Source organism: Levilactobacillus fujinensis (assembly GCF_003946335.1).
Lineage (GTDB): Bacteria > Bacillota > Bacilli > Lactobacillales > Lactobacillaceae > Levilactobacillus > Levilactobacillus fujinensis.
Genome location: NZ_RHNX01000027.1, coordinates 1 through 41,251 on the forward strand (window position 1 = coordinate 1; position 41,251 = coordinate 41,251).

The window sequence follows — 41,251 nt, forward strand, 5'->3', positions numbered from 1 at the left end:
TTAACCCCAGTCGAGTATTGTCAGAAGATGCTAGTTGCCTAGGTTAGAAAAGTGTCTAACATTTTGCTTGCACTTCATCTTTTCCGGCTTACATCGTGGGACGACCTGGAAGACGCCTGATTTTGGCGGCTTTCAGGCGAGCTGGAAGCCCGTCCTTTGGCTGGAGGCGTTCCCCACAGCAAGCGGAATCCCTGGCGGCCGGAGTGCGGCTGTTTTCACTAATTTAGCCGTGATAATTCCTACTGTCACAAGAGTAACGCAAACATTTTGGCTTTCAGTTTAATTCCTTAAAACTACTTAACATCCTTAATGAAGATAATCAAGATAGACCCAATGATCGCCATCGCACAGGCCAGAGGGAAGATACCGTGATAACCCACCATACCAATGATTGCAGCCGAGAAGATTGGACCAAAGACCTGGCCACCATTATTAGCCATATTCAGCAAACCTAGGTCTTTAGCAGCCGTTTTAGCATCGGGCAAAACTTCAATGTTTAAGGCTTGATCAACGGAATTATACATCCCCATACCAATCCCAACAACTGCCGCATAAACTAACATAATCCACGGTTTTGTTGAAAACATTGGAACCAACGAGCCAATCGCGACCAACCCACCAGCAAGAATAACCGGCATTTTCCGGCGACCAATCTTATCGGAAATTGGTCCGGCAAAGATGCACAGGATAATCGCCGTGGTCATCAGAATCATTGAGATCATCGTCACGTAACTTTGTAGCGTTCCCCCATGTAATTTAATATAATCGGTCAAAATATAGAGCTGATAACCAGAGATAGCAAATGACGCAGTCTGGATACACAATTTTCCGAAAAGCGCCAAGTAGAAATCATGTGCCCCCTTCGTTGGGAACGCAAAGTTTTGCGAGAAATTCTTCATGGTAATCTGATCAACTGGCATGTCCTTAGTTGATTTTTCATGCAAAATCAAGCCAGCAATAGGACCTGACAGTAGGGTCAAGCCGGCCATAACCATAAATCCAGTATACGGCACTGGTAAGAACAAAGAAGCGAAGGCTTGCCCACCATACTGTCCAGCTGCTGAGCCTAAAGCGTAGACACTGGAAATGGTTCCCCGGTACTTTGGAGAAGTCCGGTCGGCAATGACGGCAATCAGTGGTGCCACGATCATGTTTAAGAAAATCATGTAGACACTGTCTGATAAAACGACTTGCCAGATTGCCGTACATTTGCCCCAGAACAGGATGACGACGGCCGTCCCGACAGACCCCCAGACAATCCAAGGTGTCCGCCGCCCCCACTTAGAACGTGTCCGGTCAGACAGGGCCCCTTCAATGATGTTGGCAATCGTTGAGACGATCATTGCGACCGTTGACATTAACGCAATCGCTTGCGTTTTCGAACCAGGGTCAATTCGCGCAACCTGTTGGGGAACTAACACCCCAACTAAGGCTAAGTAAGGTCCTAACCAGAGGACGACCCCAATTGCAAGTGCAACGGCAGTGCGGACGGGAAACTTCTTTTGTTGCACGTCATTTGGCGTCTGCCAAGGAAGTAACGCTTTATTATTTATTGTTTTGGATGATGTTGTCATATTTTTTCCTCGTGTCTTTCAAGCTACTTATTTTCTTTTAAAACGACGACATCCCAAGGCCCAAGGTCGACCTTATGAATTGGTTCAGAAGCATTTAAAGGTGTGCACGCAACTGGCAAGTCAACACTGACTGGTTTCCAATTCCAGTTAAAGAGGAAGTGCAACCGTTCGCCATCGCCATTAACAGCTGAGGAATGTGTAACCGTCTCATGACCAGTGACCCATTTTTCCTTAGGCAATAAGTAATCATAGATTGAAGCAGCTAACTCTTGGTTTGGCACGGTACCCACCATCGTGACTTGACCCTTACCAGACTGATTCGTCGTGATCAAGGGGAATTGGTTAAAGTGTGGATCGTCACTAGTGGCTAACGTGTGTGCGCCCTGTTCTTCAAGACAATCGATCCATTCCGTAGCAGCCGAGCCTTCTCGCATTGGCATTGCAGCCGTGCCAATGACCGGAACCGTCCCTTGTAAGTTAGAAAACTCTTGGTAAGACGCACCCGCCTCAGCAACTAACTTGGCAGGCTTCGTCTCCATCCGGGCACGGGCTAAACTATCCGCATACGTTGACCGGGGGCCAAGGACTAAATGACCGCCAGCAGCAACGTATTGCTGTAGCCAGTCTAAAAGACCATTCGAGCTGATATAAACACCCACAGCCAATAAGATAGGCGTTTTAGCAGCAAATTTTGCCGGATCTTGTAAAACAGTCCCGTCCGCCAGATTAACTAGCTGTGAATCATGGACCAAGTTAACTTGCCGCCCGGAAATGAAAGCACCCTCGTAAAATGCGGAGAGCATGTGATCAAACGCTTCTGGATTTCGAACCTTATGCGGATCTGAAGTTGCATGCTCTGAAGTATAAGGTTCAAAAGACATACCCCACCGTGACTCAACGGAATACAGAATCGCAACGTCGGCATCTGGCTTTAAATCGGTAACCGTTGCGCCAGCCGTTTCGAGTTCTTTCCCCAACGCCGCCAGCTCATGGTAAACGCGGCCCGGCTTACGATCGTGTGGAATAACACTCCCCCAGTATGTTTCCGTCCCAAAGTGAAGCTGTTGCCATTGCCAGTATTCAATCATTTCAGCCCCACGAGCAATGAATTGCCAAGCAGACTGCCGCCACTGACCGTGGAATCCGGGATAGTTATCTCCAGCCCCACCGATTGGCCCACCATCAGTTTCGGCAACGTAGTAGGGCTGTTGCTTAACCGCATAGGAACGATCCGCTTGTAACGCAATTTGGCTAGGACCCGTTGTAAACCACGGTTTCCCAGGTACTTCTGGGTTAGGCAACCGCATCCCATTTTGCATGTGATAGTACAAATCAGTTGCGGCAACGTCTAATTGTTTCCCGGAGAGTTCTTCATCGAGTGCATCCCGGCCAAGTGCCAGATTAACTGTAATAAACTGATTGTTTGGCGCAATCGACTTAATCAATTGACGTTGCCAATGTAATAGATTATCCGTCAGTGAGGCTTGATACCGTCGCCATTCAATATCGTATTGAGGCTGCGCGTTGCCTTCTGGTTTCCACAAATCATCCCAAGTTGAAAGTTCATGCGACCAGTAGACTAATCCCCATTCCTGATTAAGTTTCTCGACAGTTTGGTATTTATGCCGCAGATAATCTTTAAAGCCTTCAAAAGCATCGTGCGAATAATTGATAAATAATCCCGGTTCATTATGTAGTTGCCAGCCAATTACTGCAGGATGGGTTGCATACCGTTCAACGATTTTTTTAATTACCCGCCGCGCGTAAAATTGAAATACAGGATGGCTGAGACTATGTTCTTCCCGTGAGCCGAAGTTATGGGCATTACCGGCTTCATCGTGGAGGGCAACCTCTGGGTACTTACGAACGAGCCATTGTGGAATCGCAAAGGTCGGCATGCCAATAATGACCGCAATACCGTTAGCCTGCGCTTTGTCCAATACCGGCTGTAACCAGTCTAAACTAAATTCGCCATCTTCCGGTTCCCAATGCGACCAGCTCCCCTCACCCACGCGAATAACATTCATATGCGCAGCGTGGAGCATCTTAAAATCTTCATCGAGCCTGGGCGTTGGTTGGTATTCATGGTAATAGGCAGCACCAAATAAGATATGTTTTTGATTAGACATAGATATCCTTCTTTCTAAATTCCTTTAAAAAAGTGATAGAATCGCCTGAATTAGCCAAAATAAATTGAAAAATGACTTAAATGCCGTTCGTGAAAGCGCTTTATTTGAACGATTAAAGCGTACCATAAGTCATTTTGTGAAAACATATGCGCAGCAGACCCATTATTATCTGAAAACGACTTTTATATCATAAAGGTGCTTTAAATTATCATTAAGTGCTTTTCCAATTCGTTCTCTACATGTAATTGGTATAATGATCATGGATCAAGAAATCGGTTTCATTTTAAGGAGGCGCTTAGCTATGCCGAAATTACTGGGTCATGCCCGTCGATTACCAATTATCAACTGGAACTACACTTTTTTTGGCGCCCATTTACAAAATGTCGGTTCGAACTGGGATTATCCGCAAGAAAGCCACGCTGCATTTGAAATGATCTACGTGGTAAACGGCGTGGAAGGCATCGATTGTGGCCCTTATTCCTATACGCTAGACAAAGGCGACTTTGCCATTATCTCTCCCGGAACCCTGCACCATGTCTGGGCCATCAACAATCTTACTTATTTCTGTTTTCATTTTGACCTAGACGAGCCAACGTTCGAAGAGCACTTAATTGCTAATTCTAAAATTGTCTATCATCGTGACGAACCACTCACAAAAGGCATTACAGCTAACATGGACAATATGATCAACCTCCTCCCACCAGTTTCCGCTACAACGTCTAGCCATGCTGGCCAGGACGAAGAATTGCGTGAGGGGTGGCACCTAGGGGTGAGGCCCGATGAACACTATGATTTTGCTGATAAAATGAAGTTGCAGTTGTTGCTATCTAATGTCATCTTAGGCCTCTATCAAGGGATTAAGGACACCTCGCACGTCACCAATCTCTCCACAATGCAATATGCAAAGATGATTCGTGTCTATATCAAAAAGACCATGCAACGACAAGTTGACCAAGTCATCGCGAATCCTGAGAATATCGAGGCGAACCTAGATAACGGTAATATTATCGCCGATATTTGTAGCCAACTTAATTTGAGCATCGGTTATGCTTCTCGGCTATTCAAAACCTACTATGGTTCCTCTCCTAAATCCTACCTTTCAGATATTAAGAAAGAAATTGCGCAACAGCTCTTACTGAAACCCCAATTTAACATTAATCAAATTGGCACGATTCTTGGCTATAAGAATCCAGCCAACTTTAGCCGTCAATTCAAGACATGGACCGGCCTATCGCCAAAACAGTTTCGAACACATAAGGTTAGTCATTTCGTTGATCAACGCTTATTCAGTGAAAACTTTAATACCTTCCCTAAGGAAAATATGAACGATGAGGCATTTAAAGAAAATTTCTGGAATTCTATATGATCTCATTTGCTGACATCTAACGAGGTTGAAAGTCCTAAAACACCTAGTCCGACCGCTGTAACACCAATACTGCGGCTAAAGCTAGGCAACACAGGCCAATCATCGCCTTACCAGCCGGCTTTCAGGCGAGCCGGAAGCCCGTCCTTTGGCTGGAGGCGTTCCCCATAGCCAGCGGAATCCCTGGCAGCCGGAGTGCGACCATTTCAACAAGTTTAGCGGTGACGATTCTTACTGTCACGAGAGCAACACGAATATTTTAACTTTCAACCTTCAGCTGACATGCAAAAAGCACTATCCGTTGGTCTCCCATAACGGGAAACTAACAGATAGTGCTTTTTAAATTACGGATCTCTAATGATACTCCGCCCAGGTCAGAACCAACGTCAACACCAGCATCAATGCAATAGCCACCGCATGCCAGCGCTTGTTCCCGACGAAAATGGCGATGTATTCCCGCAAAATAGCGTTGGGGAGGAAAAACTTCGCTGTATGGGCACCGATACCGTTCGCTTTTAATCCCGCTTTTCTGGCAATCATGCCCGCCCGAAAAGTGTGATAGCCGTTGGTAACGAAGGTGACGCGCGGCTTAACGGCGCCACGGCCATCGATAATCTGCTTGGAAAAAATCATATTTTCATACGTTGTCTTCGAACGGTCCTCAGCAATCGCATCGGTAACCGGTAGCCCACGCGCCAACGCATATTGACGCATGGCAACCCCTTCCGGAACCGTTTCGTCGCCACCCTGCCCACCGGAAAAAATGATGATCGGGGCGTGACCAGTCTTCTTCACTTGCTTGTGGTAAAACCGAAGTGCCCGGTCGATTCGCTGTCCCAGCAGTGGGGAGACCTCGTTACCATTTAACAGGCCCGCACCCAGGACAATCAAATAATCCTGCTTGTATCGCGGATGATTAAATTGATAAATAAATAGCATCGTCAAGTAGTTGTAGAACCAGAAGAGCACGTAAAAAATGACCATCGCCGGAAATAAATTTAAGACAGTCGCCACCGGCACGGGCAAGTACAAGGTCGATAACCGCGTCACAAACGGCGCAATTAAAATCGCAATCCCTAAAAATAGCGTCAACATGTTTGCCAGCGTATGGCTCTCTCGCTTCCAGACAATCCACGCGTTCCACAGTAGTAAGAAGGCTTGCAGGGCAAACACGATCCCAATCAGCATCAACAAAATCACGAATAACACAATGCTGATAACAATCAGCCATTTATTGTTAGTTCCCAAAATCGTCATGGCCAGCAACGTTAAAAACGAATAGAAAAATAACGAGAACCAAATACCGTTGCCTAAACGACGCTTCTCGATGCCGTAACTAATGCCAAACACCACACCAAAAAATATCGGAATCAGCCAGCCCAGGTAGTAGACCGCTGGAATATTAAAAATTTCATTTTGCATTACACTTTAAACTCCCCTAAAACAATTTATTGCTGTCTCATGGTGTTCAAACAACCATAATGGTCAACGTAAACACCAGTGAGATTAGCGGCCACGCAACGATTAGTCCCAGTACGCAAATCCATACTAGCCAAATCAATACATTGAAAGCTAAATCAGAGACGCCTCTAGTTTGTCCGCCGACGCCACAAATACTGACTCGTCGGGCGACCTGAATGCCAACATCACCCTCGTCAAATTGCGACGGCCACATCCGCAAATGCAACGACTCATCCCTTATTCGTCCACAAATAGTCTAAAAATCTCTTGATAATTCTAGAATAGCACAGGTAATGTCGCAAGCGATTGTTGAAGCCCCAAAAGTTGTGCTGATTAACGCAAAAAAAACGCCCAATCAGCCTAAGCTAATCGGACGTTTTTACCACAGCATTCGTTTTACCGAATGGACTTATCTCGGAATCCACATTCCCTCAAAGTCAGACACGTCACAATACGGTGACATATGTGCCCTGCTGACAAATTCACCTAGCCGCTTGCGCGGACAATTCTTGCAAGCAAGAGTTGCGTGATTTCTCGACTCATCGCATAGAAACAATACTACCACACGTTGGCCGTTGACACAAGGCTATTTCTTCTTAACATCAGTTTCTTCTTTATTCGTTGCCACGGCCTGTAGCTTTTCAATCTGCAGATTTAACCAATCGTGCAGACTACCATCGGCCACTGCCGCCTGATCCACATAAGTCGTTGCGGGCGCTAAAGCATCAATACGTAAGCCAGAAACATTGATGTCTGGCGTTTCAATAACCGCGTAGACGTTCAAATCGGCCGTGTCATCGGTGTCCATAATCTTCCCGATTGTCTTCGTATCTTGTAACGGTAGGTTGATCACGCTCAGTTCCAGCCGCACGGAAATGTCGGTATCAGTGACCTTCAATTCAGCTTGAGCTAACTGGTCGGCACCGATTTGTTCGCGAATAAATGCTGCCAGTGGCGCCATGAGCCCATCTGGATCGGCAAAAAAAGCTTTTTCGGTGGTGTCCGCTGTGAAATGTTGAATTTCATCGGCTGCGACTGCGTCAATAAACGTTTGAATTTCTCGTTTCATTCGTTACACCTCATTTTCTAGTGATTAAATCGTTTCCGGTCTGCCCGGTCCTGTTGTTTCTTTCGCAAGCGTAATGCCAGGACCAACCAGTAGGCGTTGCCCCACATCAGAGCGAGGCTGAAAGCTGACATCAATAGTTTGATCATGATGCTGGCGCCACTGTCGCTCCACATGTTGAACAGCACGCTAATCGGCGACAACGTGTACAGGGCAATGACCAATCCCATGAAATAAAATGATGGCTTCCAGTTCAGTGCTGCCATCACGATTGGAATCATGTATAAGATGACCGCAATCAGTGTGGTATGCCAAAATTCCGTCATCGTCATCTGGACGTTCGCACTGTGAACAAAGGATTGGGACATTAAAAAATTAATGGCAATAAAGCCGAACATGGACACGATGGCCCAGGCAATCACGTTACGATCTCTCATTTTAAAATAAACTCCTTAATAATTTCCTAAAATAAAAAACGCGGTCACACTGACCACGTTTTAGTCAAGTTCCTCTTCTATTTTAACTTATTCCAGGCCGAAAATCAGCTAATCACCGAAAACTAACGGGAAACTAATCAACTAAGAGGTCCAAAACGTCCTGCGTATCGATACCGTTGAAGTACAACTGTGTGTTGACACTGTTCAAAACTGCCCCAACGTGTTCACGGTCATAACGGACACCGGCCAATTTATCAGCCAGCTCAGTTGCGTCAGATGGACCGAAGAAGTCACCATAGAACTTGATGTTCTTGATCTTCCCATTTTCAACCAGCAGCCGTGCATCGATGGTTCCGGCCGTAAAGTGTTGCCGCTTCTTCACCGTAAATTCTGGTGAGTTGCCGTAAACCCAATCCCAGTTGCTGTAGTAATCATTGTAAATTTTATCGATGGCCGATTTTTCGCTATCTTCGATGGTAACTTCCTTGTCCTTGATGGCATCCAAACTATCCACGTGGAATAGTTCTTTCAACAAGGTGTCGCGGAATTCTGGCACGGTCAAGTTTTGATACTCAGGTGCCAAGAACGGCTTCAGGTTCGTTACCCGTGAACGAACGGACTTGATACCCTTGGACTTCATCTTGTCTTCGGGAACGTTCAAGGCGTGAGCGATCACATCTTGATCCACATCCAGCATCAAAGTTCCGTGAGAGAAAGTCTTCCCACTGTGAGAGTACATCGCGTTACCAGAGAACTTCTTGCCGTCGACTAAAATGTCGTTCCGGCCAGAAACCTCGGTCGTCGTTGCCCCCATCGCATGTAAGGCGTCCACGATTGGTTGGACAAAGGACTTGAAATCTCCGAATTCTTCACTATCGCTATCAACCACGAAGCTAAAGCAAAGGTTCCCGAGATCTTGGTAGACAGCACCACCACCCGATAACCGACGGGTGACCGTGATGTTGTTTTCTTCAACGTACTTTTGGTTGATCTCTTCCAATGTGTTTTGGTTCCGACCAACGATGATGCAAGGTCCCTCGTAATAGAACAGAACTAATGGTTCGTCGAACTTCTTGTTGTTCATCAAGTACTGTTCAGTTGCTAAGTTGTGCCGAATGTCGTGTGACTTCATAGCGTACCAATACATAACCCAAAAACCCCTTTCAAATTAACCAACCCGAGGCCTTATAGAACTGTCGGTTTCCCGGTTACTTTAAATCATAGCACGCTTTGTTAGCGATTACAATTTAGCATTGTGCGAACTTTCATTTCGCAATTTATTTCGTAATAAGATAGGTTGGAAGCGATTGCAAAAGTTAAAAGTCGCTTTCATTCGTTTGGTCATTTGCCCAAAATCGGCATAAAAAAAGGAAGCGAGGTTTTGTCTCGCTTCCTTCCCCGTCTGGGTTCACCCTAGGCGGTCATTTAAGCTTAATGGTGGCCGTAACCGCCATCCCTTTATCTAACTTCGTTATAGGCGCCTTACTAACAAAAAGGTAGCATTTAGCTCAGTCTTGGGGGTTAATAAGCTGCCGGAAATAACCGTGCTGATGCAGGTCGTGTTTTAGGTCCGTCATCGTAAATTGGTGGTAAAACTTACGGTAATCCTCATCAGCCAGGGTAAACAGGTCCGTTAGTGTCTGAGAAATATTAGCAGAAATGTCCGTATCATCGGTTGCCTTGGTTCCCTTAGAGTCACCTGTAATGAAACGTGCGTAGCTAATGGTTGGTGGAATCGTCAAGTCATAGAGTTCGCCAACATTGATATCAGCAAGATCTTTGATGAGCTGATAGCCACCATTTTTACCAACAGATCCTTCGATATATCCCTGTTTATGAAGTACCGAAAGAATGTTACGGATCATTACCGCATTCAGCTGAAGGGACGTTGCGAGTTCCCGACTTGCAATCTTACGCGGACGATTTTCGTCCAAGTACAGCAAGCTATGAACCGCAACGGAAAAGTCTAATCTCATCGTCCAACCATCGCTTTCAAGAATTCTGTAGTCATTATAGGTATCATACCACACTCAGTTAGTCAGATAGTAGCGGCCGGATGAAAAGCTAAGGACTTTCTCATATTGAAAGGCGCTGTATATTTTTTCATGGCTTGCATAGCTTTTGCCCCTAAATCATTAGTTAGACAACCCAGTTATCCAACTATGGACTTCCAAGTTAAATTTTTTATCATTTTTTGGAATGTCTGCGATGATTGATATAACAAAGTTTATGAGGACTTTATGAAGTTTCCATGACTGATTATGTTAAATTTGGGGTTGTAAATGAGAATTTGATTAACTATAATCAAACACAATTATTGTTTGAGTCCTTCGTGAATACTCAGAGATGTTTATTCATCGGGCTTCAAATCAAAATGAGAGATATATTAGAACATTGGGAGGGATTTCCGTGGAAACCGAATCAAACTTTCTAAACATTAAAGACGTCAGTACGGCTTTCAAAATTGACGGCCAATTCTATGACGCCATCTCCCACATTAACCTCCAAGTCCAACACGACGAGATTCTCGCCATCGTTGGTGAATCAGGTTGTGGTAAAAGTACATTAGCCACTACCATTATGGGTCTGCATGACCCGGCAGAGACTAAGATTTCCGGCGAAATTGATTTTGAAGGCACCGACCTCCTAAAACTTGACGACAATGGCTACAACCAATTTCGGGGAGCCAAGATTGGCATGATCTTCCAAGATCCTCTGTCCGCATTGAACCCATTAAAACGTATTGAAGATCAAATCAGTGAGGTCATGGATTACCATACATCGTTGACGAAGGCCGAGAAGCACACCCGCGTCTTGGAATTACTCGACGAAGTTGGTATTGTAAATCCCAAACGAACCGCACACCAATTCCCCCATGAACTTTCTGGCGGGATGCGCCAACGGGTCGTCATTGCCATTGCCATTGCTTGTAAGCCCGACCTCATCATTGCCGATGAACCGACCACGGCGCTGGACGTTACCATCCAAGCACAAATTCTAGACGTGTTACGGGCCATTCAAAATGAGAACCACGCCGGCATCATCCTAATCACCCATGATTTAGGGGTCGTTGCCGAAACGGCTGACCGAGTTGCTGTTATGTATGCTGGTCAAATCGTTGAACAAGGCTCTGCTGAACAAATCTTCAACTCACCAGAACATCCTTACACGCGTTCCTTGCTTCGTTCCATGCCGCAACGTGACAATGAAGCTGATGACCTATACGTTATCAAGGGAAACGTTCCTTCATTACAAAAGATGCCAGCTACTGGCGATCGCTTTGCGCCTCGGATTCCTTGGGTACCAGAGAGTGCTCACGAAGCAGAGCCCGTCATGCATGAGATTGCACCAGGTCATGAAGTCCGTTGCACCTGCTACAAGACATTCCAATTTCCAGATGAGAAGAAGGGGGACGTGACCGTATGAGCTTAATCGAAATCAAAGATTTAAAAGTCCACTACCCCATTCGCTCCGGCTTTTGGAACCGTGTGACCGACTCCGTCAAGGCCGTCGATGGCATCACCTTCAACATTGAGGCCGGCGAAACTTATGGTCTCGTTGGTGAATCTGGTTCAGGTAAGTCAACGACCGGAAAATCCGTCGTTGGTCTCGAAAAAGTTACCAGCGGTTCTATCCTATATAACGGTAAGGACATCACCAAAAAAGAGAATCGACGTAAGTTAGATTACAACCGCGACGTTCAAATGATCTTCCAAGATTCCCTTTCCAGTCTTAATCCCCGGAAACGAATCGAAGACATCATTGCCGAACCTCTCCGGAATTTTGAGCACCTGAGTAAGGACGATGAAAAGTTACGGGTCCTGCAACTATTAAATATTGTTGGGCTGGACGCCGATGCGCTTTACAAGTATCCCCATCAATTCTCTGGTGGTCAACGTCAACGGATTGGGGTCGCGCGTGCAGTTGCGACGAACCCAAAGCTCATCATTGCTGATGAACCCGTTTCCGCGTTGGACCTTTCCGTTCAAGCTCAGGTATTGAACTTCATGAAGAAAATTCAGCGTGAATTTGGTATTTCTTACCTGTTTATCTCCCATGACTTAGGCGTCGTACGGCATATGTGTAACAACATTGCCATCATGAACCGGGGTCGCTTGGTTGAAATTGGCACGCGAGAAGACATCTACAACCACCCGTTACATATCTATACCAAGCGGTTATTAGCTGCCATCCCAGAAACCAACGTGAATCAACGGGCTGCTCACCGTGCCTCTCGTCTCGCCGTTGAAAAAATTTACGAGGACCAACAGAGTAAATACTACGACGAAGATGGCATGGCTTATCCCTTAGTTCAGGTCAGCCCTACCCATTCGGTAGCCTTACCTGAAGCCATCGCCAAACAACTTGCCAGCCAAGAAGGAGAGGTGCAGGCCTAATGTGGAAAACGATTTTACGACGTGTCATGATTATGGTTCCCGAAGTCATTATCCTCAGTATTCTGGTCTTCCTCTTGGCGAAGGCCATGCCTGGGGACCCATTTACTGGATCAATCAATCCTAAAGCCGATCCTGCTCAAATCAAACATTTGATGGCAATCAACGGTTTGAATGACCCCTGGTACCAGCAGTACTGGAATTGGGTCGTGCACTTGTTCCACGGCAACTTAGGAAATAGTTACCAATACCAGGAGCCCGTTACCCGATTGATTGCAGGTCGGGCCGGCAATACACTTTGGTTGGCCTTCTTCAGTATGATTCTCACCTACGCCTTAGCTTTACCAATGGGCGTCTTCGCAGGACGTCACGAAGGCAAGCTGCCAGACGTGGTTATCCGCTTCTATACCTATGTTACTTACTGTATTCCCTTCTTTGTTATCTTGGTCTTAGGGATTTGGATTTTCGGTTATGTTCTCGGTTGGTTCCCAACTACCGGATCTGTTTCATCGGATGCCCAAGGGTGGGTTCAAACCGTCGGGTCACATTTCTATCACATTCTCTTACCCGGTATTTTGGGGGCATTGTTTAGTACCGTCAATATTGTTCAGTACCTGCGTTCTGAGGTTATTGATGCTAAGCATTCCGATTACGTTCGAACTGCTCGTTCCAAGGGGGTTCCTAGCAAAGATATTTATCGTCATCATATCTTCCGAAACTCTTTACTGCCAATCGCAGCGTTCGCAGGTTACTCCATCACTGGATTACTGAACGGCTCCATCTTTACCGAAACCGTCTTCTCCTACCCCGGTATGGGATTACTGTTCGTGAACTCGATTAGTTATCGGGATTACACGGTTATCACTGCCCTCGTCTTGATTTTCGGATTATTGAACTTACTTGGAACTTTACTTTCCGACATTATCCTAAGCATTGTCGACCCACGAATTCGGATTGAATAAGGAGGCTAAACAGAATGGCAGAAAATTTCGAACAACACTCAGACATTTCCGCAGCTGATTTAGCCCGCCTAAATCAGGAAGCACAAGCAGAAGCTACACCATCAACTGCTAAAATCATCTGGAACGAATTTAAGGCTGATAAACCGGCCATGGCCGCACTCATTATCGTTGTGGGCTTTATCGTCTTCGTGATGATCGGTGCCCTCTTCATCAATACACCAAAGATGATGGAAACCAACATCATGGACTACTTCGATAAACCCTTTACCGCTGGTTTTTGGTTAGGTGCTGATTCAGGTGGTCGTTCCGTTGCTAAACAATTGATTGTTGGGTCTCGTAACTCTATTGGGATTGCAATTGGTTTGACTGTTATTTCATCAACTTTTGGTATTGCTTGGGGATTAATTTCCGGCTACTTCAGCGGTTACATTGACTGGGGCATGCAACGGGTTTATGACTTCATGATGATGCTACCAATGACCATGATGATCATTGTGTTAGTTACTATTATCCCCCACTACAACTCAGTTTCCTTAACGTTCATCTTCTCCATCTTCTACTGGGAAGGAACGTCACGATTGATTCGTTCACGGACCTTGGCTGAAACACAGAAAGATTACGTGGCCGCTTCCAAGACTTCCGGAACCAACCATTGGAAAATCATCTTCAAAGAAATCATGCCAAATATTTCTTCCTTGATTATCGTCGACTGTACATTATCCTTCGCCGAAAACATCGGGGTTGAAACAGGGCTTTCCTACCTGGGCTTTGGGTTACCTAACCAAACACCTTCTTTAGGGACCATGATTGCAAACGCCAATGACCCCAGCAACATCACATTATACTGGTGGACTTGGTTACCCGCAGCCCTAGAAATTGTTGTTCTATGTCTATCAATTAGTTATATCGGCCAAGTTCTTCGTCGCGCTGCAGATGCTTCGCAACGGCAAGGCGCCGCCGACTAACTGGAGAAATCACTTCATTTAAGGAGATGGTGCCTACCCAGCCACCAACCGTATCCATGGCAGTTTCGTTTTCGCCGACCGATCCTGAGGAGAATTGGCCAGCACCTATATTAGAGGATCTTACACAAGGGGGAAACATAGCATGAACAAAAAGAAACTTGTGTTATCAGCGATGGCAGTTCTCGCAACTGTTAGTCTCGCTGCATGTTCAAGCAAAAGCTCATCTAAGTCAAGTAGCAGTTCAAATAACGGAGCTTCATTGAAGTTAAGTTCTGCTTACAAAAACACAAAAGCTACTGACAAGACAGCTGACAACAACAGTACATTGAAAGTCGCAGAAGCCAACGATTCACCATTCCAAGGAATTTCTGACACCGTTTTAGCCACTAACGCCGAAGACAGTGATGTCTTCTCTCCTGGTGGTGGCGATTCTCTGTTCAACGTCGACAAGAACTATAAGATTATCGATGGTGGACTTGCTAACCAACGGATCAACCGTAAAGCTAAGACCGTAACCATCAAATTACGTTCTAATGCTAAGTGGTCCAACGGAATGGACGTTACCGCTAAGGATATCGAGTATGCTTACGAAGTCGTTGCTAACAAGAACACGACTTCACAACAATACTCCTCCGACTTTAACGCTATCAAAGGGATGGCAGCCTACCATGCTGGTACCGCTAAGACCATCTCCGGAATTACCTATCCCGATGGTCAAAAGGGTAACACCGCTGTTATTCACTTAACCAAAATCACACCAAGTATGAAGTTCGCTGGAAATTCCTTCATCTGGAGTACCGTTGAACCTTATGAATACATCAAGAACGTCCCAATTGCCAAGTTAGCTTCCTCTACGCAAGTTCGGAAAGACCCTATCTTCACGGGTCCTTACAAGCTGGATAAAGTTGTCGAAGGTGAATCCACGACTTGGTCAACAAACAAGTACTACTATGGCAAGACACCACAAATCAAGCACATCAATATCAACGTTGTTTCAACTAACAACATTGTTAAGGCTATCCAATCCAAGAAGTACGACTTCACAATTTCTAGCTTAGGTGGAACTTCCTACAAGCAATTGAAGAACGTCAAGGGTTACGCCAAGGCTGGTCAACCAGCACTTGCTTACAGTTACTTTGGCTTCAACGTTGGTCACTTCGACACCAAGACCAACAAGAACGTCATGGACAAGAATAGCAAGATGGCGAACAAGAATCTGCGTCAAGCTATGATGTACGCTCTGAACGTCGATCAAGTTTACAAGAAGTTTGGGAACGGAATCACTTGGCGTGCGAACACCTTGGTACCACCTGTATTCCAGAAATACTGGGATTCAAGTGCTAAGGGCTTCCCATTGAACGTCAAGAAGGCTGAAAAATTGCTTGACGAAGCTGGCTACAAGAAGCGTAATGGTAGTAAGTGGCGTTCAGATCCTAATGGTAAGAAGTTAGTTATTCACTTCGGTGCCATGACTGGAAACTCGACTTCCGCCGCTGAATACCAAGACTACCTGCAACAATGGCACAAGGTTGGTTTGGACGTTCAATTCACTGGTGGCAAGACCATGGAAATGAACAGCTTCTACTCAACCCTCCAAGCACCAAAGCAAAGTAAGATTGACATCTACGCCGCCGCATGGAGTACTTCATCAGAACCAACTCCTACGCAGTTGTACGGTGTAACAGCGCCTTACAACATGGGTCACTTTGTTTCCAAGAAGAATACCCAATTGATGGCTGAAATGAACAACAGCAAGTCCTTCAATGATAAATACCGGACCAAGATCTTCAAGGAATGGCAAGAATACATGAACGACCAAGCTGCTGTCGCACCATTAAGCTTTAGCTACAACTGGTACCCAGTTAACCATCGTGTTAAGGGCTACGATGTCAGTCCTGCTAACACCGAATTCTGGAGCAGTTTGTCCCTCACTTCAAGCAAGTTACAGTAACCTCAGGTTTATTTGATTCACGAGACCATCGAATCTATCCGGTTCGATGGTTTTTGTTGTCCGCGCGTTCCCCTTCCCTAATCGAGCCAATTTTAAATTTCGTTGCTCTGTATGGACCAACTATACAGGAGTCCGCGCTGATTACTAGCCCGCAACTCGCAGCCACACGTCCAACTATTATCTAGCTTATAACCGAAACCGTTTCACCCGGTTCTTTGATCTGCTTTGGCTACCCCAATCTCTGTCTAAAAATTTATTTTTTTATCATCTGTCTATCCAAATAAGCAATTTGATTGCGACCCAATACAATTCCTGTGATAATGGGGATAGGCACAAAGACAATTTCAGACCACTTTGTTCACCATTTATTTAATTCGTGGGATTTTTTATTTTTCATGAATTCCCGAAACTACGGCTTTTACATCTATTTTCAGTTCACTTGGCGACAATTAAGTGCTTACACACCGTAAAATAAATGATATAGTAAAGGTAAAGTTTTAACATGACTCGTGAAGGGGTGGCATTCCATATGTTACAACAATATAAGAACATTCTGGTTCCCGTTGACGGTTCCAAGGCAACCCAGCCAGTCTTAGAAAAAGCAATCGAAGTCGCAAAGCGCAATAATACGCATCTAGATATTTTAAACGTGCTTGAAGTGAATCAATTCAGCGATACTTATGGTGGTGCCGTCAGTGGTGACGTCATCTACAAGCTTTCTCAAGACGTTCAAGACCGACTCGACGCACTCAAGCAACAAGCCATCGATGCCGGCGTTCCCGATGTCAGCATCCACGTTCGTTTTGGGAACCCAAAGCCCGTTATCGCGCGGGAATTCCCAGCAGACCACAAGTCAGAATTAATTGTCATTGGCTCGACTGGTTTGACCGCCGTTGAACGGTTAATGGTCGGTTCTGTAACCAACTACGTCAGCCGCTCCGCTATCTGCGATGTACTGATCGTTAAGCCAGAAGAAGCGAGCAAATAACTTTAACTGAAAAGATGGCCTTCTGCTTAGCAGGGGGTCATTTTGTATTGCATTTGAAATTGGAGGCCAGCTCATGCATTGGACTTACACTCGAACACTCCCACAAGTACAGCCACCGATGCCCCTCCGCCAACTTTTGACGGCGTGGCTCCTTCCCAGTCACCTCGTTCATGACTTGCGCCTGAACCGCCGAGTGCTGGTTAATAATCAGTATCGTTCCATGAATCAGCTAGTGACCGGTGGTGAGACCATTCAACTTACCTTTATCCCCCAGGACTTCAAGGAACCCTTTCCCGATGTCGACCCAGACAGTGCTGCGACTGTATCCGTCCTCTATGAAACGGCCGATCTGCTCATCATTAATAAGACGCGTGGCAGTAAGACCCATCCTAATCAGCCCGGCGAACGTGGAACAACGCTGAACCACGTCGCTGCTTATCTCGGCGCTAATCAGCCTGGGCCCTACATTCTTAGTCGCCTCGATCAGGAGACGACTGGCGCCTTAATGATGACCAAGACGCCCGCTGTCGTTCCTATTATGGTACGTAACATCGCGGAAAAGCGCGTCCAGCGGACCTACCTGGCATGGGTGATTGGCACATTGACTGGCACCGGTGTCTTTGATGCCCCCATTGGCAGAGACCTCCAGGATAAACGTAAACGTCAAATCAACGGGGATCACGCCCAGCCAGCCGTGACACACTATACCGTCGTCAAACACAAAAGTGGGGCGACACTCGTTCAGCTATGGTTAGAGACCGGTCGAACCCATCAGCTCCGTGTTCATCTTGCCGCAGCGGGGCATCCGTTGATTGGCGATCCGCTTTATGGTCCCCCCAGTAAAAGCCGTCTGCGACTACACTGTTGGCGTTTGGTCTTTCCTCAACCATTTACCTTAGGTGAACCAAAAACGACTGTAACGGCGCCTGTACCGGCCGATTTTGATGACTTCTAAGTAATCCTAGTCTATATGTAAAATCGTGTAACACCTTTTACCTTGAGAACAGACAACCTAGCATTATCGTCGATTTTTCTACGATTTAGACGATTGTCACTGTTAACCATTGCCGCTTGTTATACTTATACTGAGTTCAACGGCTAGGGGGGATTCGATGCGTTGGCAACAAAAATTAGCATTGCTTATTCTGATCGTGCTGCTAGCCATCCTATTAATCTGGGGTGCCATTAATATTTATCGTTAGATACTTTAAGTAACGCCAATTGGTGAGGGCCAATTGGCGCCTTTTTTTGTAAAATTTTAGGTTACGAGTAAAATTACTATCCTTTTTAGAGGGAACTAAAGCTAATTCCAATAGAATTTCTATCCAGAAACTGTCGTTCGCCTGATATTGGTTGACTTTACTAGCTTGCTCTTGCCTTCATATTTCGGTCCTGCATTCCTCCGAAACATGTTCCAGTAGCCAAGTTTCTGCGCTTAACAAAAATAGCCCTCTTATTCGGAATGGCCGAATAGAAGGAGTATTCTCTTTAATGCGCAGGACCTAAACAGCTACTGGAGCACGTTTATATACAAAAAAACCGGAGTAACCACTCTCCGGCCGCATTAGCATCATTAGAGTAATTCAACATAATCACAGGTTGTAGTCAGGAAAACGCTGTTTACTCAGAATAGCTACTAAATCTCAATATGTAGTATTGAGTTAAAACCAAGATGCGCTTAGTTCTGGGAAAACTAATCGTATCATGAAGAAAACTCTAATTCGTTTAATTGAAGCTTTCTTCACAAAGTCGGGAACCTATCAAATACCGCTATTTGCTAACTTCCCAACGTGATTCATTGCTATTACAAGTCCTAGTATATCAGACAGCTGTAGAATTGCAAGCGTTTTCATCGACTTAGCTTATCTGAATTATTACTCTTCGGTTAACGGTTCACCCTACGGACTTTGTGAATAGTCCAAGGCCTGGGCTACCCCGTCGGCAACGTTACAATTAACTGACCCCAATGAAGCTTGAGTTGGAGGGCCATTGTGGCCGACTGGGGAAGTGATTCGCGTAATTCTGAAAAGTCCAGTGTTCCCTTTTGAGCCGTCACTCGGGTATGACCGTCTAATTTGGCATCGATTGGTACCGGGAACGTCAGCGAGAATCGAAGCTGACCACCCATCTCCTTTAATTCTAAAGTCACCATCGCTGGCGTCAACTGGCCCACCACCGGCCACATCGGCGGCAACGCCTGATCAATGATTTCGCCCAGTTCCTTTAGCGTTGTGACTGTTGCCGTTAACGGCTCCGGCGTTTGAACAAAGAGTTGGACTTGACTCTGCTGTGCTAGTAAATAACTATGGTACAGTTGAAATTTTAGTGTCGGACTAGGCACGTTATTGAGATCACCAATCGTTAACTCAGCGGCATTACTAGTTGCCCACTTCGACCGGATATCGATATAAAGCTGACGAAATCCCGCATAGTCCTTGTCTTCCAGATACCCCCCCAGACCCAAGAGCATGTTCTGGTAGTCGTGACTAAACTTACGAACCTCCCCCATCTGTCGATTCAGCTCGGCCGTATACTGCTCGCGAAACTCATGCTGCTGCATTTGAAGTCGTGTGTGGCCTTCTTGTAAATGCGTTTGCATCAAAATATAAGTACTCAATGTCAGCCCAACCAGTAAGATGCCAGCAATTCCTGCTAAGAAGACCAAGTACTGTTCCGACTGTTGCAGCGTTTGCAGGGAATATTCAAATAAGATATAGGCCAGTGCAATCACCGACATAAACCCCAAGAAAAAGTATTCCGTTGACCGTCCCATAATGTCCTGAATCATATTTTCCATGGGGGCCCGGGTCAGCCAGATTCCCACCGCCAAGAGCGCATAGATAATATTATCAACAACCAGCTCCGTCAACGTCCCCCAGACACTGACAGCAAATGTCATACTGGTAAATTGAATCGTCACTGAAATAATCATCATATCGACAAATTCAATTAATAGGTACGCTAAAATCGACACCTCAATGAACGCCGGCAGATACTCCCAATGCCGGTAGTAGCCCATAATGGCAACTTCTATTCCCAACAAAAAAGCAATGGGAATCGCACCAATCAACGTGCTCGATGTTTCAAACGATGTTAGCGTATTTAGGAGCGAAAAGCCACCGGCCATTAACGCACAGTAAAGTAAGAAAAAGTGTTCTTGGTGCATGAACCGGTCATTCCGTAACCGGGGAAACCAATAGTATTGAAAGTAAACAAACCAAAAGGCCAGCGAGAAATTCGCCAGTGTGTAGCTTACTCGCCCCACTGTGATCACGCTAAAGACCTCCCTGGTTTAGTCAAGATAATCGTAAAATATAACATACTTCGCTTCACTTCAATCTGCAAAGCCGCATTCTTGGTCTGTGAAATAATGTCATGAACAGTACTCAATCCCAGGCCATGACTACCACCTTTAGTCGTATATCCTGCCGCCATAAAGCGATTGATCTGCGGTGGCCGGTCAGGTGACACTGGATTCGCTACTGAAAGTTCAACTGCACCTGGATAATCCAACACCGCACAGTGAATCTCCGTGTCAGTGCCCACTGGACCGGCTTCCAAAGCATTATCCAGCAGAATTCCCATGATTCGTAGGAGTTGCATACTATTCATGGGAATCGACTGCACCTTATCTGGAATTTCCAAGCGCAGACTGCTACCTTGATTCTGTGCGGCCAAAATTTTCTGGAAGAGTAGGCTTTTCAGTGGTGGGTCACCCAACCGTTGTAGGCCCTCTTCTTCCATGCCAGCTAATTGACTTGTCGCCTGCCAACGGTCATTTAAAGTTTGATAATAGGCCGTCAATCCCGCATAGTCTTCGTTATCAAGATACGATCCGAGCTGTAACATCTGTTTCTGATACAGTTGTTTGAACTGACGAATGGCCTGAACTTGGTCAGAGATTCGGCGATCATAACGTGTCCGAATTCGTGATTCCTGGTACAACGCCCGTAACTTTTGCCGATGGAAGAAGCTCTGGAGAAAAATAAATAAACTGGCACTGATCAGCAGGATCATGACCAGTTCAATACTCAGTACAAACGTTAACATTGCGTGTGTAATGTCCAACTTGTGAATAACGACGGACGAAAATTGTGCTAAGATGGCCAGACTGCCCATCAACGCTGTCACCGTCCGCTGTTCCTTACGACTAAACGACAACCGCTCTAAGCTTCCGGGCTGTATTCGCATCCCAGACACTGCCAGTGAAATCAGTGAATAGATTAAAATTTGAAAGGAGAGTCGCCCCACCATCACCCATGGTAGCTGACAAAATGGGAGGCCCCAGAGTTCAATCATCACCTGGCGGACTAAATCATTAACGAGCACCACTACCATATAGATAACGATCGTTGCATTCACAAAAATCAGCGCCATCTTACGTCGATGATGAATAAGGTATAAGAGCGCGCTAAGTGGTGGTAACATCAGTGCCCACGGTCGACCAATGAACGCTGGAATCAGCGCCCACCCCATCCATTTTAGTGGCAATTTCCAGTTCTGTGGTCGAATCAACCCAATCCACAGCGTCAAAAACCACTGCATGGTCACAGCCAACACGAAATTTATCCAAAAATTTTGATCGAAGACATGCAACATTATTGTCACCTACTCACGCTTTCAAATGCTTCTGCACCAACGTCTTCACCTCATGAAAGCGCCGTGTCGCCACATCAGTCTCATCGCCATTAGGAAAAATCAAACGCCGGTTAGTCGTGTCGATACCGCTCACATTATTCAGATTGACCAGAAAACTTTTATCCGTTCGATACAACTCCGGATATTGATCCGCAATATCTTTGAGAAACCCAGGAAATTCGACCAACTGACTCACCGCGTGAACGGTTACTTTATGTGGCGTTTCAGCAGTTTCTACGAAATAAACATCGCCCATTGGCAAACTAAATTCCCGACCACCAATGGTATAACTGAAAAGATTTTCCGTGTTTCCTAAGTAATTGGTATATCGCTGATACCCATAGTCAACATTTTCTCGCAATTTCTGATCGATCTGCGCACGCCCGAGGTCTTTGACCACAAAATCCATGGGCTCCACCTTTCGCTCAAAAGTTAACAGCGCCATTTCCGAATGGGTCGTTACGAAGACGATTTCCGCAAACCCCAACTGCTGGCGGATGGCAATCGCCGTTTCCAATCCCGTCGTCTCTTCGTCTGGAAACTCGATGTCGAGAAAAAATAGCGCATATTCCGGCGGATTGGTCGTCAAATCGGCCAATAGCGCCTGTGGACTTGGCGTAGCTAGCCGAACTTGCATGTCGTAATCATTGATCATAATATATCGCTGCACGGTGTCCGTGTAGTGTTTAAGTTGCTCGGGATTATCCTCGCAGAGATAAACGGCTAGCACCAAAATCACACTCCTTTTTATTAAATACTATATAACCCTATCACCCACTAATGTAACCTGAAAATTCGCCGCGTGCAATTGTTTTCGTCACGAAATCTCTGAAATGGCTAAAACCATTCTGTTAATTCACTGATTAGCATATTCACTAGTTAAGGATTTGACTTGTTAGGTACTTGGCGTGCTGAGTTATGTTTCTCGGATGGTACTGACGTAAGCTACTAAGATTTTTTGAGTGACATGTGAGAGACTCACTGATTTACAAAGCGTAACGGTAACTTTCAAATCATCTAATCGAACAATTGGTTTACTACATTGGACTGATTGACTGTGCTAAACTGGATTCCGAAATACGTAAAACAAGACAGGTTCCTGCACTTAACGTCATGACTGCCTAGATGAGGCTGACTCGTTGACTGCGCTAAACTGGATTCCGAATTTTATATTCCGATCCTGGCGGCTCCTGAAACGCGTAGAACAAGGCAGGTTCTTGCGCTTAACATCATGATTGCCTCGATGAGGCTGACTCGTTGACTGCGCTAAACTGGATTCCGAATTTTATATCCCGATTCTGGCGGCTTCTGAAACGCGTAGAACAAGGCAGGCCCCTGCGCTTAACATCATGGTTGCCTAGATGAGGCTGACTCGTTGACTGCGCTAAACTGGATTCCGAATTTTATATCCCGATTCTGGCGGCTTCTAAAACGCGCTTCGCAAGGCAGGTTCCTGCGCTTAACAAAAATAATTCTCCTGTCCGGCATTGCCGAACAGAAAAATTATTCTCGTTAATGCTCAGAACCTAGACGCCTTGCTTCACGCTCTAATAAAAAAGAACCACCCGCAGGTAGCCCTTCTTTAAGTTGATTATTTAATTGCCGGTGCTGGCTTTATTAGCACTCCCCCAAGTTCTAACGTCGCATAACCCCTAGGCATTCCAATAACCATCACTTACTCTTCAGCTCATTGCAATGAAACTGCTACTCGCCTAAGTTACGTTTGACGTTCTATCAGGCCGCCCGTTTTGATTAGATAATCGTGGGATGTAAGGCCGGATGGATCAATCCACTGAATCGCTCACACTTTAATCCATTGACCCACAAAATCAGTTGCCGTAAAACTGACCCCTTCCAACTGTTATTACTTTAACATGCTTTCCAGTTGGTAAACGTTAAGCAGCAAAAACGTCATTTTTTTAACGTTCATGCGGAGTTGAACAGCACAATTTAATTGTGCTTGAGGGAATAAGTGACGAAACCGCCCAAGATGATGGGGGCCATGAAGGCTAAAGCGATGTCAATCAACAACCGCCAATACCACGCTTGCGTCGTCTTAGGTGCTGCCGTTAACCGAGGGGCCTGCTCCGGTTTGGCCATTTTTTCGTAAACTGAAGCCGTCTCATCAGCTGCCTGTCTACGGCGCCGGCGCCGGCGATGGAAGATGGGCGCTTGAAGATCTCTGTCGTCCATCAAGACGACCCACTTGGCAAAGGGAAAACAAATCCAACTCAATAGGAAATACCAGTCGGCACCCGTAAACCCACCTATCAACTGACCTTTGGCATAATTAAAATGACCTAAGACAGCAACGATCAGGACAAAGACTAGTCCGATACCTGCCTGCTTTAACCAAAATCGACCGAAAACTTTCAATATGAAGACTCCCTTTTCTTTTTGAAAATTACTATGTAGAATGAAGACAAACTAGAAATGAAACGAGGTGTTTCGATGGCAACTTCAGGTGATTTCAACCCCATCACAGCAGCCGGTTACCGCGACTTACAACATAAAATTGCCACGCTAGAAGCCGACCGACCGGAAAAAATCGAAATTCTGGCCGAAGCTCGAGCCCACGGTGACCTCTCAGAAAATGCCGAATATTCCGCTGCTAAACGGGACCTGCGGCATTTGGAAAGTCAGCTACGTTTCTTCAACAAGCAACTACAGTACGCTAAGGTGGTCGCCCCCACCAACGATGACGTGGTCGAATTAGGCAAATGGGTCACCGTGACCTTCATGGATGACGACGACCAGGACACTTATCAACTCGTTGGGACCCAAGAGGCCGACCTCAACGCCGGCAAGATTACCCGCGTATCGCCGTTAGGAAAGGCACTGTTAGGCCACCATCCTGGCGACACCGTCACCATTCAAGCGCCTAACGCTAGCTATGACGTTCGCATCATCACGGTCAGTCTGACGACACCAGAATAATATTAGTATACCATTAGAAAATACCGGTTAGACTTGTTCTCACAAATCTCGCCGGTATTTTTTGTATCATCTCGCTAAAAGTCGAAAGCCAAACTATTCACCTTACTCTTGCGACAGTAGGAATCATCACGGCAAAATTAGTGAAAATAGCCACCCTCCGGCTCAAATTGTATATGTCCATTTCAAACACCACATCCCAAAAAGGAGCACGCTCCCGGCCGCAATGGCCAGTAACGTGCTCCTATTTTTAATCAAAGTATTAATGAATTACTTCAGTGGCTTCCATTGCCAAGCGTTAACTTCTGGCAAATCGGTCCCAACCTCACGGATGTAAGCATTGTGCTTAGCAACCATGTCGTCCATCCGCTGGATAAAGTAAGCACCCTTAACGGCGTACGCATCAATATCGCTAACGGCTTCCTTAGCCAAGTGGTAACGGTCCAAATGGTTCAAGACACGCATATCAAATGGCGTGGTGATATCACCGTTTTCACGGTAACCATGAACGTGTAAGTTGTGGTTGTGACGATCGAAGAAGAGATCCTTAACCAAGTCTTCAAAGCCATGGAAGGCAAAGATAACTGGTTTGTCCGTCGTGAACAGACGGTCGAATTCTTCGTCAGAAATCCCACGAGGATCCAACTTAGGTGAACGCAACTTCAACAGGTCAACAACGTTGATGAAGCGCATCTTCATTTCAGGGAATTCGTCATGCAATAATGAAATTGCGGCTAATGATTCCCAAGTTGGTTCAGTACCAGCTGCAGCGAAGACGATATCAGGTTCTTGACCTTGGTCAGTAGATGCCCAGTCAACGTAGCCCAAACCATTGTGAACCAGGTTAGTGGCTTCATCAATGGAGAACCATTGTGGACGTGGGTGCTTAGACGTCACAATCAAGTTGATCTTTTCGCGGCTCCGGAATGCAACATCACCGACGGCTAACAAGGTGTTCGCATCGGCTGGCAAGTATTCACGGATAAAGGCAGGCTTCTTTTCAGCCAAATGGGTCAACATCCCAGGATCTTGGTGGGTGTAACCGTTATGATCTTGCTGGAAGACAGTTGACGTATCCACGAAGTTCAATGATGGATAGTCATGACGCCAGTCTTGTTCAGCAGCCTTACGCAACCACTTGAAGTGTTGGGTCAACATTGAATCCACAACGCGACCAAATGATTCGTAAGTTGCGAAGTAACCATGACGACCAGTCAGAACGTAACCTTCCAACCAACCTTCAGCTTGGTGTTCGGAAAGTTGTGAATCAATGATTCGGCCAGAGTGCGCCATGTTTTCGTCGTTTGGTTCATGAATGTCTTCCATCCATTGACGCTTACCGTAATCCAACGCAGCGTAAAGCCGGTTAGACTTAGTTTCGTCAGGACCAAAGCCACGGAACGTATCTGGATTCAACTTCATAACGTCAGCCAAGTAGTCAGCCCAAACCAACATATCTTGGGCAATCGTCTTGCCATGTTCAGTCGTATCAACGGCATACTTCTTGTAGTCAGGCAACTTCAATGGTTCTGGCTTGATCCCACCATTTGTGATTGGGTTCATAGCCATCCGTTGTTCACCCTTAGGTGCCATTGCACGGACGTCAGCTTTAAGCGAGCCATCTTCGTTAAATAATTCTTCTGGCTTGTAAGACTTCAACCAGTCAGTGAGCATGTCAACGTGTTCCATGTCGCCGGCGTCAACAGGAATTGGCACTTGGTGCGCACGGAAGGAGCCTTCGATAGGGTTACCATCTAAGTCCTTCTTAGGACCAGTCCAACCCTTAGGTGAGCGAACAATGATCATTGGCCATACTGGTAATGAATCGTCGTTGTTGTCACGCGCATTCTTCTGAATGTTCTTGATTTCAGGGATCACTTCGTCCATGACCTTAGCCATGTCTTCATGAGCCTTCATATGGTCTGAGCCATCGGTTTCAACAAAGTGTGGATCCCAGCCCATGCCTTGGAAGTACTTCGTTAAGTCTTCATCAGACATCCGTGACAGGATAGTTGGGTTAGAAATCTTGAACCCGTTCATGTTGATGATTGGTAATACCGCACCATCCTTGATAGGGTTAATAAACTTGTCTGAGAACCATGAAGCAGCCAAAGGACCAGTTTCAGCTTCCCCATCACCAATTTCAACAGCGGCAATGACGTCTGGGTTATCTAAGATAGCACCAGTCCCATGAGAAAGGCTGTAACCAAGTTCCCCACCTTCGTGGATAGAACCTGGTGTTTCAGGTGCGGCATGAGAGGCAACACCGCCTGGGAAGGAGAATTGTTTGAATAAACGCTTCAAACCTTCTTCGTCTTCGGAAATGTTTGGATAAATTTCACTGTAACTACCATCAAGATATGAGTTAGAAACCATAACTTGACCACCGTGACCTGAACCTTCAATGTAGAACATGTTCAAGTTGTACTTTAAAATGGCCCGGTTTAAGTGAGCATAGATAAAGTTTTGAGAAACAATCGTTCCCCAGTGACCAATTGGCTTAATCTTTACATCATCAGAGGTTAAGTCACGCTTCAATAATGGGTTGTCACGCAAGAATAACTGTCCAACTGACAGGTAGTTCGCTGCACGCCAGTACTTGTCAACGCCTTCCAAGTATGCCTTGGAGTCGAAGTCTGTATTTGCCATGTAATTAACACTCCTTCTTTGAATTCGTAACTGCATAATCTAGTTGATAGAAAATGTGTAAAATTTATCTCGTAATGAATACCGGGATGACTTTTACAGTCCCTATGATAGGCCGTTTTACAGAAAAGTCAACCTTTTTATAAATTGGACCGTATCAATTTATAAAAAGAAGGCCCAAATAGATTTAGGTCGCTAATCATTCTGAAATTATCGGTAATTGCCAACTAATCTACGCCGATTTGCGTACTGTTCTCTGAGCCTCACACTTAATCGTCTAACTTGGCTAAAATCCGTTGAATTGCTATACTAGCAAACGACTCAAAAAAGCGGCCACCCGAGGGCAGCCGCTGCATGGTGCTTATTCTTCATCTAATGAAACAAAGGTGTTATAGTTCAAATATTGATAGTGTAGCCGCATGTTAGAAACCTCAAATGGTGTCCCATCATCCAAGAAGAAAATACCTTCCATGATGCCTACGGGTTCTACCGGCTTCAAATTAAGCAGCTCTTGATCGTCCGCTGTCGAAGGTTGGGCCTGGATCGACATGAAGGACTTGGTGACGACCTTACCCTGACTCTCCAAATAATTAAAAATAGAATCCGCCACGGTTTTTTGTGACAAGTTTGGCGCAATCTTAATCGGAATATAGCCAGTCTCAATCATAAAAGGCTTATCCTCAAACAACCGCAACCGTTTGATCTCGTAAACGAAATCCCCTTCTGCTAAGAAGAGGTCCTGCTGAATTTCCTTACTTGCTGGGACCACGTTAAAATTCAGGAGCCGAATACCAGGCGTTGTGCCGGCCGACTTCATACTGTCAGTAATTCCCAGATTTGACCCTTCATATTGAAAAATAGTTTGGTTTTTCATATATAATGGATTAATAAAGGTGCCTGACCCACGCTTTTTAAAAATAATTCCCTGATTGGCTAAAACACTGAGTGCGCGCTTGACTGAGCTACGACTAACTCCGTAGGCTTCGCTAAGGCTCCGCTCGTCAGGTAGCCGCTTGTTGGGAAATTCATTTTGATGGATGCGCTGCTTTAAGTCCCGCATCACCTGTCGATAGACTAAATCTGCCATGATATCTCCTCATAAACTCTTCAACTAGACATTCTCTGTGAGTAGAGTATAACAGGTTTTAGCGGCGGTGTCTTCTTTTACTGGAAAACAACCGTCCCATTTATTTTTAAAGTGCGGTCCAATTTATATTTTTATAATCGACATACAGTTCTATTCGAGTGATGACTCCCGGATTATTTACCGAATAAATCCGTTACAATGACCGGTAGTACACGGACAGTAAACATTAATTCTAATTTTGAAAGGTGATTTTTATGGCCAAAAAGAAAAAAGACAAACGCCTGCATAAGACTTTAGTTGAACAGATCCTTGATAAAAATAAGATCACATATAAACAATTTGAGTTTGCGACCCACACCAAGGGTGATGTGGCCCAGCTTGAGGTCGATCATGAAGATGTTGATGAACACCACATCTACAAAACGTTAGTCCTTAGTGGTCCCACGACCGGTCCCGTAGTTGGTGTCCTGCCAATCGACGAACATCTCGACGAGAAAAAGTTGGCCAAGGCCTCCGGTAATAAAAAGGTCGATATGGTTCCGCTAAAAGACCTGGTAAAAACGACGGGTTACGAACACGGTGCCAACACCCCTGTCGGTATTTGGGAAAAGAACCATTTTCCAATTTACTTCGATACTACCGCCCAAGAACAAGGCACTATTCTAGTTTCCTCCGGCCAGATCGGTCGTTCCGTCGAACTCGATGCCACCGCACTGGCTGGGTTGGTTCACGGCACGTTCACCGACCTGCTGGAGTAAGGGCCATGAATACGGACCTCAATTTGATCTTTAAAAACTTAGGGATCGTTGGCCTTGACCTCTTAGTGATTCCCTTTGCGTTCGTGACGTTGCTGACCTACTTGAATCGTGACACCAAAAAGTTCTTAGCCAATGGTTTTGGTATTAATAGTGAACTTTACCTCGGGTTTATTGGCATCTTTTTTCACGAATTAAGTCACCTATTGACGGCCATTTTATTTGGTCACCGGATCGATAAGGTTCGTTTAGTTAAACGACCTCATCCTAATCGATCCGGTGCGGATGGTCAGCCTGATTTAGCCTTGGGCTACGTCAATCACACCTGGAATCAACGTAATTGGTACCAAGTTATCGGCAACCTCTTTATTGGTGTTGCACCTATTTTTGGTTGCGCACTGGTCCTGCTCGCGCTGACGGCAGCGTTGATTCCCAGTCTCTTTCAAGGGATGTTGACCCTCATCGCTGATCCCTTTAGCCTTGACTGGTCCGGCTTCTTTCAGAGTATTGGTGGTGACAATCACCCCGTAATCCGCTGGACGGTAATGATTTTGCTATCGCTTAATATCAGCATTGGCGGCTTCGACCTCAGCACGGCAGATTTCGCGAATTCCCGCATTGGACTGATTGGTTTTGTCATTATTATGACGGCTATAACGGTCCTCTTGACCATGGGCAACTTGGCCAGTGGCTTTTTAAAATTCATCACAGCCGCCATTATTCTCCTAGCGGTGGTCTTGAGTTACGCGTTGCTGGTTTCGTTATTTACCAATTTGTTGGTTCGCTTGGGATTACAGATCAAAGAACATTAAAAATAGATGAAAAAGGCGTGGTCAGGTGATCCTGATGACGTCTTTTTAGTCGTACCATGGATAACTGCCGGAGAAAAAATTTTGCACCGCATCTTCATGTTGCGCGTTTAACATGGGTGGTAACTCGGCAGCTGAAAAGTAGGTCAATGCCAACGTCTCATCGTAATCGGGTCGTAAGTGACCACCCAGTCGTTCGACAGCAAAAGTGACGACCACTGCTTGGGCAATATCGCCATTGGGATACCGCTGAATCTGATTAGACGAAATGCCCAAAAGTCCAGTAATTGCAACCATCAGCCCCGTTTCTTCTTTGAATTCACGGACACAGGCTTCCTGTGCACTTTCGCCAAATTCTAGTGCACCTCCAGGTAATCCCCAACGATTAAAATCTGACCGCTTTTGTAGTAAAATTCTGTGTCGATGATCGACTAAAATTCCACCAGCAAAGGTTAAAATTACCGGACTATTACCAACTTTTTTTCGAAGTTCTTGAATATAATCCGCCACATAGACGCCTCCTCATCCCTCATAGATGCTTAAAAATAATTAAACTATAATTAAAATAGAATGTCAATATTCTAATCATAAATGTATTTTCGTTTATAAAGTAATAAATTTAAAGAGACATTCACTTAGCGCCGGTTAGCCGCGCGACTTATCAAAGTTTCAATACGAACATTTGTTCTGTTCAGCGCTGATAAAACCTGCTATACTACGATTACTGTCAAAGACGCCCAGTCATCATCCAGGAGGATTCCATTGAAAACCTACCAACTCGCTAAGCTTCATGCACACACGAAGCAACTTCTTCATCAAGTTGCCGCAACTCAGCAAGCAATCGAAATTAGGCTGCCGGCAAAACACAGCGTGGTCGTCATGAGTAAGGACCGCTACGCGCAACTACTTGAGCTCAATTATCTCTGGGAAACGGGCTCACTCCCCGCGGCATTACAGCAGCTAGATTTAGAGTCAGACGTGGGATAACCCCTTGAGACACTAAAAAACACTGTCCAACGACAATGCTTTTTGAGGAGTCCTACTTTAGATAGTAAGAATCACCGTACATTTTCCAGTGTAAGGGACGAGCCAATCGATAATTCTGGTCATTGATAAATTGACGTTGAACGTTTAAGCGGGATAGATCTTTGTGCGCCTTTTCCTGCTGCATGACACGAGTTCTAACTTTCAAGAAAGTCTTTAAGTACGTTGCCTGATTGCCACCCTGTTTCGGCGAGCGGGCCAACTTGAGCGCCCGGCGACGAATGCCGCCAAAACTACTAGCGTCTTGTCCCGGCCCATGAACGACCATGGCATCGTAATAGATATATTGTCCCAATGGACTCAAGTCATCCTTTTGTGCTGCTCGTAGGACAGGCCGTAAATATTCCTGGTCAACAACTGCGTCCTGAGCGTGACGCATCTGAACATCCTTTGCCGCGTGATGCCAATCACTCACAAAACGTTGACCAAGCCCGCGATGCGAAGCCGTTCCGTTGACGCGTCGTAACGCAGGTAAATATTTTCTTAATCGATTGTTGTGCGGTTTTAAGCGCACATACCGTTGGACCACTGTCCGTAAGTCACCCGTCGCCGACGTAAATCCAATGATTCCTGCCGTATAGCCACGTCCATCCCCAATATCCTCGATGTACCGGTATTGCTGACGGTAATTCAGGCTGGAGTTCTCTGCACTAGAGACTAGTGCAAAAGTCGTGGCTCGCAGTTTCCCCGTCCGAATCGTCTTCTTCGCCTGATAACCTGGCGCTGCTGATTGACCACAAGCCGTTAATCCAATTATTGTGATGAATGCCAGTACTCCCCAAAACAGTCGCTTTACTTTCATTCCTACCTACTCCCATTAGTAAAATTCACTTCACCCGTTAGCTTACCAAATATTTCGACATTTTTCTCGACTACCTAAAAAAAGGCGTCTCGCCAGCCTGACGAAACCCCTACAATTACTTATCATTCTTTTGATAACGGAAAACAATAAAATAAAAACCAAAGTTCAGGATGCTCAGAACAAAGATCAAGCCAAAGGCCAATTGACTTCCAATTGCCGTCTCATGGGCATAAGACATCCCGCTCACCTTCACGGAAGACATCAACGCCGCCAGAATCGTTGTTCCAAGTGACCCGGCAAACTGCTGTCCGGTATTATAAATGGCATTCGCGTCCGCCCGCTGACTCATGTCAACTTCTTTTAACCCATTCGTTAACGTATTACTGAACGCCATCGACCGGCCGATACTGAACAAAACATACATGGCCGAAATTAAAACGACACTGAGGTTGCGCCCAAACACCGTAAAGATCAGCGCAGCAACTAAAAAGAGACTACTGCCCAGCAAAATCGGCAGCCGCGCACCATGTTCATCCAACAAATGACCGAACCATGGCTGCAAAATTGCCGTAATCAAACTACCTGGCAGCAACATCAGGCCCCCAATTAGAGATGTCGCCCCAACCACGATTTGCGCATAATTTGGCAACGCAAAGTTAATTCCAATATTACAGAATTGGAGGATAACGTAAGCAAAGAAACTATAAGTAAACACCGGATTCCTAAAGATTTCCAACTTCAACAATTGTTGTTCGCTACGCCGTGACACCTGAATATACAGCAGAATAGCAGCTATGGCTAGAATGACACCACCCAAAAATTTCCAACTTAAAATACCAGCTGAAGAAACACTGTTGACCCCTAATGTAAAACTAATGAAGGCCACTGCCAGTAGGATAAACTGGAGCCAATTAAACCGAACTTGCTTTATGGGTGAAAACTGCTTAATGGCCGTTAACCCCAAAATCAAAATCAACGCTTCAACTGGCAAGGTTGACCAAAAAATCATTCGCCAATTTGCTAGATAAACCATGATACCGCCAAAAGTAGGCCCACTAGCTGGTGCAATCATTAAGATCAAGCCCGCCATCCCCATATAGAAACCTAAACGGGATCGTGGAACACTTTCTACGACAATGTTAAACATCAATGGGATAGCAATCCCCGCACAACCCGCTTGAATCAATCGACCAATCAACAAAATCGGAAAGTTGGTTGCGAGCGCACAGATTAAATCTCCTAAAATAAAAGCCATTGCGGCGGCCACGAATAACTGCTTGTTCGTAAAACGTTGCTTTAGAAAGGCCGATGTAATCATGAGCAACGCCACCATTAGAAGATAGCCTGTCGTGATCCATTGCACCGTGTTCAATGACACCTGCATTTGTTTCATTAGCGCTGGAAACGCCACGTTCATTGACGTTTCTACCAGAATCCCTAAGAATGCCATCAAGGCAATCGCAAAGATCGCAATTAAATTTTTTCTCGGTACCTTCTCAGGCTGAGTCACTGTTTGCATCTGAATCTCTCTTCTCTCTTAATTAGCATTACTTTCCATCATACGCATTTTAGACCGAAAATGCATGATTAAATTTAAAAAAACGCGGTTGCTCAAGCTTCCGCGTTCCATTCGGCCTCATATTCGATTAGAAAATCTAGCATCACTTGTTGCCGATGTTCGGCTAGTTTTTTAGCTGCCGTTGTATTCATTAAGTCCTTTAGGGTCAGGAGCTTCTCGTAAAAATGATTAATAATCGTCTCGTTATCGAGATTACGATACTCCGCATGTGTCATTTCGGTTCGGGGCTTTACGGCCGGATCATAAATTTTTTCGCCGAAATGTCCCCCAAAGTAGATTGCTCGTGAAATGCCAATGGCCCCAATCGCATCTAGCCGATCGGCATCCTGAACGATTTGTCCTTCTAATGGTAGTGGTTTAGCCGTCCCATCAAGCGTCTTATGGTAAGACATGTTATCCATGATTAAAAATACGGTATCAATCTGCACCGTCGTAAACCCTTGGTCAATCAGGAACTGACGAACCTCTTTACTAGCCGCGACAGTGTCCGTAACTAATTTTTCATCGATAACGTCATGTAGATAGGCCGCCGTTAGGGTCTCAAGCCGGTCAGCTTCTGGATATGACTGTCCAATACGGTCTGCCAAGCCCACGACACGCTGAATATGGTCGAACCCATGGCCCGTTTCATCATTTCCCATTTTAGATTGTGAAAACTGCCGTACTGCTCCTAATACTGCTTTGTCTGTCATTTTTCATCCTCCTGATCGGTTGGTTGCGACTTTGGCGACGACATTGGGCCGCCAGCAAATCCATAAAAAAACAAATGCATGAGTTGATCGATCAATCGTTGATACTTTTTCGGTGGAATATCAGCCGTACTAAAATATGTCACGTACATATGCAAGTACAACAATAATGCCTCATCGGAAATATCGGGATTGATCATACCGGCTGCCCGACCGCGAGCGACCACAGTATCCCAGAACTTCTTTTCACCGGCTTCATAGGTCTGCTTAACCGCGCTACTTCGATAGTCACCTCGCATCTCATCAATCACGAATTGATAAAAATCCGGATGAATTGCATCACTCAGTTTAACCTTATTTGCCATCATAGCCTTGACAATATCCTGAAATGGTACCGTGTCATCATCAATTAGCTTCTGGAAGCTGGCATAGCCTTGAATAATCATTTCAATTATAACCTGCTGCCCGAGTACGAGCTTGCTATCAAAGTACTTATAGAGGGTCACCTGTGACACTCCCGCTTCCTTAGCCACCGTCGTGATGTGCGTTCCTTTAAACCCATCTCGAGTGAATAACTTGATGGCTGCTTCCAAGATTCGTTGTCGCTGTTGGACCTTACGCTCTTGATTGGTTGCCACTTGTTCCACCACCCTCGCTAACTTAATGACTAATCGTTCTTAAGTTTATCATACCGCAAAACACTTGCGCTTTTAATTTTAGTGAACTATTTCAGAAAAATAGTTCACCTTTTCGTTGACTTTCGTATCTACTGGGCTTACGATGTAAACGATTTTAAAACTGTGAGGAGGGGATTGCTTATGACAAATCCTGTACTTCAAATTAATCATCTCCAGAAAAAGTTCGGTCACTTTCAAGCATTAAAGGATATCACCTTTGATGTCCGCCCCGGTGAGGTCTTTGGCTTTATTGGACCAAACGGTGCTGGAAAATCAACAACTATCCGGGTTCTACTCGGTATCATCCGTGCCAGTGGTGGAACCGCCACTGTCTTTGGCCAAAATGTTTGGTCTGATAGCGTTAGCATTCATCAACGCCTAGCCTATGTTCCCGGCGACGTCTACCTCTGGCCTAATCTGACTGGTGGAGAGATTATTGATCTCCTCCTTAAAATGAACGGAACCGCCCACTCCGCCAAGACCGATGACCTTATCAAGCGGTTTGGTCTAGATCCGACGAAGAAAGCCCGGACTTACTCCAAAGGGAACCGGCAAAAAGTTGCTCTCATTGCCGCCTTTTCGCAAGATGCCGATTTTTATATTTTCGATGAACCCACTTCCGGGCTAGACCCATTGAACGAACGTATCTTCCAAGAAGCCGTCTTAGATCTTAAGACCCGTGGAAAAGCGGTCTTACTCTCCAGCCATATTCTCTCTGAAGTTGAACGCATGTGTGACCGCATCGGTATTATTCGCGAAGGAAAAATCATTGAAACCGGCAGCTTAGCCGAAATGCGCCACTTGACCCGGACGATGATTACCGTCACGTTAGGCGATGACTTTGACGTCACGACTCTAGCCGGTACTCATGGCGTCACCGCAGGTCATCAACCACATGAATGGCAGTTCTCCGTCGAAGACGCGCAGCTCAGTACCGTCATAGATGCCCTTTCGCAACATCAGGTCATCGCGCTACAGAGCACCCCACCAACCCTTGAAGACCTCTTCATGCACTACTACACGGGAAAGGAGTGATCATCATGTCACGTTACGGACGTACTGGTCAACTGATTCGGTTGAATTTACGCCGCGACCGGTTCCGAATCCTCATGTGGGTCATTCTCCTTGCTGCTCTGATGACCAGTGTTGCTTGGAAATTTGAAGGCATTTACGGCACGCAATCCGAAATTGCGGCCATTAAAGGGACCCTAGCTAGTCCTGGTATTGTCGCCATGTTTGGTGCCTTCTCCTTTACTGGTAAAGTTACCACTGCCGAAATATTTGCGAATGAAATGTTACTCTTCATGGCGCTTATTCAGGTCGTCATGAACCTAGCATTAAGTATTCACGCAACTCGTTATGAAGAAGATCTTGGCATCACTGAGCTCGTCCGGGCACACGCCGTTGGTACGGCAGCGCCACTAGCCGCCGCTGCCACTGAATTAGTCCTCATAAATGGTTTTCTGGGTATTCTTTATAGTCTGGGACTAACCGCCGCTAACATGCCCGGGGCCTCTATCGAAGGAGACTGGCTGATTGGTCTAGGCTTGGCTAGCACCGGCCTCCTTTTTGGGATCCTTGGCCTATTGACCGCTCAGTTGGCTGACCATTCAGCTGGCGCCACTGGCTTAGCCTACAGTCTGTTTGGTCTCAGTTATCTCGCGCGGATGATTACCGATGTGCAACATCCCCATCTAACTTGGTGGTCACCACTCGGTTGGGTCGAAAAATTGGCACCTTACAATCAGCCAAATTGGACACCCATTTGGCTAAGCTTATTATCGGCTCTCGTTCTGGCAGAACTAGCCGTACTAGCTAATAATCACCGTGACCTTGGTGCCGGTGCCATCACGACACGACCAGGCCGCCGAACTGCCTCAATCTTTCTTCGTGGTCCGCTTTCCCTGATTTGGCGGCGGCAACGAAATGTCATTATCGGCTGGATCGTTGGTATTATTATCTTTGGTGTCGCTTATGGAACGGTATTCAACACCATTGGCGATATCCTTAAAACTAATCCGACCATGCAACAGGTCTTTGGCACAGCCATGGTCCATGAAGCCAACCATAAGGTGTTACTCAGCTTTACTTCGCTACTAGCCATTATCATGGCGGCCGTGGCCGTCATTCCTGGCATGCAACTGATTTTAAAGCTACACAGCGATGAGACTCGTGGCTGGCTCGAGGCCCTCTACGCACGACCACTTAGTCGCACGCGATTACTCTTTAGTTACGTCGGCACTGCCTTTATCACCAGTACCCTTGCTTATATTGGCGGACTAGGCGGCATTGTCGTCATGGGCGATGCCAGCCTGAAGCACGTCCAGGACGGTATCAGTGCCAGCGAGTTTTGGCAAGGTATCTGGGCTCAGCTCCCCGAAATTTGGGTGTTCTTGGCGCTCAGCGTTCTCCTTGTCGGCTGCTGGCCACGACTCAAAGCCCTCAGCTGGTTCTATCTCGCCCTAGGCTTCATCAGTGTCTACATGGGAAGTCTATTAAAGTTGCCCGCCTGGGTCAAAAATCTTGCTCCCTCGGGCTGGATGCCCCGCGTACCACAACATGAGATGAACTGGACCACCTTCAGTTGGATGGTTGTCCTGGCCATTGTTCTCGTCATCGTCGGTTGGCTTGGCTATCGCCGACGTGACCTCCACATGAGCTAACCTGGCGTTAGCCTAACGACCCACTTTTGACTGAAGCATCATTAATAATCAAACCTGCCTAACCCATCACCCCACGCGGCCTTTACGGTCTCTAGCTATCTGTGCCTAAGACCTTTCTGCCCCTAATTAGTACAGCATCATAATGCTCGCAATTTCCTAAAGTATCCGGTATGCTGAACATACGTTGGCTCCCCCGAGTCCATAACGTACGACTTAAATCAAAAAAAATCACACCCCGTCCACCATCGTTGGTAGTTGGGGTGTGATTTTTTAATCGGCTATTTCGTCAATCGTTCCACATCGCGAACAATCATGAGCTCTTCGTTCGTGGGCACAACCAGTACCTTCACGCGCCCACCGTCTGGACTAACAATGTGTTCCTCGCCACGAAAATCGTTCTTAGCAGGGTCAATTGCAATACCAAAGTAATCAAGTTTATCCGCAATGGCTTGACGCATTTCCACACCATTTTCACCGGAACCCGCTGTAAACACGATAGCGTCCACACCATTTAATTCAGCAATGTAACTGCCGACGTACCGGACGACGCGGTTCACAAACATTTCCAAAGCCAGCTTGGATTTTGGACGTTCGTCCTGTGTCTTTTCAAGGTCTCGCTGGTCTGGTGACAGTTCGGAAATTCCTAGCAGACCAGACTTATGATTCAAAATAGCAATCATTTCTGGCATTGTTTTCCCTAATTTTTCCGCTAAAAAGGCGACCAATGAGGCGTCGATATCACCAGAACGCGTGCCCATCATGACCCCTGCTAATGGCGTGAAGCCCATGGACGTATCCAGTGCTTGACCATGATCAAATGCCGTAATCGACGAACCGGATCCTAAATGTAATGTAATTAATTTTAAATCTTTCAGGGGTTTCCCTAAAATCTCAGCCGTTCGGTGGGCCACATAACGATGGCTCGTCCCGTGAGCGCCATATTTTCGTGCACCCAGCTTATCGTAGTACTCATATGGAATACTATACATGTAATTGACCGCAGGCATCTCAGCGTACAGTGAGGTGTCAAATACGGCAACCTGTTTTGCTTCCGGCAATAATTGCTGAAAAACTTCAATGTAATACGCTTGAACTGGATTGTGCAACGGCGCGTAGTCCTTTAGTTCCATGATCTGCTTCAGTACGATCGGTGTGATGACCGCGGAATCCTTAAAGACTTCACCACCCGCAACGATTCGATGACCAACACCGGTAATTTCGCTCAAATGCTTCACGATACCGTAAGATTTCAACCGCGTCAAAACCATCGCCGCTGCAAGCTCATTGGTAATGTTATCCTGTGTGTCGACGATCTTCTTACCATCTGGTAACTTGACCTTAAAGATCGACCCTGGAAGATTCAGCCGATCGACCATCCCCGATGCGATAACGGTTTCTTCCGGCATAGAAAATAATTTCCATTTTAGCGTGGAACTGCCTGCATTAATTGCCAATGTTTTTGCCATGATTAGTGTTACTCCTCCCATTTGACTTATCTCCTAGTCTAAAGAAAAATGTAACCGTTTTCAAGAAAAAGTTCGTTTACGCTTGAAACTCCTTATTAATTTAATTATAAACAACAAAAAAGCCCGAGGATTTTCATCTCGGACCCATTAATTTTAAATTTAGAACCAACCGTAGCCTAACCAGTGACGTTTCGCACCCTGCCAAGAACCGTACCGATTATGAGCATAATTATCAGCCGTCTTTTCTTGATTCGACTTACTGTAGTCACCGTGCAGCATTGAAACAGTCAATTGGTATTTCCCGTAATAACGACCGTTACGTGCGCGATAATTACCGCCAGACTCTTTTCCTGCGATCCAAGCCTTAGCTTTCTTTTCTTTCTTAGTCAGCGTGCAAACGTACTTCACACTTGCATCTGCAGTCGTGGTACCAATCACACCAGTGGCGCTAGGTAGAGCCATGGAAACGACCATGACAATAACCATAAAGAATGTCTTGAGCTTCAACGTGGTTCCCCCTAACGGATTTATTAAGAATATCATAACCTTTTCAGGTTACAGTCTAGTTGTCCGAATGTTACAGAACCGTGACAGCCCACCCCACTTTTTGCTGAATGGTGTCAAAAAACGCTTGATACCAGCAAAAAACGACGGTCCTCCTCAGAGGAAACACCGTCGTTTCATAATCTTATTTTTTTAGCTAACTTACCAAACTGATTAAACGAGTCGGTTTAGTACCAACCGTTTGCTTGCCAGAAGGACTTGGCTGCAGCCCATGAGCCATAACGTGAAGTCACATACGAATTAGCAACCTTTTCCTGGTTGGCAGCTGAGTAGTCCCCATTTAAAAGCGACTTAGTCAGTTGATATTTCCCGTAATAGTTCCCGTTAGAAGCCGTGTAAGAGCCACCAGACTCCTTGTTGGCAATCCAAGACTTCGCTGAAGAATCGGAGCTAGACGTGGTAGATGACGTTGTAGCGCTAGTTGTGGTCCCAGTGGAAGCAGAAGTTGACTGACCACTGTACGTGCTAGTCCCCGTACTCTTTTGACTACTGTAGTTGTTCGTCGTCTGTGTTGACCCAGTTGTTGCTGAATTAGTTGTTGCGGCGGTCGTAGTCGTTGACGTGGTTGAATCTGGAATCGTCAAGGATTCACCGACGTAGATTAAGTTAACATTCTTTAAGCTGTTGGCCTTTTCAATGGCCGAAACACTTGATTTATATTGATTAGCAATCTTAGCGACCGTGTCTCCTGACTTCACCGTTACCCGGACGTCGGCGTTAGCGGAAGTGGTGCTAGCAAAGAATCCTGCACCTAACACAGCAACAGTACCTAACGTAGAAACTAAAACTTTTTTGATATTCATAAAAATGAACGTCCTCCTTTTAATTAGTGAAGCTGATTTGTCTATCAATTACTTAACGAGACCTATCATAACCTGTGGACGTTACATCGGAGTTGTCAGGACGTTACACCCTGATTAAGAAAAACTGACTTAAATGACAAACCGTAATGTGGTTAATAACGCTGAAACATTTACAACCTAATATGTTCACGATTGCGGGTAACCAAGAGATTATCTAAAAAATTAGTCATGACTGACCAGTTTTAACGAAAACCAGATTGACTAGATTTTTGGCCTAAAAGCTGCCGATTTTAGTAAATAGTGATCGGTTTAGACTTAGTCAGCTGCTGCTTTTGCCAGTTAATCACCAAGAATGTCATTAACTGACGTGAATTGTCGCTGAAAGCACGTGTTTTTGAAAATACGCGTCCACGCTGCGTGGTGCTTCCTATAATTAATGAACAATATACTCGGCACCTTGTCCGGCGATGGCTCATTGTGGTTTCATACTGGCTTAGTGCTTGGATTTGTTCTCGCACTGAGATCCCGATACTGGCAACCTCCGAAACGAGTTCCACGAGGCAGCTCCCTCCGCTTAGTAACAATAAAAGCTCCTGTTCGGCATAGCCGAATGAGAAACTTTTATTTTCACTAATGCTCAGGAGCTAACCGCCTCGCTCCACTCTCTTTTCTCTTATACACAAAAACGCCCCCAGACCTGCATCCGGGGACGTTACTTGAATTTAAACGGTTCTACAATATCTGTTGTTGGTAATAGATTTTTATCTATTAATGATGACAGATTTTTTGTTTATCATTAGAATAA

General features: G+C 45.7%; 35 protein-coding genes. 14 read left to right on the top strand and 21 right to left on the bottom strand.

Annotated features, from left to right (window positions below):
- Positions 1-293 precede the first annotated feature (293 nt).
- Positions 294-1,574: an MFS transporter gene (locus EKM89_RS09860; RefSeq protein ID WP_125688128.1), complete on the bottom strand. Its 1,281-nt coding sequence runs from the start codon at positions 1,572-1,574 to the stop codon at positions 294-296.
- 23 nt (positions 1,575-1,597) lie between these two features.
- Positions 1,598-3,703, bottom strand: a complete 2,106-nt coding sequence (locus EKM89_RS09865; protein ID WP_125688130.1) for a beta-galactosidase — start codon at positions 3,701-3,703, stop codon at positions 1,598-1,600.
- 301 nt (positions 3,704-4,004) lie between these two features.
- Here EKM89_RS09865 and EKM89_RS09870 point away from each other — a divergent pair, with 301 nt between their 5' ends.
- Positions 4,005-5,069, top strand: coding sequence for an AraC family transcriptional regulator (locus EKM89_RS09870; protein ID WP_164510564.1), 1,065 nt, complete (start codon positions 4,005-4,007; stop codon positions 5,067-5,069).
- Between the two features lie 351 nt (positions 5,070-5,420).
- Here the strand turns inward: EKM89_RS09870 and EKM89_RS09875 are convergent, their stop codons facing one another.
- From EKM89_RS09875 to EKM89_RS09895, 5 genes are all read right to left on the bottom strand, one after another.
- Positions 5,421-6,488 carry a YdcF family protein gene (locus tag EKM89_RS09875; RefSeq protein WP_125688134.1) on the bottom strand — a complete coding sequence of 356 codons (1,068 nt, stop codon included), beginning with the start codon at positions 6,486-6,488 and terminating at the stop codon, positions 5,421-5,423.
- A gap of 625 nt (positions 6,489-7,113) precedes the next feature.
- Positions 7,114-7,596 (bottom strand): hypothetical protein, encoded by a 483-nt coding sequence (locus EKM89_RS09880; RefSeq protein ID WP_125688136.1) that lies wholly within the window; start codon positions 7,594-7,596, stop codon positions 7,114-7,116.
- Between the two features lie 17 nt (positions 7,597-7,613).
- On the bottom strand, positions 7,614-8,030 hold the full coding sequence (locus EKM89_RS09885; RefSeq protein ID WP_125688138.1) for a hypothetical protein: 417 nt from the start codon (positions 8,028-8,030) through the stop codon (positions 7,614-7,616).
- Positions 8,031-8,163: 133 nt separating this feature from the next.
- The gene (locus tag EKM89_RS09890; protein ID WP_125688140.1) at positions 8,164-9,177 is read right to left on the bottom strand and encodes a lipoate--protein ligase; all 1,014 of its coding nucleotides are present in this window, start codon (positions 9,175-9,177) and stop codon (positions 8,164-8,166) included.
- A gap of 361 nt (positions 9,178-9,538) precedes the next feature.
- Positions 9,539-10,006, bottom strand: coding sequence for an Rrf2 family transcriptional regulator (locus tag EKM89_RS09895; RefSeq protein WP_125688142.1), 468 nt, complete (start codon positions 10,004-10,006; stop codon positions 9,539-9,541).
- 433 nt (positions 10,007-10,439) lie between these two features.
- Between EKM89_RS09895 and EKM89_RS09900 the strand changes: the two genes are divergently transcribed.
- The 7 genes from EKM89_RS09900 to EKM89_RS09930 all read left to right on the top strand — a co-directional run bounded on the left by EKM89_RS09900 (position 10,440) and on the right by EKM89_RS09930 (position 18,245).
- The gene (locus EKM89_RS09900) at positions 10,440-11,456 is read left to right on the top strand and encodes an ABC transporter ATP-binding protein (protein ID WP_191988762.1); all 1,017 of its coding nucleotides are present in this window, start codon (positions 10,440-10,442) and stop codon (positions 11,454-11,456) included.
- Complete coding sequence (locus EKM89_RS09905; RefSeq protein WP_125688146.1) at positions 11,453-12,427, top strand: ATP-binding cassette domain-containing protein; 975 nt, start codon at positions 11,453-11,455, stop codon at positions 12,425-12,427. Before EKM89_RS09900 ends, EKM89_RS09905 begins: the two co-directional genes overlap by 4 nt.
- A complete protein-coding gene (locus EKM89_RS09910; protein WP_125688148.1) occupies positions 12,427-13,386 on the top strand; it encodes an ABC transporter permease in 960 nt (319 codons plus the stop codon). Before EKM89_RS09905 ends, EKM89_RS09910 begins: the two co-directional genes overlap by 1 nt.
- A 14-nt stretch (positions 13,387-13,400) precedes the next feature.
- Positions 13,401-14,351 carry an ABC transporter permease gene (locus EKM89_RS09915; protein ID WP_125688150.1) on the top strand — a complete coding sequence of 317 codons (951 nt, stop codon included), beginning with the start codon at positions 13,401-13,403 and terminating at the stop codon, positions 14,349-14,351.
- A gap of 142 nt (positions 14,352-14,493) precedes the next feature.
- Positions 14,494-16,302, top strand: a complete 1,809-nt coding sequence (locus tag EKM89_RS09920; protein WP_125688152.1) for an oligopeptide ABC transporter substrate-binding protein — start codon at positions 14,494-14,496, stop codon at positions 16,300-16,302.
- Between the two features lie 529 nt (positions 16,303-16,831).
- Positions 16,832-17,290, top strand: coding sequence for a universal stress protein (locus tag EKM89_RS09925; RefSeq protein ID WP_048734047.1), 459 nt, complete (start codon positions 16,832-16,834; stop codon positions 17,288-17,290).
- Positions 17,291-17,363: 73 nt separating this feature from the next.
- Positions 17,364-18,245, top strand: coding sequence for an RluA family pseudouridine synthase (locus EKM89_RS09930; RefSeq protein WP_125688154.1), 882 nt, complete (start codon positions 17,364-17,366; stop codon positions 18,243-18,245).
- 975 nt (positions 18,246-19,220) lie between these two features.
- Here EKM89_RS09930 and EKM89_RS09935 read toward each other — a convergent pair.
- The 4 genes from EKM89_RS09935 to EKM89_RS09950 form a co-directional block, all read right to left on the bottom strand.
- Positions 19,221-20,564 carry a signal transduction protein gene (locus tag EKM89_RS09935; protein ID WP_125688155.1) on the bottom strand — a complete coding sequence of 448 codons (1,344 nt, stop codon included), beginning with the start codon at positions 20,562-20,564 and terminating at the stop codon, positions 19,221-19,223.
- Positions 20,561-21,889, bottom strand: a complete 1,329-nt coding sequence (locus EKM89_RS09940; RefSeq protein WP_125688157.1) for a GHKL domain-containing protein — start codon at positions 21,887-21,889, stop codon at positions 20,561-20,563. Before EKM89_RS09940 ends, EKM89_RS09935 begins: the two co-directional genes overlap by 4 nt.
- A gap of 13 nt (positions 21,890-21,902) precedes the next feature.
- The gene (locus EKM89_RS09945; RefSeq protein WP_125688159.1) at positions 21,903-22,658 is read right to left on the bottom strand and encodes a response regulator transcription factor; all 756 of its coding nucleotides are present in this window, start codon (positions 22,656-22,658) and stop codon (positions 21,903-21,905) included.
- A gap of 1,220 nt (positions 22,659-23,878) precedes the next feature.
- Complete coding sequence (locus EKM89_RS09950) at positions 23,879-24,304, bottom strand: hypothetical protein (protein ID WP_125688161.1); 426 nt, start codon at positions 24,302-24,304, stop codon at positions 23,879-23,881.
- Positions 24,305-24,379: 75 nt separating this feature from the next.
- Here EKM89_RS09950 and greA point away from each other — a divergent pair, with 75 nt between their 5' ends.
- Positions 24,380-24,865, top strand: a complete 486-nt coding sequence (gene greA / locus EKM89_RS09955) for a transcription elongation factor GreA (RefSeq protein ID WP_125688163.1) — start codon at positions 24,380-24,382, stop codon at positions 24,863-24,865.
- A gap of 267 nt (positions 24,866-25,132) precedes the next feature.
- Here the strand turns inward: greA and EKM89_RS09960 are convergent, their stop codons facing one another.
- Together EKM89_RS09960 and EKM89_RS09965 are read right to left on the bottom strand one after the other, a co-directional pair.
- A complete protein-coding gene (locus EKM89_RS09960) occupies positions 25,133-27,511 on the bottom strand; it encodes a phosphoketolase family protein (protein ID WP_125688165.1) in 2,379 nt (792 codons plus the stop codon).
- Between the two features lie 358 nt (positions 27,512-27,869).
- Complete coding sequence (locus tag EKM89_RS09965) at positions 27,870-28,595, bottom strand: GntR family transcriptional regulator (RefSeq protein WP_048734019.1); 726 nt, start codon at positions 28,593-28,595, stop codon at positions 27,870-27,872.
- Positions 28,596-28,849: 254 nt separating this feature from the next.
- Here EKM89_RS09965 and ybaK point away from each other — a divergent pair, with 254 nt between their 5' ends.
- Positions 28,850-29,353 carry a Cys-tRNA(Pro) deacylase gene (gene ybaK / locus EKM89_RS09970; protein ID WP_125688168.1) on the top strand — a complete coding sequence of 168 codons (504 nt, stop codon included), beginning with the start codon at positions 28,850-28,852 and terminating at the stop codon, positions 29,351-29,353.
- A gap of 5 nt (positions 29,354-29,358) precedes the next feature.
- A complete protein-coding gene (locus tag EKM89_RS09975) occupies positions 29,359-30,162 on the top strand; it encodes a hypothetical protein (protein ID WP_125688170.1) in 804 nt (267 codons plus the stop codon).
- Between the two features lie 45 nt (positions 30,163-30,207).
- On the opposite strand, the gene EKM89_RS09980 is transcribed toward EKM89_RS09975, so the two are convergent.
- Positions 30,208-30,669, bottom strand: coding sequence for an NUDIX hydrolase (locus EKM89_RS09980; RefSeq protein ID WP_125688172.1), 462 nt, complete (start codon positions 30,667-30,669; stop codon positions 30,208-30,210).
- A 252-nt stretch (positions 30,670-30,921) separates the two neighbouring features.
- On the opposite strand from EKM89_RS09980, the gene EKM89_RS09985 reads away from it, so the two are divergent.
- Entirely contained in the window at positions 30,922-31,146 is a 225-nt protein-coding gene (locus tag EKM89_RS09985) for a type II toxin-antitoxin system Phd/YefM family antitoxin (protein WP_125688174.1), read from the top strand.
- A gap of 52 nt (positions 31,147-31,198) precedes the next feature.
- Here the strand turns inward: EKM89_RS09985 and EKM89_RS09990 are convergent, their stop codons facing one another.
- The 4 genes from EKM89_RS09990 to EKM89_RS10005 all read right to left on the bottom strand — a co-directional run bounded on the left by EKM89_RS09990 (position 31,199) and on the right by EKM89_RS10005 (position 34,911).
- On the bottom strand, positions 31,199-32,005 hold the full coding sequence (locus EKM89_RS09990) for a chitosanase (RefSeq protein WP_125688176.1): 807 nt from the start codon (positions 32,003-32,005) through the stop codon (positions 31,199-31,201).
- Between the two features lie 115 nt (positions 32,006-32,120).
- Positions 32,121-33,530, bottom strand: a complete 1,410-nt coding sequence (locus EKM89_RS09995; protein WP_382333255.1) for an MFS transporter — start codon at positions 33,528-33,530, stop codon at positions 32,121-32,123.
- 86 nt (positions 33,531-33,616) lie between these two features.
- Positions 33,617-34,276 (bottom strand): HD domain-containing protein, encoded by a 660-nt coding sequence (locus EKM89_RS10000; RefSeq protein ID WP_125688180.1) that lies wholly within the window; start codon positions 34,274-34,276, stop codon positions 33,617-33,619.
- The gene (locus tag EKM89_RS10005; protein WP_164510565.1) at positions 34,273-34,911 is read right to left on the bottom strand and encodes a TetR/AcrR family transcriptional regulator; all 639 of its coding nucleotides are present in this window, start codon (positions 34,909-34,911) and stop codon (positions 34,273-34,275) included. The genes EKM89_RS10000 and EKM89_RS10005 overlap by 4 nt, the downstream gene beginning before the upstream one ends.
- 180 nt (positions 34,912-35,091) lie before the next feature.
- Between EKM89_RS10005 and EKM89_RS10010 the strand changes: the two genes are divergently transcribed.
- The gene (locus EKM89_RS10010) at positions 35,092-35,985 is read left to right on the top strand and encodes an ABC transporter ATP-binding protein (RefSeq protein WP_125688184.1); all 894 of its coding nucleotides are present in this window, start codon (positions 35,092-35,094) and stop codon (positions 35,983-35,985) included.
- A 5-nt stretch (positions 35,986-35,990) separates the two neighbouring features.
- Positions 35,991-37,613 (top strand): ABC transporter permease, encoded by a 1,623-nt coding sequence (locus EKM89_RS10015; RefSeq protein WP_125688186.1) that lies wholly within the window; start codon positions 35,991-35,993, stop codon positions 37,611-37,613.
- A gap of 278 nt (positions 37,614-37,891) precedes the next feature.
- On the opposite strand, the gene EKM89_RS10020 is transcribed toward EKM89_RS10015, so the two are convergent.
- From EKM89_RS10020 to apf, 3 genes are all read right to left on the bottom strand, one after another.
- Positions 37,892-39,079 carry an acetate/propionate family kinase gene (locus EKM89_RS10020; protein ID WP_125688188.1) on the bottom strand — a complete coding sequence of 396 codons (1,188 nt, stop codon included), beginning with the start codon at positions 39,077-39,079 and terminating at the stop codon, positions 37,892-37,894.
- A 159-nt stretch (positions 39,080-39,238) separates the two neighbouring features.
- Entirely contained in the window at positions 39,239-39,586 is a 348-nt protein-coding gene (locus EKM89_RS10025) for an aggregation-promoting factor C-terminal-like domain-containing protein (RefSeq protein ID WP_125688190.1), read from the bottom strand.
- Positions 39,587-39,810: 224 nt separating this feature from the next.
- Positions 39,811-40,446 (bottom strand): aggregation-promoting factor, encoded by a 636-nt coding sequence (apf, locus tag EKM89_RS10030; protein WP_125688192.1) that lies wholly within the window; start codon positions 40,444-40,446, stop codon positions 39,811-39,813.
- Between the last annotated feature and the right edge of the window lie 805 nt (positions 40,447-41,251).

Excerpts from the sequence above, each read along its gene's own strand:
- EKM89_RS09860 (WP_125688128.1), bottom strand. The coding sequence starts at position 1,574 with ATGACAACATCATCCAAAACAATAAATAATAAAGCGTTACTTCCTTGG.
- EKM89_RS09865 (WP_125688130.1), bottom strand. The coding sequence starts at position 3,703 with ATGTCTAATCAAAAACATATCTTATTTGGTGCTGCCTATTACCATGAA.
- EKM89_RS09870 (WP_164510564.1), top strand. The coding sequence starts at position 4,005 with ATGCCGAAATTACTGGGTCATGCCCGTCGATTACCAATTATCAACTGG.
- EKM89_RS09875 (WP_125688134.1), bottom strand. The coding sequence starts at position 6,488 with ATGCAAAATGAAATTTTTAATATTCCAGCGGTCTACTACCTGGGCTGG.
- EKM89_RS09880 (WP_125688136.1), bottom strand. The coding sequence starts at position 7,596 with ATGAAACGAGAAATTCAAACGTTTATTGACGCAGTCGCAGCCGATGAA.
- EKM89_RS09885 (WP_125688138.1), bottom strand. The coding sequence starts at position 8,030 with ATGAGAGATCGTAACGTGATTGCCTGGGCCATCGTGTCCATGTTCGGC.
- EKM89_RS09890 (WP_125688140.1), bottom strand. The coding sequence starts at position 9,177 with ATGTATTGGTACGCTATGAAGTCACACGACATTCGGCACAACTTAGCA.
- EKM89_RS09895 (WP_125688142.1), bottom strand. The coding sequence starts at position 10,006 with ATGAGATTAGACTTTTCCGTTGCGGTTCATAGCTTGCTGTACTTGGAC.
- EKM89_RS09905 (WP_125688146.1), top strand. The coding sequence starts at position 11,453 with ATGAGCTTAATCGAAATCAAAGATTTAAAAGTCCACTACCCCATTCGC.
- EKM89_RS09910 (WP_125688148.1), top strand. The coding sequence starts at position 12,427 with ATGTGGAAAACGATTTTACGACGTGTCATGATTATGGTTCCCGAAGTC.
- EKM89_RS09915 (WP_125688150.1), top strand. The coding sequence starts at position 13,401 with ATGGCAGAAAATTTCGAACAACACTCAGACATTTCCGCAGCTGATTTA.
- EKM89_RS09920 (WP_125688152.1), top strand. The coding sequence starts at position 14,494 with ATGAACAAAAAGAAACTTGTGTTATCAGCGATGGCAGTTCTCGCAACT.
- EKM89_RS09925 (WP_048734047.1), top strand. The coding sequence starts at position 16,832 with ATGTTACAACAATATAAGAACATTCTGGTTCCCGTTGACGGTTCCAAG.
- EKM89_RS09930 (WP_125688154.1), top strand. The coding sequence starts at position 17,364 with ATGCATTGGACTTACACTCGAACACTCCCACAAGTACAGCCACCGATG.
- EKM89_RS09940 (WP_125688157.1), bottom strand. The coding sequence starts at position 21,889 with ATGTTGCATGTCTTCGATCAAAATTTTTGGATAAATTTCGTGTTGGCT.
- greA (WP_125688163.1), top strand. The coding sequence starts at position 24,380 with ATGGCAACTTCAGGTGATTTCAACCCCATCACAGCAGCCGGTTACCGC.
- EKM89_RS09960 (WP_125688165.1), bottom strand. The coding sequence starts at position 27,511 with ATGGCAAATACAGACTTCGACTCCAAGGCATACTTGGAAGGCGTTGAC.
- EKM89_RS09965 (WP_048734019.1), bottom strand. The coding sequence starts at position 28,595 with ATGGCAGATTTAGTCTATCGACAGGTGATGCGGGACTTAAAGCAGCGC.
- ybaK (WP_125688168.1), top strand. The coding sequence starts at position 28,850 with ATGGCCAAAAAGAAAAAAGACAAACGCCTGCATAAGACTTTAGTTGAA.
- EKM89_RS09975 (WP_125688170.1), top strand. The coding sequence starts at position 29,359 with ATGAATACGGACCTCAATTTGATCTTTAAAAACTTAGGGATCGTTGGC.
- EKM89_RS09990 (WP_125688176.1), bottom strand. The coding sequence starts at position 32,005 with ATGAAAGTAAAGCGACTGTTTTGGGGAGTACTGGCATTCATCACAATA.
- EKM89_RS10000 (WP_125688180.1), bottom strand. The coding sequence starts at position 34,276 with ATGACAGACAAAGCAGTATTAGGAGCAGTACGGCAGTTTTCACAATCT.
- EKM89_RS10010 (WP_125688184.1), top strand. The coding sequence starts at position 35,092 with ATGACAAATCCTGTACTTCAAATTAATCATCTCCAGAAAAAGTTCGGT.
- EKM89_RS10015 (WP_125688186.1), top strand. The coding sequence starts at position 35,991 with ATGTCACGTTACGGACGTACTGGTCAACTGATTCGGTTGAATTTACGC.
- EKM89_RS10020 (WP_125688188.1), bottom strand. The coding sequence starts at position 39,079 with ATGGCAAAAACATTGGCAATTAATGCAGGCAGTTCCACGCTAAAATGG.
- apf (WP_125688192.1), bottom strand. The coding sequence starts at position 40,446 with ATGAATATCAAAAAAGTTTTAGTTTCTACGTTAGGTACTGTTGCTGTG.